General features: G+C 63.1%; 52 protein-coding genes, 1 other RNA gene and 1 pseudogene (1 of these 54 only partly in view). 29 read left to right on the forward strand and 25 right to left on the reverse strand.

Features of this window, described 5'->3' with window-relative positions; all coding sequences use genetic code 11:
• Positions 1–94: 94 nt before the first annotated feature.
• The 3 genes from recR to dnaX form a co-directional block, all read right to left on the reverse strand.
• On the reverse strand, positions 95–697 hold the full coding sequence (gene recR, locus APH30_RS00005; RefSeq protein ID WP_009683911.1) for a recombination mediator RecR: 603 nt from the start codon (positions 695–697) through the stop codon (positions 95–97).
• Between the two features lie 172 nt (positions 698–869).
• A complete protein-coding gene (locus tag APH30_RS00010) occupies positions 870–1,205 on the reverse strand; it encodes a YbaB/EbfC family nucleoid-associated protein (RefSeq protein ID WP_003254305.1) in 336 nt (111 codons plus the stop codon).
• Between the two features lie 64 nt (positions 1,206–1,269).
• Positions 1,270–3,327 (reverse strand): DNA polymerase III subunit gamma/tau, encoded by a 2,058-nt coding sequence (gene dnaX / locus APH30_RS00015; protein ID WP_054911334.1) that lies wholly within the window; start codon positions 3,325–3,327, stop codon positions 1,270–1,272.
• Positions 3,328–3,447: 120 nt separating this feature from the next.
• Here dnaX and APH30_RS00020 point away from each other — a divergent pair, with 120 nt between their 5' ends.
• The 3 genes from APH30_RS00020 to APH30_RS00030 all read left to right on the forward strand — a co-directional run bounded on the left by APH30_RS00020 (position 3,448) and on the right by APH30_RS00030 (position 4,816).
• Positions 3,448–4,221, forward strand: coding sequence for a transporter substrate-binding domain-containing protein (locus APH30_RS00020; RefSeq protein ID WP_054911335.1), 774 nt, complete (start codon positions 3,448–3,450; stop codon positions 4,219–4,221).
• A 187-nt stretch (positions 4,222–4,408) separates the two neighbouring features.
• Positions 4,409–4,603, forward strand: a complete 195-nt coding sequence (locus APH30_RS00025; protein WP_054911336.1) for a hypothetical protein — start codon at positions 4,409–4,411, stop codon at positions 4,601–4,603.
• 33 nt (positions 4,604–4,636) lie between these two features.
• A complete protein-coding gene (locus tag APH30_RS00030; protein WP_009683917.1) occupies positions 4,637–4,816 on the forward strand; it encodes a hypothetical protein in 180 nt (59 codons plus the stop codon).
• 15 nt (positions 4,817–4,831) lie between these two features.
• Here the strand turns inward: APH30_RS00030 and APH30_RS00035 are convergent, their stop codons facing one another.
• Entirely contained in the window at positions 4,832–5,320 is a 489-nt protein-coding gene (locus APH30_RS00035) for a DUF2938 domain-containing protein (RefSeq protein ID WP_054911397.1), read from the reverse strand.
• 82 nt (positions 5,321–5,402) lie between these two features.
• Here APH30_RS00035 and APH30_RS00040 point away from each other — a divergent pair, with 82 nt between their 5' ends.
• Positions 5,403–5,822: a helix-turn-helix domain-containing protein gene (locus tag APH30_RS00040; protein WP_009683919.1), complete on the forward strand. Its 420-nt coding sequence runs from the start codon at positions 5,403–5,405 to the stop codon at positions 5,820–5,822.
• 28 nt (positions 5,823–5,850) lie between these two features.
• On the opposite strand, the gene ffs is transcribed toward APH30_RS00040, so the two are convergent.
• The 5 genes from ffs to APH30_RS00060 form a co-directional block, all read right to left on the reverse strand.
• An RNA gene (gene ffs / locus APH30_RS27400) (signal recognition particle sRNA small type) lies at positions 5,851–5,947 on the reverse strand.
• 253 nt (positions 5,948–6,200) lie between these two features.
• A complete protein-coding gene (gene ligA, locus APH30_RS00045) occupies positions 6,201–8,531 on the reverse strand; it encodes an NAD-dependent DNA ligase LigA (RefSeq protein WP_054911337.1) in 2,331 nt (776 codons plus the stop codon).
• Positions 8,532–8,735: 204 nt separating this feature from the next.
• Complete coding sequence (gene zipA, locus APH30_RS00050; RefSeq protein WP_054911338.1) at positions 8,736–9,629, reverse strand: cell division protein ZipA; 894 nt, start codon at positions 9,627–9,629, stop codon at positions 8,736–8,738.
• A 205-nt stretch (positions 9,630–9,834) separates the two neighbouring features.
• Entirely contained in the window at positions 9,835–13,323 is a 3,489-nt protein-coding gene (gene smc / locus APH30_RS00055) for a chromosome segregation protein SMC (protein WP_054911339.1), read from the reverse strand.
• 3 nt (positions 13,324–13,326) lie between these two features.
• Complete coding sequence (locus tag APH30_RS00060; protein WP_009683923.1) at positions 13,327–13,986, reverse strand: GntR family transcriptional regulator; 660 nt, start codon at positions 13,984–13,986, stop codon at positions 13,327–13,329.
• 268 nt (positions 13,987–14,254) lie between these two features.
• Here APH30_RS00060 and xdhA point away from each other — a divergent pair, with 268 nt between their 5' ends.
• The 4 genes from xdhA to guaD all read left to right on the forward strand — a co-directional run bounded on the left by xdhA (position 14,255) and on the right by guaD (position 20,424).
• Positions 14,255–15,709 carry a xanthine dehydrogenase small subunit gene (xdhA, locus tag APH30_RS00065; protein ID WP_054911340.1) on the forward strand — a complete coding sequence of 485 codons (1,455 nt, stop codon included), beginning with the start codon at positions 14,255–14,257 and terminating at the stop codon, positions 15,707–15,709.
• Complete coding sequence (gene xdhB / locus APH30_RS00070) at positions 15,702–18,101, forward strand: xanthine dehydrogenase molybdopterin binding subunit (protein WP_054911341.1); 2,400 nt, start codon at positions 15,702–15,704, stop codon at positions 18,099–18,101. The genes xdhA and xdhB overlap by 8 nt, the downstream gene beginning before the upstream one ends.
• A gap of 162 nt (positions 18,102–18,263) precedes the next feature.
• Positions 18,264–19,109, forward strand: a complete 846-nt coding sequence (xdhC, locus tag APH30_RS00075; RefSeq protein WP_054911342.1) for a xanthine dehydrogenase accessory protein XdhC — start codon at positions 18,264–18,266, stop codon at positions 19,107–19,109.
• Between the two features lie 10 nt (positions 19,110–19,119).
• A complete protein-coding gene (gene guaD, locus APH30_RS00080) occupies positions 19,120–20,424 on the forward strand; it encodes a guanine deaminase (RefSeq protein ID WP_009683927.1) in 1,305 nt (434 codons plus the stop codon).
• 102 nt (positions 20,425–20,526) lie between these two features.
• Here the strand turns inward: guaD and APH30_RS00085 are convergent, their stop codons facing one another.
• Positions 20,527–21,282, reverse strand: a complete 756-nt coding sequence (locus APH30_RS00085) for a GntR family transcriptional regulator (protein ID WP_054890194.1) — start codon at positions 21,280–21,282, stop codon at positions 20,527–20,529.
• Between the two features lie 283 nt (positions 21,283–21,565).
• Here APH30_RS00085 and APH30_RS00090 point away from each other — a divergent pair, with 283 nt between their 5' ends.
• The gene (locus APH30_RS00090; RefSeq protein WP_009683929.1) at positions 21,566–22,915 is read left to right on the forward strand and encodes an NCS2 family permease; all 1,350 of its coding nucleotides are present in this window, start codon (positions 21,566–21,568) and stop codon (positions 22,913–22,915) included.
• A 172-nt stretch (positions 22,916–23,087) separates the two neighbouring features.
• Here APH30_RS00090 and uraH read toward each other — a convergent pair whose 3' ends face one another.
• Complete coding sequence (gene uraH, locus APH30_RS00095; protein ID WP_003259496.1) at positions 23,088–23,441, reverse strand: hydroxyisourate hydrolase; 354 nt, start codon at positions 23,439–23,441, stop codon at positions 23,088–23,090.
• A 399-nt stretch (positions 23,442–23,840) separates the two neighbouring features.
• Here uraH and puuE point away from each other — a divergent pair, with 399 nt between their 5' ends.
• The 7 genes from puuE (at position 23,841) to APH30_RS00130 (ending at position 30,788) form a co-directional block, all read left to right on the forward strand.
• Entirely contained in the window at positions 23,841–24,767 is a 927-nt protein-coding gene (gene puuE, locus APH30_RS00100; protein ID WP_054911343.1) for an allantoinase PuuE, read from the forward strand.
• A complete protein-coding gene (gene uraD, locus APH30_RS00105) occupies positions 24,767–25,282 on the forward strand; it encodes a 2-oxo-4-hydroxy-4-carboxy-5-ureidoimidazoline decarboxylase (protein WP_054911344.1) in 516 nt (171 codons plus the stop codon). Before puuE ends, uraD begins: the two co-directional genes overlap by 1 nt.
• 49 nt (positions 25,283–25,331) lie before the next feature.
• On the forward strand, positions 25,332–25,835 hold the full coding sequence (locus APH30_RS00110; RefSeq protein WP_009683933.1) for an ureidoglycolate lyase: 504 nt from the start codon (positions 25,332–25,334) through the stop codon (positions 25,833–25,835).
• Between the two features lie 45 nt (positions 25,836–25,880).
• Entirely contained in the window at positions 25,881–27,200 is a 1,320-nt protein-coding gene (locus APH30_RS00115; RefSeq protein WP_054911345.1) for a urate hydroxylase PuuD, read from the forward strand.
• A gap of 159 nt (positions 27,201–27,359) precedes the next feature.
• Positions 27,360–28,715 (forward strand): nucleobase:cation symporter-2 family protein, encoded by a 1,356-nt coding sequence (locus APH30_RS00120; RefSeq protein ID WP_054911346.1) that lies wholly within the window; start codon positions 27,360–27,362, stop codon positions 28,713–28,715.
• 153 nt (positions 28,716–28,868) lie between these two features.
• Positions 28,869–29,654 carry an outer membrane protein OmpK gene (locus APH30_RS00125; RefSeq protein ID WP_054911347.1) on the forward strand — a complete coding sequence of 262 codons (786 nt, stop codon included), beginning with the start codon at positions 28,869–28,871 and terminating at the stop codon, positions 29,652–29,654.
• A 351-nt stretch (positions 29,655–30,005) separates the two neighbouring features.
• Positions 30,006–30,788, forward strand: a complete 783-nt coding sequence (locus APH30_RS00130) for an outer membrane protein OmpK (protein WP_009683938.1) — start codon at positions 30,006–30,008, stop codon at positions 30,786–30,788.
• Positions 30,789–30,926: 138 nt separating this feature from the next.
• Here APH30_RS00130 and APH30_RS00135 read toward each other — a convergent pair whose 3' ends face one another.
• Positions 30,927–31,841 carry a DUF808 domain-containing protein gene (locus APH30_RS00135; protein WP_054911398.1) on the reverse strand — a complete coding sequence of 305 codons (915 nt, stop codon included), beginning with the start codon at positions 31,839–31,841 and terminating at the stop codon, positions 30,927–30,929.
• A gap of 132 nt (positions 31,842–31,973) precedes the next feature.
• On the opposite strand from APH30_RS00135, the gene APH30_RS00140 reads away from it, so the two are divergent.
• On the forward strand, positions 31,974–32,585 hold the full coding sequence (locus APH30_RS00140; protein WP_054911348.1) for a TetR/AcrR family transcriptional regulator: 612 nt from the start codon (positions 31,974–31,976) through the stop codon (positions 32,583–32,585).
• 127 nt (positions 32,586–32,712) lie between these two features.
• Here the strand turns inward: APH30_RS00140 and APH30_RS00145 are convergent, their stop codons facing one another.
• Positions 32,713–33,153, reverse strand: a complete 441-nt coding sequence (locus APH30_RS00145; protein WP_009683941.1) for a heme-binding protein — start codon at positions 33,151–33,153, stop codon at positions 32,713–32,715.
• A gap of 256 nt (positions 33,154–33,409) precedes the next feature.
• Between APH30_RS00145 and gcl the strand changes: the two genes are divergently transcribed.
• The 9 genes from gcl to APH30_RS00190 all read left to right on the forward strand — a co-directional run bounded on the left by gcl (position 33,410) and on the right by APH30_RS00190 (position 45,242).
• Positions 33,410–35,185 (forward strand): glyoxylate carboligase, encoded by a 1,776-nt coding sequence (gcl, locus tag APH30_RS00150; RefSeq protein WP_054911349.1) that lies wholly within the window; start codon positions 33,410–33,412, stop codon positions 35,183–35,185.
• Positions 35,186–35,238: 53 nt separating this feature from the next.
• Complete coding sequence (gene hyi, locus APH30_RS00155) at positions 35,239–36,021, forward strand: hydroxypyruvate isomerase (protein ID WP_054911350.1); 783 nt, start codon at positions 35,239–35,241, stop codon at positions 36,019–36,021.
• 158 nt (positions 36,022–36,179) lie between these two features.
• Entirely contained in the window at positions 36,180–37,073 is an 894-nt protein-coding gene (locus APH30_RS00160; RefSeq protein ID WP_054881313.1) for a 2-hydroxy-3-oxopropionate reductase, read from the forward strand.
• A 166-nt stretch (positions 37,074–37,239) separates the two neighbouring features.
• Positions 37,240–38,514 (forward strand): glycerate kinase, encoded by a 1,275-nt coding sequence (locus APH30_RS00165; RefSeq protein WP_054911351.1) that lies wholly within the window; start codon positions 37,240–37,242, stop codon positions 38,512–38,514.
• Positions 38,511–39,926 carry a pyruvate kinase gene (gene pyk / locus APH30_RS00170; protein WP_054911352.1) on the forward strand — a complete coding sequence of 472 codons (1,416 nt, stop codon included), beginning with the start codon at positions 38,511–38,513 and terminating at the stop codon, positions 39,924–39,926. Before APH30_RS00165 ends, pyk begins: the two co-directional genes overlap by 4 nt.
• A gap of 185 nt (positions 39,927–40,111) precedes the next feature.
• Positions 40,112–40,984 (forward strand): urea transporter, encoded by an 873-nt coding sequence (locus APH30_RS00175; RefSeq protein WP_054911353.1) that lies wholly within the window; start codon positions 40,112–40,114, stop codon positions 40,982–40,984.
• Positions 40,985–41,028: 44 nt separating this feature from the next.
• Entirely contained in the window at positions 41,029–41,850 is an 822-nt protein-coding gene (locus tag APH30_RS00180; RefSeq protein ID WP_009683949.1) for an ion transporter, read from the forward strand.
• Between the two features lie 219 nt (positions 41,851–42,069).
• Complete coding sequence (locus tag APH30_RS00185; RefSeq protein WP_054911354.1) at positions 42,070–43,071, forward strand: sulfate ABC transporter substrate-binding protein; 1,002 nt, start codon at positions 42,070–42,072, stop codon at positions 43,069–43,071.
• Between the two features lie 146 nt (positions 43,072–43,217).
• Positions 43,218–45,242: a mechanosensitive ion channel family protein gene (locus tag APH30_RS00190; protein WP_054911355.1), complete on the forward strand. Its 2,025-nt coding sequence runs from the start codon at positions 43,218–43,220 to the stop codon at positions 45,240–45,242.
• A gap of 119 nt (positions 45,243–45,361) precedes the next feature.
• Here the strand turns inward: APH30_RS00190 and APH30_RS00195 are convergent, their stop codons facing one another.
• Together APH30_RS00195 and APH30_RS00200 are read right to left on the reverse strand one after the other, a co-directional pair.
• Positions 45,362–46,288 carry a class I SAM-dependent methyltransferase gene (locus APH30_RS00195; RefSeq protein WP_054911356.1) on the reverse strand — a complete coding sequence of 309 codons (927 nt, stop codon included), beginning with the start codon at positions 46,286–46,288 and terminating at the stop codon, positions 45,362–45,364.
• A 136-nt stretch (positions 46,289–46,424) separates the two neighbouring features.
• The gene (locus APH30_RS00200) at positions 46,425–47,324 is read right to left on the reverse strand and encodes a DMT family transporter (protein ID WP_054911357.1); all 900 of its coding nucleotides are present in this window, start codon (positions 47,322–47,324) and stop codon (positions 46,425–46,427) included.
• 133 nt (positions 47,325–47,457) lie between these two features.
• Between APH30_RS00200 and APH30_RS00205 the strand changes: the two genes are divergently transcribed.
• From APH30_RS00205 to APH30_RS00215, 3 genes are all read left to right on the forward strand, one after another.
• The gene (locus APH30_RS00205) at positions 47,458–47,907 is read left to right on the forward strand and encodes an Lrp/AsnC family transcriptional regulator (protein ID WP_054911358.1); all 450 of its coding nucleotides are present in this window, start codon (positions 47,458–47,460) and stop codon (positions 47,905–47,907) included.
• A 469-nt stretch (positions 47,908–48,376) separates the two neighbouring features.
• Entirely contained in the window at positions 48,377–49,909 is a 1,533-nt protein-coding gene (locus APH30_RS00210) for an NCS1 family nucleobase:cation symporter-1 (protein WP_054881305.1), read from the forward strand.
• A gap of 16 nt (positions 49,910–49,925) precedes the next feature.
• Positions 49,926–50,654 (forward strand): aspartate/glutamate racemase family protein, encoded by a 729-nt coding sequence (locus APH30_RS00215; protein WP_054911359.1) that lies wholly within the window; start codon positions 49,926–49,928, stop codon positions 50,652–50,654.
• A gap of 174 nt (positions 50,655–50,828) precedes the next feature.
• On the opposite strand, the gene APH30_RS00220 is transcribed toward APH30_RS00215, so the two are convergent.
• The 10 genes and pseudogenes from APH30_RS00220 to APH30_RS00265 form a co-directional block, all read right to left on the reverse strand.
• Positions 50,829–51,491, reverse strand: a complete 663-nt coding sequence (locus tag APH30_RS00220; RefSeq protein ID WP_054911360.1) for a hypothetical protein — start codon at positions 51,489–51,491, stop codon at positions 50,829–50,831.
• A 234-nt stretch (positions 51,492–51,725) separates the two neighbouring features.
• Positions 51,726–52,064: an FKBP-type peptidyl-prolyl cis-trans isomerase gene (locus APH30_RS00225; protein WP_054911399.1), complete on the reverse strand. Its 339-nt coding sequence runs from the start codon at positions 52,062–52,064 to the stop codon at positions 51,726–51,728.
• A gap of 145 nt (positions 52,065–52,209) precedes the next feature.
• A complete protein-coding gene (locus tag APH30_RS00230) occupies positions 52,210–52,617 on the reverse strand; it encodes a GFA family protein (RefSeq protein WP_054911400.1) in 408 nt (135 codons plus the stop codon).
• Positions 52,618–52,780: 163 nt separating this feature from the next.
• Entirely contained in the window at positions 52,781–53,569 is a 789-nt protein-coding gene (locus APH30_RS00235) for a PhzF family phenazine biosynthesis protein (RefSeq protein WP_054911361.1), read from the reverse strand.
• A 141-nt stretch (positions 53,570–53,710) separates the two neighbouring features.
• Positions 53,711–53,863 (reverse strand): annotated as a pseudogene (locus APH30_RS00240) (2-hydroxyacid dehydrogenase); the annotation flags it as partial.
• A gap of 120 nt (positions 53,864–53,983) precedes the next feature.
• A complete protein-coding gene (locus APH30_RS00245; protein WP_054911363.1) occupies positions 53,984–54,400 on the reverse strand; it encodes a hypothetical protein in 417 nt (138 codons plus the stop codon).
• Between the two features lie 12 nt (positions 54,401–54,412).
• Positions 54,413–55,609 (reverse strand): c-type cytochrome biogenesis protein CcmI, encoded by a 1,197-nt coding sequence (ccmI, locus tag APH30_RS00250; protein WP_054911364.1) that lies wholly within the window; start codon positions 55,607–55,609, stop codon positions 54,413–54,415.
• Positions 55,602–56,078, reverse strand: coding sequence for a cytochrome c-type biogenesis protein (locus APH30_RS00255; RefSeq protein ID WP_054911365.1), 477 nt, complete (start codon positions 56,076–56,078; stop codon positions 55,602–55,604). Before APH30_RS00255 ends, ccmI begins: the two co-directional genes overlap by 8 nt.
• The gene (locus APH30_RS00260; protein WP_009681936.1) at positions 56,075–56,611 is read right to left on the reverse strand and encodes a DsbE family thiol:disulfide interchange protein; all 537 of its coding nucleotides are present in this window, start codon (positions 56,609–56,611) and stop codon (positions 56,075–56,077) included. The genes APH30_RS00255 and APH30_RS00260 overlap by 4 nt, the downstream gene beginning before the upstream one ends.
• Positions 56,608–57,018, reverse strand: partial view of a heme lyase CcmF/NrfE family subunit gene (locus tag APH30_RS00265; protein WP_177333700.1) — the 3' portion only. Its footprint extends 1,563 nt past the window's final position; the window shows 411 of its 1,974 coding nt (coding positions 1,564–1,974); its start codon lies off the right edge, out of view — the gene reads right to left on this strand; its stop codon occupies positions 56,608–56,610. The genes APH30_RS00260 and APH30_RS00265 overlap by 4 nt, the downstream gene beginning before the upstream one ends.

A 57,018-nucleotide genomic window follows, 5' to 3' on the forward strand; every position in this document is an offset into this window, starting at 1 on the left:
GCTTGTAGCTTGTAGCTTGTAGCTTGTAGCTTGTAGCTTGTAGCTTGTAGCTTGTAGCTTGTAGCTTGTAGCTTGTAGCTTGTAGCTTGCAGCTTCAGAGCGAAATCGGCCGCCGCCCGGCAAAGGCATGGGCCAGTGTCCCGCCATCCACCAGTTCGAGCTCCCCGCCCAGGGGTACACCATGGGCGATGCGCGAGGCCACCAGGCCTTTTTCATTGAGCAGTTGCGCGATGTAATGCGCCGTCGCCTCGCCTTCCACGGTCGGGTTGGTCGCCAGGATCACCTCGGTAAAGGTACCCTGCTCTTCGATCCGCGCCATCAGTTGCGGAATGCCGATGGCCTCCGGCCCCAGGCCGTCCAGTGGCGACAGGTGGCCTTTGAGCACGAAGTAACGGCCGCGGTAGCCGGCCTGCTCGACCGCATACACATCGGTCGGCCCTTCAACCACACACAACTGGGTGTCGTCACGCCGCGGGTCAGCACACTGTGGGCACAGGTCCTGCTCGGTCAAGGTGCGGCACTGCCGGCAATGCCCTACCCCTTCCATGGCCTGGGTCAAAGCCTGGGCCAGGCGCAGCCCCCCGCTACGGTCACGCTCGAGCAGTTGCAGGGCCATACGCTGGGCGGTTTTCTGGCCTACACCTGGCAAGATGCGCAGGCCGTCGATCAATTGGCGGATAAGGGGGCTGAAGCTCATGGGGAAGGCCTGACAATTCAATAAGGGGCGGTTTATACCCAGCGGGGGCAGTGGCGTCAAATCAGCCTCCGGGTGGGAGCGCGCCGGGTCAAGAATAATGACCGCGGCGGCTGCGAGTACGCACAAAAAAAACCGCCGCTGGTGTCAGCGGCGGTTTTCGAGGGCGCATGCCTTAGAACGGCATCTTGAAGCCCGGCGGCAGCTGCATGCCGGCGGTCATGCCGCCCATTTTTTCCTGGCTGCTCTGCTCCACCTTGCGCACTGCATCGTTCAACGCAGCGGCGATCAGGTCTTCCAGCACTTCCTTGTCATCTTCATCGGTCGACATCAGGCTCTGGTCGATGCTGACGCGCTTGACGTCGTGACGACCGGTCATCACCACGCTCACCAGGCCGCCACCAGACTGGCCGGTGACTTCGGCGTTGGCCAGCTCTTCCTGCATTTTCTGCATTTTTTCCTGCATCTGCTGGGCCTGCTTCATCAGGCCGGCCATGCCACCTTTCATCATGGGGGTATACCTCGATTGGGTCATTTGATGCGGCCCGGCGCCGGGCCGGCCGCAGGGTTATCCGTTACTGGCCCTGGTTGGCCAGGGCTTCTACAGGCTCAATAGTATCCTGCCGCACCTTGGCACCGAACAACTTGATCATCTGCTGGATCAATGGATCCTGCTCGATCGAGGCGACGGCGCCCTGCTGACGCTCGGCCCGCTTGCGCGCGGCGGCCTGGGCCGGGGTTTCCTGCTCGGGCAGCACCAGTTCGATGCGCAGGTTCAACGTGCGCCCCAGATGCTGGTTGAGCGCCTCGTTCAGGCGCCGCTGCTGGGTCGTGTTGAACAGCGCACCCTGGCCTGGGTCCAGGTGCAGCAGCCAGTCGTCGCCATCAGCGGCAATCAGCGTACAGTTTGCTGCGATGTTGCCTGTCATACCGGAGACAGGCAACTGTGGGAATAATTCCAGCCATTGCAGGGCCAGACCGGTGGCCGGCTTGGCGGCTGGCAACGGAGCAGGCGCGGGCGCAGGGGCTTCTTCCTGAACGTGTTCGGCTAACTCGTCGAGGTAGCTGAAGCCAACCGGATCGCTTTCGCCGCCATAGTAGTCTTCGTCCAGCGGCGGCTCGTCGTCCCGGTCCATGCCAACGGCGGCGTAGGCAGACGGGTCGAAAGGCGGCTCGTCATGCACGGCAGGCGCGGCCGTAGGGGTCGGCCGCGGGGCTGACGCGGGCTCGGCAACAGGCTCTGCAACAGGCGCGCTGGCCGGGGCTGGGTCCTCCCACGGCAGGTCGACCACCTCGGCGACGGGCTCAGGCACCGAAATGGCCTCGACTTCGGCCCTCAGCTCGGCGTCTGCGGGCAGCTCGGGCTCATGGTCCACCGTGGCTGGCGGCGGCACTACCAGCGGCGCGGGCGCAGCGGGCGCAGCGGGCGCAGGCTCGGCGGCGGGCGGCGGCACGGCAGGCGCAGGGGCTGCCACCGGGTTTGCAGGATCAGCTGTGGCCTGGCTGATCCCCACTGGCTTTAGCACCGGTTTCGGCGCGTCGTCGGTGTCGGCCGGGCGGAAGGCGAGCATTCGCAACAAGACCATCTCGAAGCCACCACGCGGGTCCGGCGCCAGCGGCAGGTCACGCCGGCCGATCAGGCCCATCTGGTAATAGAACTGCACATCCTCGGCCGGTAATGCCTGGGCCAGCGCCAGCACCCGATCACGGTCGCCCTGGCCGTTGTCCACTGCCTCGGGCAGCGCCTGGGCGATGGCTACACGGTGCAGCACGTTGAGCATTTCCGCCAGCACGCCAGCCCAGTCCGGCCCTTGCTCGGCCAGGTTGCGCACGGCCTCCAGCAGGGCCCGGGCATCGCCCTCGAGCAGCGCCTGCAGCACCCCATAGACCTGCCCTTGGTCGAGGCTACCGAGCATGGCCCGCACATCGGCGGCCAGCACCTTGCCTTCGCCGAATGCGATGGCCTGGTCGGTCAGGCTCATGGCGTCACGCATGGAACCGTCGGCGGCGCGGCCCAACAGCCACAGGGCATCTGCCTCGAACGGGACGTTCTCCGCAGCCAGCACATGGCTGAGGTGCTCGACCACCCGCTCTGGGCTCATGTTCTTCAGCGAGAACTGCAGGCAACGCGACAGGATGGTGGCCGGCAGCTTCTGCGGATCGGTGGTGGCCAGGATGAACTTGACGTACGGCGGCGGCTCTTCCAGGGTCTTGAGCAAGGCATTGAACGAGTGCGTCGAGAGCATGTGCACTTCGTCGATCAGGTAGACCTTGAAGCGCCCACGGCTGGGCGCGTACTGCACGTTATCGAGCAGTTCGCGGGTGTCTTCGACCTTGGTACGGCTGGCGGCGTCGATTTCGATCAGGTCGACGAAGCGGCCCTCGTCGATCTCCCGGCACACCGAACAGGTGCCGCAGGGCGTGGAGGTGATGCCCGTCTCGCAGTTCAGGCATTTGGCGATGATACGGGCAATGGTAGTCTTGCCCACGCCACGAGTACCCGTGAACAGGTAGGCATGGTGCAGGCGCTGGTTGTCCAAGGCATTGATCAAGGCCTTGAGCACATGGGTCTGGCCGACCATTTCGCGGAACGAGCGCGGACGCCATTTACGTGCAAGAACCTGATAACTCATCGAAAAACCATCGTAGCCTGATCGAGCGGAAGATCGCTAATGCTAGCGGAGCGGGGGCAAAATTGCACCCTGCGCAGCTCGTCTAAGCTATGAATCGGGCGCCTGTTGTCCAGGGAGGAGATGCTTTTGCGAAAACTGCTGGCCTTGCTGTTGGTCTGGGCTACCCAGAGCGTGGCAGAACAGCCGGTGCTGCGTTTTTCCGTGGCTGAAAGCTGGAGCATGCCGCTGGTGCGGATTGAAGATGACCAGCCGGTTGAGGGCCTGGTCTATGACCTTGTACAGGCGCTGGCCAGGGAAGCAGGGGTACGCCCGCAGTACCACGTGATGGCCAGGCTGCGCTTGCAGGAGGCCATGAACAGCGGTGACATTGATGTGCGCTGCTACGTCAGCACGCAATGGTTCAATGACCGCCCGGGGGACTTTGTCTGGAGCATCCCGCTGTTTCACCAGCGCGACGTGCTGGTGGGGCGCCTTGGCGACAGCAACCCGGTCGCAGCAGAGCAACTGCCGCCCCAGGCCATCGGTACAGTGCTGGGGTACACCTATCCAACCTTGCAACCCCTGCTGGACCAAGGCCGGCTGAGTCGCGAAGACAGCCGCAGCCAGCTGCTGGTCCTGCAGAAACTGCAAGCCCACCGCTATCGCCATGCAGTGAGCAACGAGTTGTCGCTGCAGTGGTTCAACCAGGGGCAGCCGGCAGCTCGGCAACTGCAAGTGCTGGCAGTGCTGGAGGAGCAGGACCTGGGGTGCATGGTGCGCAACGACCCGGCGATACCCACACAAGGGCTGCTGCGAGCCTTGGTGCGGCTGAAGCAGACGGGGGAAATCGAGCGGATCCTCCAGCGGTATGCGGGGATGGGCCGTAGCGGCAACCCGTCTGTCGCTCGCCCGTGAAACAGAAGCGCTGGTGATGTACAGAGGCTGCAAGCCAGCACGCTCCCTGTGGTCGCTGGCTTGCAGGCGATCTACGGTGAAGCTGGTGCCTATACCGCGTCGCCTGTTTCGCGGGCACGCCCGCTCCCACAGGGTATTGCGACCGATTCGAGCTCGCGTGCTGCCTGTGCCATGGACTACAACATGCTTGCTTCAGGATGACCGCGAACACCTCGAACTTGAGAAGTTACAAAGTGAAGGCCGCAAGCTAGGCGCCGAGACGCAGAAATTCGTGGCAGAAGCGCGTAAGCTCAGACAAGAAGCACTTTGGTATCCCATAGCAACTGGCTCAGCGGTTGTAACGACCATCGTTGGCATCATGGCGCTGGCCAGCAAGCTGTGAGTTTTAGATCGATCCAGTAACAAGGAGTCGCTAATGCGCTTCACTCCCCCAAGTCACACTGAAAACGCACGAAGTGAAGCGGAGGCATTCGCCGAGGAAATGCGCAAGCTCAGAACATCCTCCCCCTGGACAGGCGTGCTGCTGTTTTACCTTGGCGCCCTCTCTACAGCGCTCATGCTGATTGCCGGCATTTTCATCCTGCGCTCGCTCTGACCGCCTGGCCTGTCCTCACACCGAGGCCCGCAGCCCCGCACTCAGGAACAACCCCACACCAAACACAAAATGCGTAGCCAGGCTCTTCACGCAGTTACGCGCAGGCGCCGGTGTCCTCGACGCAAAGAACCCTGCCCCCAACAACGGCTGCATGAGACACAACGGCGCAACGGCCGTGCCCACACCGAGCGCTACCGCAGGCAGCAAGGTAGGCGCCATCAACCATCGTTCCCCCACAAACCCAACCAGCAATATCGCGAACAGCACGCCGACGGCGTAATGAATCCCCCACCCCAACACCTGCTCATGCCGCACCGGCTCAGCCCTGGCAATCGCCTGATGCCGCACCCGCCCATTCAGCAGATGCCCCGCCCAACGCCCGACCATAGCGAAACTCAAGGTGGCAACGCCAAAGCGCCTCAGCAACAGGCCCCACATGTCCATCACTACCGTAGCACCGATACCAATCGGCAAGGCCGCTGAAAACATCGCAGTCAACGTCATTGAAAAATCCCCCATAGATTGACTGTCATCACCACGCCACGCAGCATAGAAGTTGAAGCCAGCTTTAAGTCAAGGACCCAAAATGGACATAGCCGACGTTGCCAAACGCACGGGCGTACCCGCCTCGACACTGCGTTACTACGAGAAGAAAGGGCTGCTCAAATCGCTCGCTGCACACGGCCAGCGGCGCCAGTTCGCAGCCGATGTGACCGACCGCTTGGCGCTGATCGCCTTGGGCCAGGCTGCGGGGTTTTCGCTGGATGAGATGGGAGCGATGCTGGTGAATCTGCAGGTCGACCGGCAGAAGCTGCTACTCAAAGCCGATGAACTGGATGCACGGATCAGGCGCCTACAGGCGATGAGCAAAGGCTTGCGACATGCGGCGCAGTGCCCTGAGGAGGATCATCTGGCCTGCCCTAAATTCCAGCGACTGATGAAGCTGTCGGCGGTGGGAGCATTGGGCGAGAAGCAGGACAGAAAGAAGGCGTTCGCAGCAGATTGAGGTTTTCCGACCCCGGAAATGGAGGCGGCCCCACCAGCCACACCCCGGCACTCGATGTTCCCGCTATGGCTGCTCCCTTCCGGGCCTGACCAGGTTAACGGGTAATCAATGCGGGGGGACCGATGGGGCCACCACTACATGCCTCGCTGAGCAGCGAGTGGCGCCATTGTACCGGTCTTGGGGGCAGATACAACCTCTGGGAGCAGAAAAAGTCATCATTTCTCAATGACTTGTCTGGGTTGGGGTGGCGCTGCAGGCGAGACTGGCGCGAGGCCTGTGGGAGCGGGCGTGCCCGCGAAGCAAGCTACGCGATGGGTGGCACCGGCTTTGCCGGTGTTCGCGGGCATGCCCGCTCCCACAAGTGGCGCGCGCAGGGACTTAAATAGTGATGCCCTGCTCGGCCAGGAACGCGACGAAGGCCTCTTCGTCCAGCACCTTCACGCCCAGCTCGCTGGCCTTGGCCAGCTTCGATCCAGCCCCCGGCCCTGCGACCACGCACTGGGTCTTGCCCGACACCGAACCGGCCACCTTGGCGCCAAGGCTTTCCAGCTTGTCCTTGGCCACATCCCGGCTCATGCGCTCCAGGGTACCGGTCAGTACCCAGGTCTGGCCGGCCAGCGGCAAACCTTCGGCGACTTTCTTCTCGCTGGTCCAGTGCATGCCGAACGCCAGCAACTGCGCCTCGATCGCGCGCGCCAGTTTCTGGTTGGCCTCATCCTTGAAGAATTCACGCACCGCATCCGCCTGCTTGGCCGCCAGTGCCTGGCGCAGGTCAATGCCGTCGGCAGCGATGATCTTGTCCAGGCTGTCGAGCTTGGCTACCAGTTTCTCGGCACCGGTTGGGCCTACCGAAGCGATGTCGAGCTTGGCGATCATGCCGGCCAAGCTGGTGCTGGCCGCGAATTCGGCGGCCAACTCGCCTTCGTCCTGCAGGTGCATGCCGCTATCGAGCAACTGCTGGATAACCTTCTGGTTGTGTTCGTCTTCGAAGAAGTTGTGAATCTCGTAGGCGACCTCAAGGCCAATGTCCGGCAGATACGTCAGCACCTGCGGCAAGGCCTGCTGCACGCGCGCCAGGCTGCCCAGCGAACGGGCCAGCACCTTGGCCGTCTCCTCACCCACATCCGGTATGCCCAGCGCATAGATGAAACGCGCCAGGCTCGGCCGCTTGCTGGCTTCGATGGCATCCAGCAGTTTGCGGGTGGACACCTCGGCGAAGCCTTCCAGGCCGACCACCTGCTCGAACTGCAGCTTGTACAGGTCAGCCGGCGAGCCGATCAGGCCTTCGTCCACCAACTGCTCGACGCTTTTTTCGCCAAGCCCGTCGATGTCCATGGCGCGACGCGACACATAGTGAATGATCGCCTGCTTGAGCTGCGCACCACAGGCCAGGCGGCCGACACAGCGGTACACCGCCCCTTCGCTGGTGGTCTCCTTGCCCTTGCTGCGCTTGACCAGCTGGGTGCGCTCGACTTGCGAGCCACACACCGGGCACTCGCTTGGCACGGCAACCGGGCGAGCATCGTCCGGGCGACGCTCCAGCACCACCTGCATCACCTGCGGGATCACGTCGCCGGCCCGGCGGATGATCACCGTGTCGCCAATGCGCAGGCCCAGGCGGGCGATTTCGTCCATGTTGTGCAGGGTGGCGTTGGACACGGTCACGCCCGCCACCTTGACCGGTTTCAGGCGCGCCACCGGGGTGACCGCGCCGGTACGGCCGACCTGGAACTCGACGTCCAGCACCTCGGTCAGCTCTTCCATGGCCGGGAACTTGTGGGCGATTGCCCAGCGCGGTTCACGGGCGCGGAAGCCCAGCTCACGCTGGGCGGCCAGGCTGTTGACCTTGAATACCACACCATCGATTTCATACGGCAGGCTGTTGCGCCGCTCGCCGATGTCGCGGTAGTAATCCAGGCACTCTTCGATCCCTGCCGCATGCTTGAGCTCGCGGCTGATCGGCAGGCCCCATGCCTTGAGCTGTTCAAGGATGCCGATATGGCTGTCGCCGATGCTGGCAGACAGCTGACCGACGCCGTAGCAGCAGAACTCCAGCGGGCGGCTGGCCGTGATTTTCGAATCGAGCTGGCGCAGGCTACCGGCAGCCGCGTTGCGGGGGTTGGCGAAGGTCTTGCCGCCGGCTTCGGCCTGGGCTGCATTGAGGCGGTCGAAGCCGGCCTTGCTCATGTAGACCTCGCCACGCACTTCCAGCACCGCGGGCCAGCCCTCGCCGTGCAACTTCAGCGGAATGTTGCGCACGGTGCGTACGTTGGCGCTGATATCTTCGCCAGTGGTGCCGTCGCCGCGCGTGGCACCCTGCACCAGCAGGCCGTCGCGGTACAACAGGCTAACGGCCAGGCCATCGAGCTTGGGTTCGCAGCTGTAGTCAACCGCGCCCGGCTGATCGAGGCCGTCCACCACACGGCGGCCGAACTCACGCAGGTCGGCTTCCTCGAAGGCGTTGCCCAGGCTGAGCATGGGCACTTCATGGCGCACCTGGCTAAAGGCCGACAGGGCTGCACCGCCGACGCGCTGGGTGGGCGAGTCGGGGGTAACCAGGTGCGGGTGTTCGGCTTCCAACGCCTTGAGCTCGTTGAACAGGCGGTCGTATTCGGCGTCGGGCACACTGGGCTCGTCGAGCACGTAGTAGCGGTAGTTGTGCTGGTCGAGTTCGGCGCGCAGTTCGTGGATACGGGTTTCGGCGGTCATGGGGTTTGTCTTCTCTTGCAAAGCAAAAGAGCAGCCTGGGGTGGTGGCTGGGGTCTGGACTAGCGATGCCTGCCCCGGCCCTGTCGCCGGCAAGCCAGCTCCCACAGGAAATTGTGGGAGCTGGCTTACCGGCGACAGGGCCGGAACAGGTAACAACACCCGAACCGACCCGCACGCCCTCAGGCTGCTCTTTCGTTGGATCTGTCAGCGCTTCTGGGTCAGCGCACGGCGCTCGAACTCGACGATGCGCTGGCGATAGTGCTCGATGGTCTGGGCGGTCAGCACGCTGCGCTGGTCGTCCTTGAGCTCACCGTTCAGTTCATGTGCCAGCTTGCGCGCGGCCGCCACCATCACGTCAAAGGCCTGCTTCGGATGACGTGGGCCAGGCAGGCCGAGGAAGAAGCTCACCGCACGGGTGCTGAAATGGTCGATGTCGTCCAGGTCGAACACACCAGGCTTGACCGCATTGGCCATGGAGAACAGCACTTCGCCGTGGCCGGCCATGCTTTCGTGGCGGTGGAAGATGTCCATTTCGCCGAAGCGCAGGCCGCTTTCAAGAATGTTCTGCAACAATGCCGGGCCCTTGAAGCCACCCTCGTCGCGGGAAATGACGCTGATGACCAGCACCTCTTCGGCCGGTGGCAGCTCCTTGACGCTGCTGCTGGCAGCGGGCGCCGGGTTGCCACGGGTATTTTCGGCGGCGAAGTCGTCGTCGCTGTCGGTGAACAGGTCGGGCTCGCGCGGCTCGGCGCTCAGGCCCAGGTCGCCCTGCTGCACATCGGCCGCGGTTGTGGCGCGCTTGCCACGCTTGCTGGCCTTGGCCGGCTTTGGCTCGCGTTCGCGGTCACGCGCCGAGGCGCTGAGCGAAGGCAGGTCGCTTTCGTCCAGTTCCGGTTCTTTATGGGTATCCAGTACCCGCGACGGGCCGAGTACTTCGGCACTGCCGCCCTCTTCGTCCGGCAGGTTGGAATAACTGCGGTCCAGACGGAATTTCAACTTGCCTTTGCCGCCGCGCATGCGGCGCCAGCCGTCGAAAAGAATACCGGCAATGACAATGATGCCGATGAGGATCAGCCACTCGCGCAGACCGATTTCCATGTAATCCCGTGCCTCTATAAAAATATGCTTGAAAACAAAGGGTTCAAAGCCCTTTAACACGTGGCGCCAACTCTATGTTCTGACAGGCGTTTTACCCACGCAATAAACGAGTGACATTAAGCTAGCACGACCAAAGACAACTTTACACCGTCTGTCGCACATGACGGGGGCATTTCGTTGGAGAAAGTGCCCGCATCGTCGCACATCACGCATCGACCATGGCCATGGCGGCCTCCACATCAACTGCAACAAGACGTGAACAACCGGGTTCATGCATGGTTACCCCCATCAGTTGATCGGCCATCTCCATCGCAATCTTGTTGTGGGTGATGTAGATGAACTGCACGCTCTCACTCATTTCCTTGACCAGGCGCGCGTAGCGCCCGACGTTGGCATCGTCCAGCGGCGCATCGACTTCGTCGAGCATGCAGAACGGTGCGGGGTTCAACTTGAAGATGGCAAACACCAGCGCCAATGCGGTCAGTGCCTTTTCGCCGCCGGACAGCAGATGGATGGTGCTGTTCTTCTTGCCCGGCGGTCGCGCCATGATCGTCACCCCTGTATCGAGTAGATCTTCGCCCGTCAGTTCCAGATAAGCGCTGCCACCACCGAAAACTTTTGGGAAAAGTGCCTGTAATCCGGCATTTATCTGATCAAAGGTATCCTTGAAGCGGTTGCGGGTTTCCTTGTCGATCTTGCGAATGACGTTTTCCAGGGTCTCCAGCGCCTCCACCAGGTCGGCGTCCTGGGCATCCAGGTAGCGCTTGCGCTCGGATTGTTGCTCGTACTCCTCAATGGCGGCGAGGTTGATCGCCCCCAGGCGCTGGATACGCGCCTCGAGTTGCTCCAGCGCCTGTTCGGTGCCCTGCTCGCTGGCATCGGCCTCCAGGGTGGCGAGCACCCCTTGCAGGTCGTAACCGTCGGCCAGCAGCTGCTCCTGCAGGGTCTTGCGCCGCACATCCAGGCCTTGGCACTCCAGCCGCAGCTGCTCCAGCTGGCCGCGCAACAACAGCGCCTGCTGCTCGGCCTGCGTGCGGCGCTTCTCGGCCTCGCGCAATTCGCGGTCGGCTTCGTCCATGTGCAGGCGCGCCAGGCGCATTTCCTCGTCAACACTCATGCGCAGTTCCAGCAGCGCTTCGAGCTTCAGGCGCAACTCCTCCTGTGGCGCCTCGCCCTCCTCCAGGTTCAGGCTCAGTTGCTCCTGGCGCTCGGTCAGCCTTGCTGCTTGCTGCTCCAGGCGCTCCAGGGCCTGGCGGGTGGAGTCATGCTGCGCACGCAGCGAGCCCAGCCGCACGGCCAGCTGGTGGGCGTGATCCTTGTGCTGGCGGGCCTCCTGGCGCACCCGGTCGAGGCTTTCGCGCAGGGCGTCGCGGCCGGCCATCAATTGCTCGCGCTGCTCGGTGTCCTGGGCCATCAGCTCCACCGCCTCTTGCAGCAACAAGCGGGCTTCGCCCAGTTGTTCGTGCTCAAGGGCGCGCTGTTCTTCCAGTTCGGCCAGTTCTTCCTGCAAGCGCCGGCGGCGCAGCTCGACCTGTTCGGCGCGCGCACGGCTGGCCGAGAGGCTGGCTTTCAGTTCACCGTGCAGGCGGTTTTCTTCCTGGCTGCGGCGCCGCAGTTGCTCGCGCTGTTCTTCCAGGTCCAGCTGCTGCTCGCGCAGGGTTTGCAACTGTTGCTCAAGCTGTTCCAACGCCGCTTCCTGCTGCAGTTGTTCCTGGCCCAGGCGGTCGATTTCCTGGCCACGCGCCAGCACACCGCCTTCGGCCTCACCGCCACGGCGCACCCGCAGGAAGTGCCGGCCAACCCAGTAGCCATCGCGGCTGACCAGGCTCTGGCCGTCGCCAAGCGCTGTGCGCTGCGCCAGCGCCTGGGCCAAGTCTTCGACAGGCTTGACCTGACCCAGCCAGGGTGCCAGATCAACACGGCCTTCGACCTTTTCCAGCAGGCTGCCGGGCAACGACGCGCTGGCATCGCTGGCCTGCAGCAAGCGCAGCTCGCCTTGTTCCAAACCGGCAAAATCGAGGCCGTTGAAATCGTCCACCAGCACGGCCTGCAGGTCAGCGCCGAGCACGGTTTCTACGGCAAGCTCCCAGCCCGGTTCAACCCGCAAGCCTTCGGCCAAGCGTGGCTGTTGCTGCAGGCCCTGGCCCTGCAGCCAGTCTGCGGCGCCCGCCCCCGGCTCCAGGGCTGCCTGCTGTAACGCTTCCAAGGATGCCAAGCGGCCGCCCAGGCGCTGCAGGTCGCCCTGCGCCTGCTGCTGGGCCTGGGTAGCCTGCTGCAACTGCCCGCGCGCGCTTTCCAGACCCTCGACCACCTGTTCTTCGGAGAGCTGCAGTTCTTCCAGCAACATTTCGCTGCTGGCCAGCTGCTCGGCCAGATCCAGCAGGGTGGCGTCCTGCGGATCGCTCCCCAGTTGCTCGCGCTCTTCGCCCAGCTTGCGCTGGCGCTCGGCCTGGCGCTCCAGGCTGGCTTCCAGCTGCTGCAGGCGCGCCTGCTGCACTTCGGCCTGGCGGCGCGGTTCGGCAGAGCGGCTGTTGAAGCTGTCCCACTGCTCTTGCCAGCCGTGCATGGCCAGCTCGGCCTCTTCCAGCGCCGCCGCAGCTTCTTCGGCGGCGCCCAGGGTCATTTCCTGCTCGGGTTCGAGCATGGCCAACTCTTCGCCCAGGGTCGCCAGCAAGGTGCGGTCATGCCCCAGGTGCGACTCGGTTTCCAAACGGGTGCGCTCGGCCTCCTTGAAGTCGTCCTGCAACTGGCGCAGGCGCTGCTGGCCGTGCTGGATACTCTGCTCGACCCGGGCAATGTCACCGGCCACCGAATAGAAACGGCCCTGCACCTGGTTGAACCGCTCGGACAACTCGTGATGGCCGTCACGCAGGCGCTCGATGCTGGCATCGGCGTTGCGCTGCTCGGCCACCAGTGCCTCGTGGGCCACGCCCTGGTCACCGATCACCGACTCGCGCTGGCGTACCCGCTCGTCCAGGTCGCGCCAGCGCAAGGCCGACAGCTGCGCTTTCAGCTGGCGCTCCTGCGCCTTGTACTCACGGTACTTTTCCGCGGCCTGGGCCTGGCGGTGCAGGCGCTCGAGCTGGCGTTCCAGTTCTTCACGCAGGTCGGTCAGGCGTGCCAGGTTTTCCTGGGTGCGGCGGATACGGTTCTCGGTTTCGCGGCGGCGCTCCTTGTATTTGGAGATGCCGGCGGCTTCCTCGATGAAATTGCGCAACTCTTCGGGCTTGGCCTCGATCAGCTTGGAGATCATGCCCTGTTCGATGATCGAGTAGCTGCGCGGCCCCAGCCCGGTGCCGAGGAAAATGTCGGTGATGTCGCGCCGGCGGCACTTGGTGCCGTTCAGGTAGTAGCTGTTCTGCCCGTCGCGGGTGACCTTGCGGCGGATGGAAATTTCGGCGTACGCGGCATACTCGCCGACCAGGGTGGTTTCGCTGTTGTCGAAGACCAGCTCGATGCTGGCCTGGCTGACCGGTTTGCGCCCACTGGAGCCGTTGAAGATGACGTCGGTCATCGATTCGCCGCGCAGGTTCTTCGCCGAGCTCTCGCCCATCACCCAGCGCACCGCGTCGATGATGTTGGATTTGCCGCAGCCGTTGGGGCCGACCACGGCCGCCATGTTGCTGGGGAAATTGACCGTGGTCGGGTCGACGAACGACTTGAAGCCGGCCAGGCGAATGCATTTGAGGCGCATCGGTCAGCCTCGGGCCAGTGCCGCCAGCACCAGTTCGCAGCTGCGCTGGCAGTAAGCGGTAAGCACCTCGCGAATGTGCGGCAGGTCACGGGCGACCACCGCTTCGAGCAGGCGGGCGAACAGGTCGAGGTAATCGATCATGTTGGCCTGGCGTTGGTCCAGCGCCAGGTAATAGGCACGGCTCATGGCCGGCTGCAGGTTTTCCACGGTTTCCTGCAAGAAGGGGTTATCGGCAAACGGATAGGCAGCGCGCATCACCGCGAAGCTGTCACCGACGAAAGCCTTGATGTCCAGCCGGTCGTGGGCGCGCTGCAGCCGCTGCTGAATCTCCAGAAACGGGCGCAGGTCGGCTTCGGTGCGCCATTTTTGTGCAACCGCATTGCCCAGCAGGATATAGAACTCGCCCATCAGCGCGCACAGGCTGCGCACGCTGCGTTCGTCCAGCTCGGTGACATGGGCACCGCGGCGCGGCAAGATCGCCACCAGGTGGCGGCGTTCGAGAATCAGCAACGCCTCGCGCACCGAACCGCGGCTGACATTGAGTGCCTGCGTTACCTTTTGCTCCTGAATGCGCTCGCCGGGCGCCAGCTCGCCGCGGATGATGCGTTCGGCCAGGTAATCGGCAATCTGCTCGGAGAGGCTGTCCGGGGCCTTGAACGTCATGGTTTTCCTTCAAAATCATTGAACTGGGCACAAGGGGCGAAGTGTAGCGCACTTGACCATTGGTCGCGCAGAGGGGGCAGGCGGTTTATTTGACCCAGCAGACAACCGCGGGCCCGGCGCGATCTATGCTTGCAATATGGGCAATGAACAGGGTTGGGCGAGACCATGCGCAATTTCTTGACCCTTGGGTCAGAAAAATATTGACCTGCTGGACAGGTGTTGCTTAGAGTCCGCCCAACAACAATAAAACCATTGCGAGGCCATCCCCGTGATCCAGTTTCTCGTCAATCAGGAGCTGCGTAGTGAGCACGCCCTGGACCCTAACATGACGGTGCTGCAGTACCTGCGCGAGCACCTGGGCAAACCCGGCACCAAGGAAGGCTGCGCCAGCGGTGACTGCGGCGCCTGCACCGTGGTGGTCGGTGAACTGACCCAGGACGCACAGGGCAACGACAGCCTGCGCTACCGCAGCCTCAACTCGTGCCTGACCTTCGTCTCGTCGCTGCATGGCAAGCAGCTGATCAGCGTCGAGGGCCTCAAGCACCAGGGCCAGCTGCACAGCGTGCAGCAAGCCATGGCCGACTGCCATGGGTCGCAATGCGGGTTCTGCACACCCGGCTTCGTGATGTCGCTGTTTGCCCTGCAAAAGAACAGCGACGGCGCCGACCTGCACCAGGCCCAGGAGGCCCTGGCCGGCAACCTGTGCCGCTGCACCGGCTACCGGCCGATCCTCGACGCCGCCGAGCAGAGCTGCCGCCAGCCTTGCCGCGACCAGTTCGATGTCCAGCAGGCGCATACCATCAGCCGCCTGAAGGCCATTGCCCCCACCCAGACCGGTGAACTGAACAGCGGCGACAAGCGCTGCCTGGTGCCACTGACCGTGGCGGATCTTGCCGAATTGTACAGCTCGCACCCAGAGGCGCGGCTGCTGGCCGGCGGTACCGACCTCGCCCTGGAAGTCACCCAGTTCCACAAGACCCTGCCGGTGATGATCTACGTGGGCCACGTCGCGGAACTCAAACGCATCGAGAAAACCGCCAGCCACCTGGAAATCGGCGCTGCAACCCCGCTCACCGACTGCTACGGCGCCCTGAACGACGAGTACCCCGACTTCGGCGCCCTGCTGCACCGCTTCGCCTCGCTGCAGATCCGCAACCAGGGCACCCTCGGTGGCAACATTGGCAATGCCTCACCGATTGGCGACTCGCCACCCCTGCTGATCGCCCTGGATGCGCAGGTGGTGCTGCGCCAGGGTGAGCGTCAACGGGTGATGCCGCTGGAAGACTACTTCATCGACTACCGCATCACTGCCCGCCAGGACAGCGAGTTCATCGAGAAGATCATCGTGCCACGCGCCAGCCGCGACTGGGCGTTCCGTGCCTACAAGGTATCCAAGCGCCTGGACGACGACATCTCCGCCGTGTGCGGCGCTTTCAACCTGAGCATCGAGGACGGGGTGGTCAGCGGTGTGCGCATCGCCTTCGGCGGCATGGCAGCGATACCCAAGCGCGCGCGCGCCTGCGAAGCCGCGCTGCGCGGCAAACCCTGGAACGCGGCGGCCATCGAGCGTGCCTGCCAGGCCCTGGCCGAAGACTTCACCCCGCTCAGCGACTTCCGCGCCAGCAAGGAATACCGCTTGCTGACTGCACAGAACCTGCTGCGCAAGTACTTCATCGAACAGCAATCGCCGCACATCGAAACCCGGGTGACCGCTTATGTCTAACCACCATGTAGCCAAGAGCCAGGCCGAGATGGCCGAACTGTTCAGCCAGCACCTGACCACCGGGGTTGGCCGCAGCGTCAAGCACGACAGCGCCGACAAACATGTCTCCGGCGAGGCGCTGTACATCGACGACCGCCTGGAATTCCCCAACCAGCTGCACGTCTATGCCCGCACCGCCGACCGTGCCCATGCGCGCATCCTGCGCATCGACACCACGCCGTGCTATGCCTTCGAGGGCGTGCGCATCGCCATCACCCACGAAGACATCCCTGGCCTGAAGGACATCGGCCCGGTGGTGGCGGGTGACCCGCTGCTGGCTATCGACAAGGTCGAGTTCTTCGGCCAGCCGGTGCTGGCCGTGGCTGCACGCGACCTGGACACCGCACGCAAGGCGGCCATGGCCGCAATCGTCGAGTACGAGGACCTGGAGCCGGTGCTGGACGTGGTCGACGCGCTGCGCAAGCGGCACTTCGTGCTCGACAGCCACACCCACCAGCGCGGCGATTCCGCCAGCGCCCTGGCCAGCGCCCCGCACCGCCTCCAGGGCACCCTGCACATCGGTGGCCAGGAGCACTTCTACCTGGAAACGCAGATTTCCTCGGTGATGCCTACCGAAGATGGCGGCATGATCGTCTACTGCTCCACGCAGAACCCCACCGAAGTGCAGAAGCTGGTCGCCGAAGTACTCGACGTGCCGATGAACAAGGTGGTGCTGGACATGCGCCGCATGGGCGGCGGCTTTGGCGGCAAGGAAACCCAGGCCGCCAGCCCGGCCTGCCTGTGCGCGGTGGTGGCGCGCCTGACCGGCCAGCCGACCAAGATGCGCCTGCCGCGGGTCGAAGACATGACCATGACCGGCAAGCGCCACCCGTTCTACGTCGAGTACGACGTGGGCTTCGATGAGAATGGGCGCCTGCATGGCATCAATCTGGACCTGGCCGGCAACTGTGGCTATTCGCCCGACCTGTCTGGCTCGATCGTCGACCGCGCCATGTTCCACTCCGACAATGCCTACTACCTGGGCGATGCCACCGTGCATGGTCACCGCTGCAAGACCAACACCGCCTCCAACACGGCGTACCGCGGCTTTGGCGGCCCGCAGGGCATGGTTGCCATCGAACAGGTGATGGACCACATTGCCCGCCACCTGGGCCGTGACCCCCTGGCGGTGCGCAAGGCCAACTACTACGGCAAGACCGAACGCAACGTCACCCATTACTACCAGACCGTCGAGCACAACATGCTCGAAGAGATGACCGCCGAGCTGGAAGCCAGCAGCGACTACGCCGAGCGCCGCGAGTCGATCCGCCGCTTCAACGCCAACAGCCCGGTGCTGAAGAAAGGCCTGGCCCTGACCCCGGTCAAATTCGGCATTTCGTTCACCGCCACCTTCCTCAACCAGGCCGGTGCGCTGATCCACATCTACACCGATGGCAGCATCCACCTGAACCATGGCGGCACCGAAATGGGCCAGGGCCTGAACACCAAGGTGGCGCAGGTGGTGGCACAGATCTTCCAGGTGGATTTCAGCCGTATCCAGATCACCGCCACCAATACCGACAAAGTGCCCAACACCTCGCCCACGGCCGCCTCGAGCGGTGCCGACCTGAACGGCAAGGCGGCGCAGAACGCGGCCGAGATCCTCAAGAAGCGCCTGACCGAGTTTGCCGCACGGCACTACCAGGTAACCGAGGAAGACGTCGAGTTCCGCAACGGCCATGTGCGGGTGCGCGATCAGATCGTCAGTTTCGAGCAGCTGGTGCAGCAGGCCTACTTTGCCCAGGTGTCGCTGTCCAGCACGGGCTTCTATCGCACGCCGAAGATCTACTACGACCGCAGCCAGGCCCGTGGCCGGCCGTTCTACTACTTCGCCTTCGGCGCTGCCTGTGTGGAGGTGATCGTCGACACCCTGACGGGTGAATACAAGATGTTGCGCGCCGATATCCTGCACGATGTCGGTGACTCGCTGAACCCGGCCATCGACATTGGCCAGGTAGAGGGCGGTTTCATCCAGGGCATGGGCTGGCTGACCACCGAGGAACTGGTGTGGAACGCCAAGGGCAAGCTGATGACCAACGGCCCGGCCAGCTACAAGATTCCGGCAGTGGCCGACATGCCACTGGACCTGCGCGTGAAGCTGGTGGAAAACCGCAAGAACCCGGAAGACACCGTATTCCACTCCAAGGCCGTGGGCGAGCCGCCGTTCATGCTCGGCATTGCCGCCTGGTGCGCGATCAAGGATGCCGTGGCGAGCCTTGCCGATTACCGCGTGCAGCCGAACATCGACGCGCCGGCAACGCCGGAGCGGGTGTTGTGGGGGTGTGAGCAGATGCGAAAGGCGGTGGCCCAGCAGCACCCGTCTGAACAGGAATTGGAAACCGTCACCCACTGACAACGCAAGGCCCTGTAGGAGCGGCCTTGTGTCGCGAAAGGGTCGCGAAGCGGCCCCAAGATCTTGGCTACTGCATAGATTGTCGGGGCTGCGGTGCAGCCCTTTCGCGACACGAGGCCGCTCCTACAAGGGGGCCGTGTCGATCTTTAGAGAGGTTGCATCATGCACCAATGGATCAACGCCCTCGCCGACCACCAGGCCCGTGGCGAAGCCTGCGTACTGGTGACCATCATCGAGGAACGCGGCTCGACCCCGCGTAATGCCGGCTCGAAGATGGTGGTCAGCGCCAGCGGCCTGTTCGACACCATCGGCGGTGGCCACCTGGAATACAAGGCCCTGCACATCGCCCGGCAAATGCTTGAAGCACAACGCACCACGCCGCACCTGGAACGCTTCAGCCTCGGCGCCAGCCTGGGCCAGTGCTGCGGCGGCGTCACCGTGCTGCTGTTCGAACCCATGGCTGCCGTGCAGGCGCACATCGCCGTGTTCGGCGCGGGCCATGTCGGCCGCGCTCTGGTACCCTTGCTCGCCGCCCTGCCCTGCCGGGTGCGCTGGGTCGACTCGCGTGAACAGGAATTCCCCGCATTCATCCCCAACGGGGTGACCAAGGTGGTCAGTGAAGAGCCGGTCGACGAAGTGGCACAACTGCCACCAGGTTGCTACTGCATCGTCATGACTCACAACCATCAGCTCGACCTGGAACTGACCGCCGCCATTCTCAAGCGCAACGACTTCACCTGGTTCGGCCTGATTGGCTCGAAGACCAAACGGGTCAAGTTCGAGCACCGCCTGCGCGAGCGGGGCTACGACGACGCGCTGATGGCGCGCATGCGCTGCCCGATGGGCCTGGCCGAGGTCAAGGGCAAGCTGCCCATCGAGATCGCGGTGTCCATTGCCGGCGAAATCATCGCCACCTACAACGCCTGCTTTGGCCAGCACGACGCTGCCGCCAATGCCGGCCCCATTGCCCAGTTGCTGCCGCCCTCCCGGCGCAGCCAAGCCCTTTGACGAGTGAGTTATGACCGTTACCCGCAAAGCCTACCGTGCCGCCATCCTGCACAGCATCGCTGACCCGGCCGAGGTGGGCCTGGAGGCATCCCATGAATACTACGAAGACGGCCTGCTGGTCGTCGACGATGGCCGCATCAGCGCCGTCGGCCACGCCAGCGAGCTGCTGCCGACCCTGGCCGCCGACTTTCCGGTCGAGCACTACCAGGACGCACTGATCACCCCGGGTTTCATCGATACCCACATCCACTTCCCGCAAACCGGCATGATCGGCTCCTACGGCGAGCAGTTGCTGGACTGGCTGAACACCTACACCTTCCCGTGCGAAAAGCAGTTTGCCGACAAGGCCCACGCCGACCAGGTGGCGAAGATCTTCCTCAAGGAACTGCTGCGCAACGGCACCACCACCGCATTGGTATTCGGCAGCGTGCACCCGGAATCGGTGAATGCCCTGTTCGAAGAGGCCGAGCGCCTGGACCTGCGGCTGATCGCCGGCAAGGTGATGATGGACCGCAACGCCCCGGACTACCTGACCGACACTGCCGAGTCCGGCTATGCCGAAAGCAAGGCGCTGATCGAACGCTGGCACGGCAAGGGCCGCCTGCACTACGCCGTCACCCCGCGGTTCGCACCGACCAGCACGCCTGAACAGTTGACCCTGGCCGGCCAGTTGCTCAAGGAGCACCCGGGCGTGTACATGCACACGCACCTGTCGGAAAACCTCAAGGAAATCGACTGGGTCAAGTCGCTGTTCCCTGAGCAGAAGGGTTACCTGGACGTCTATGACCACTTCGAGCTGCTGGGCGAACGCTCGGTATTCGCCCACGGCGTGCACCTGTGCGACGACGAGTGCCAGCGCTTGGCCGAAACTGGCTCGGCCGTGGCCTTCTGCCCCACCTCCAACCTGTTCCTCGGCAGCGGCCTGTTCAACCTGCCGCAGGCCGAGCGCTTCAAGGTCAATGTGGGCCTGGGCACCGACGTCGGCGCCGGGACCAGCTTCTCGCTGCTCAACACCCTGAACGAGGCGTACAAGGTGATGCAACTGCAAGGCGCGCGCCTGCATCCGTTCAAGTCACTGTACCTGGCCACCCTCGGCGGCGCCCGTGCGCTGCGCCTGGACGACCGCATCGGCAGCCTGCGCCCCGGCAACGATGCCGACTTCGTGGTGCTGGACTACAAGGCCACGCCGCTGCTGGACTACCGCATTCAGCAGTCCAACAGCATTGAAGAGACCCTGTTCGTGCTGACCACCCTGGGTGACGACCGCACCGTGCGTGAAACCTACGCTGCCGGGCGTTGCGTGCACCAGCGCTAGCCGCCACAGCCCTGGTAGGAGCGGCCTTGTGTCGCGATGGGCTGCAGAGCAGCCCCAGGGCTGAGTGCACATGCACACCCCTGGGGCTAACCAGGCAAACGATCAGCCTTTGACGGAAACCTTGGGCTTTTTCAGCAAATGCGAGAACACCGCATGCAGGTCGTCCGAGGCGCTTTCCTCGTCCAGGTTCAGCTTGCTGTCGATGTGGTCCATGTGGTGCATCATCAGGCTCACCGCCTGCTGGGCATCGCGCGCCTCGATGGCGTCGATCAGCTGCATGTGTTCGTCATACGAGCAGTGCGAGCGCGTGCCGCTTTCGTACTGGGCAATGATCAGCGAGGTCTGCGACACCAGGCTGCGCTGGAAGCTGACCAGCGGCGCATTGCCCGCCGCCTCGGCCAACTTGAGGTGAAACTCGCCGGACAGGCGGATACCGGCACCACGGTCGCCGCGCGAGAAGCTGTCACGCTCTTCACGCACCATCTGTCGCAGCTCGTTCAGTTGCTCGGCGGTGGCATGCTGCACGGCGAGTTCGGTGATGGCCCGTTCTACCATGCGCCGCGAGAAGAACACCTGGCGCGCCTCTTCAACGGTCGGGCTGGCCACCACGGCACCGCGGTTGGGCCGCAGCAAGACCACGCTCTCGTGAGCCAGCCGCGACAGGGCGCGGCGGATGATGGTGCGGCTGACGCCGAAGATTTCGCCCAGCGCTTCCTCGCTCAACTTGGTGCCCGGGGCCAGCCGCTGTTCAAGAATCGCCTCGAAAATATGCGCGTAGACGATGTCGTCCTGGGTACCGCTGCGGCCGGCCTTGCCGACCCGTGCAGGTTTCTTCAGAGGTTGCAGCTGTTCGTTCATGGGCTCTCGAGGCACGAAGAGAAAGTATGGCGCCATTGTACACAGGCTGAGGCGATTCCGCAGGGGGCGTTTTCGCTATATAGCCGTTGTACGACGCATTGCGCACACAAAACATAAAACATTATTTGCATTCTTTGTACACAAAAGCATAATCCATCGAGCAACTTCTTGACCCATAAGTCAACAAAACGGTCGGACGTCTGCCTCACCTCGCGGGGTCACCAAGTGCATGGCGCAGGAACTGGCCCCCACAACAACAAGAAAGACTTGAGGAGTACACGCTGTGGAAAGCCGCAAATCCGAAGCCCCTACGCTGGATCTTGCCCCGCCGCTCGAAACGAGTTGGCTGGAGCGGATTTTCAAACTCAAGCAACACGGCAGCACCGTCAAAACCGAACTGATCGCCGGGGTGACCACCTTCATCACCATGGCCTACATCATCTTCGTCAACCCCAACATCATGGCCGACGCCGGCATCGACCATGGCGCCGCCTTCGTCGCCACCTGCATCGCCGCGGCGCTGGGTTGCCTGCTGATGGGCCTGTACGCCAACTGGCCGGTGGGCCTGGCGCCGGGCATGGGGCTCAACGCCTTCTTCACCTACACCGTGGTCGGCACCATGGGCTACAACTGGGAAACCGCGCTGGGGGCCGTTTTCGTTTCGGGCGTGCTGTTCATGTTCCTGACCTTGTCGAAAGTGCGCGAATGGTTGCTCAACAGCATCCCGGTCAGCCTGCGCCATGCCATGGGGGCCGGCGTCGGATTGTTTCTCGGGCTGATCGGCCTGAAAACCGCCGGCATCATCGTCGACAGCCCCGCCACACTGATCAAGCTGGGCTCGTTGCATGAGCCAGGGCCACTGCTGGCAGCCGTGTGCTTCCTACTGATCGCCATCCTTAGCTACAAGCGCGTGTTCGGCGCGATCCTGATCAGCATCATCGGCGTCACCTTGGCCGGCTGGGGCCTGGGCCTGGTGAAATTTGGCGGGGTGATGTCGATGCCGCCGAGCCTGGCACCGACCTGGATGGCGATGGACGTGGCGGGCGTGTTCAACGTCAGCATGATCAGCGTGGTGCTGGCGTTCCTGTTCGTGCACATGTTCGATACGGCCGGCACGCTGATGGGCGTGGCCCAGCGGGCGAATCTGGTAGCACCGGACGGCCGTATCGAGAACCTGTCGCGGGCGTTGAAGGCCGACAGTGCATCGAGCGTGTTCGGCGCGGTGGTGGGTGTGCCACCGGTGACCAGCTATGTGGAAAGCGCTGCCGGGGTTGCGGCAGGTGGCCGCACCGGCCTGACGGCGGTGGTGGTCGGTTTGCTGTTCGTCGCGGCAATGTTCTTCGCCCCGCTGGCCGGGATGATTCCGGCTTACGCAACAGCAGGTGCGCTGATCTACGTGGCCATGCTGATGATGGGCAGCATGGCGCACATCCATTGGGATGAGGCTACCGACAGCATTCCGGCGATCGTCACGGTGATCATGATGCCGTTGACCTTCTCGGTCGCCGATGGCATCGCCCTGGGCTTCATCAGCTATGTGGCATTGAAGGCAGGTACCGGCAAGTACAAGGAAATCTCCGCCAGCCTGTGGGTGCTGTGCGCGATCTTCATTGCCAAGTTCGTGTTCCTCTGAACCTCGCCGTACCCACCAAGGGCGCCTCGGCGCCCTTTCTTCGTTGCTGCAGGCTGTGCCGGCCTTTGCGCGGATAAAGGTCGGCACAGCCAGTACAAAAACACCAGACGAAAAAAAGCCCGCCAGTGTGAGAGCGGGCCAAAGGACCTACGAAGATTCTTCTAGCGACCAACTAGCTTCCACGGTAGGTCGAATAGCTGTACGGCGAGATCAACAGCGGCACGTGGTAGTGCTCCTGCTGCTCGTCGATGCCAAAGCGCAGCACCACAACATCCAGGAACGCCTGGGCCGGCAGTTGCACACCGCGGGCGCGGTAGTAGTCGCCTGCGCTGAACTGCAGCTGGTAGACGCCAGTGCGGTAGTCGTCGCCTTGCAACAGCGGCGCGTCGACGCGGCCATCGCTGTTGGTCAGGGCGGTGTTCACCAGCTCCAGTTGCTGGCCTTCGACACGGTACAGCTCGACCTTGATCGAGCTGCCCGGGCAGCCATGCGCGGCATCCAGTACGTGTGTGGTCAAACGTCCCATTGCGTGTCGCCTCTTGTTCAATCTGTGGGCAAGAAATACTCGCCAGCGCACCCAAACAGGGCCTGCGGCAGGCGCGAATGACGCTATTAAGACATTCCACCGCAAAATTGTACACAATTTTTTGGACCCAGCCGTCGCACCCCACCGCACCTTGCTCACAAACGACCCAGCAGTCCCTAATACAGGCGGGATAACGACGCCAACTTCATTATCTGACCAATCAGGCAGGTTTCTTGCACTGTATTTCTTGCTGGCAGTGAAGCGACAAAAGGGCAGAAATGCGGAAAAACAGGCTTACAAAAGATTTCATAAGTTGTATACAATCAGCCCATCCGGTGGTGCGACATCCCGACGCGGCCCGCCCACCCCCCGCACCAACGCACAAGAAGGAAGACTGCAGTGAGCGCTGACTATCCTCGCGACCTGATCGGTTACGGCAACAACCCTCCTCACCCGCAATGGCCGGGCAACGCTCGCATCGCGCTGTCTTTCGTGCTCAATTACGAGGAAGGTGGCGAACGCAACATCCTGCACGGCGACAAGGAGTCCGAAGCGTTCCTCTCCGAAATGGTTGCTGCCCAGCCGCTGCAAGGCCAGCGCAACATGAGCATGGAGTCGCTGTATGAGTACGGCAGCCGTGCCGGTGTATGGCGCCTGCTCAAGCTGTTCAAGGACAGCGGCGTCCCGCTCACCATCTTTGCCGTGGCCATGGCCGCCCAGCGCCACCCCGACGTGATCCGCGCCATGGCCGAAGCTGGCCACGAGATCTGCAGCCACGGCTACCGCTGGATCGACTACCAGTACATGGATGAGGCCCAGGAGCGCGAGCACATGCTCGAAGCCATCCGCATCCTCACCGAAATCACCGGTGAACGCCCAGTGGGCTGGTACACCGGCCGCACCGGCCCGAACACCCGCCGCCTGGTGATGGAGGAAGGTGGCTTCCTCTACGACAGCGACACCTACGACGACGACCTGCCCTACTGGGAGCCGAACAACCCGACCGGCAAGCCGCACCTGGTGATCCCCTACACCTTGGACACCAACGACATGCGCTTCACCCAGGTGCAGGGTTTCAACTGTGGCGAGCAGTTCTTCCAGTACCTGAAAGACGCGTTCGACGTGCTTTATGCCGAAGGCGCCGAAGCGCCGAAGATGCTCTCCATCGGCCTGCATTGCCGCCTGGTAGGCCGCCCGGCGCGCCTGGCTGCGCTCAAGCGCTTCATCGACTACGCCAAGAGCCACAAGCAGGTCTGGTTCGCCCGTCGCGTGGACATCGCCCGCCACTGGCACACCACCCACCCGTACAAGAAAGAGAACGCCTGATGACTGCCTTCAAGACCCTCAAGCCCTCCGCCCTGGACCGCGACGCCTTCGTCGAAGTATTCGCCGACATCTACGAGCACTCGCCGTGGGTCGCCGAAAAAGCCTATGACCTGGGCCAACTGGGTGAACTGGACGAAGTCGAGGCGCTGCACCAGCGCATGAGCGATATCCTGCTCAGCGCCAGTCACACTGACCAGCTGGCACTGATCAATGCTCACCCGGACCTGGCCGGCAAGGCCGCCATCCAGGGCGAGCTCACCGCATCGAGCACCAACGAACAGGCCGGCGCCGGTATCCACCAGTGCACCGCCGAAGAGTTCGCCCGTTTCACCGAGCTGAACGATGCCTACAAGGCCAAGTTCCAGTTCCCGTTCATCATGGCGGTAAAAGGCAGCAACCGGCACCAGATACTCGCCGCGTTCGAAAAGCGCATCCACAACGACAGCGAGGCCGAATTCAAGGAAGCCTTGGCACAGATCAACCTGATCGCCCTGTTCCGCCTGCTGCAGCTGTAAGCGGCAGCCGACCCTCATTCAGTACAACGAACATAAAAGAGAGACCCGCATGCGCACCCTGATGATCGAGCCCCTGACCAAAGAAGCCTTCGCTCCCTTCGGCGACGTGATCGAAACCGACGGCAGCGACCACTTCATGATCAACAACGGCTCGACCATGCGCTTTCACAAGCTCGCCACGGTCGAGACCGCCGAGCCTGAAGACAAGGCGATCATCAGCATCTTCCGCGCCGATGCGCTGGACATGCCGCTGACCGTACGCATGCTGGAACGCCACCCGCTGGGCAGCCAGGCTTTCATCCCGCTGCTCGGCAACCCCTTTCTGATCGTGGTCGCGCCCATTGGCGATGCACCTGTATCAGGCTTGGTCCGTGCCTTCCGCAGTAATGGCAGGCAGGGCGTTAATTACCATCGCGGCGTCTGGCACCACCCGGTGCTGACGATCGAAAAGCGGGATGACTTCCTGGTGGTTGATCGCAGCGGTTCTGGCAACAACTGCGATGAGCATTACTTCACCGAGGAACAGATGCTGATCCTCAATCCCCACCAATAAGAAAAGGTCGGTCATCGTTCTCGGTGATCGGCAGAGGTACATACTGTGGAAGCACACCTTCACGAATGGCTGAACCTGAGCATTCGCTGGGTTCACATGATCACCGGCGTAGCCTGGATCGGTGCATCGTTCTACTTCGTCTGGCTGGAGAACCACCTGAACCGAAGCAACCCGCGCGATGGGTTGTCGGGTGATCTCTGGGCGATTCACGGCGGTGGTATCTACCACCTGGAGAAATACAAGCTCGCCCCCCCGAAAATGCCCGAGAACCTGCACTGGTTCAAATGGGAAGCCTACTTCACCTGGATGTCCGGTATCGCCCTGCTGTGCGTGGTGTTCTACTGGAACCCGACGCTGTATCTGCTGGCCCCTGGCAGTACCCTCAGCGGTGCCGAAGGCGTGGCCATCGGTATCGGCTCGCTGGTCGCCGGCTGGTTCATCTACGACTTCCTGTGCGACTCGCCGCTGGGCAAGAAGCCGGCGTTGCTCGGTGCCGTGCTGTTCGTGCTGATCATCGCCGCCTGCTGGGGCTTCAGCCTGGTGTTCAGCGGCCGCGGTGCCTACCTGCACACCGGCGCGATCATCGGCACCATCATGGTCGGCAACGTGTTCCGCATCATCATGCCGGCCCAGCGCCAGCTGGTGGCCGCGATCGAGAACAACCAGACGCCCGACCCGGTACTGCCGGCCAAAGGCCTGTTGCGCTCGCGCCACAACAACTACTTCACCCTGCCGGTGCTGTTCATCATGATCAGCAACCACTTCCCGAGCACCTACGGTAGCCAGTACAACTGGCTGATCCTGGCCGGTATCGCGGTAGCTGCGGTGCTGATCCGCCACTACTTCAACACCCGCCACGACAGCAACAAGTACGCCTGGACCTTGCCTGTCGGTGCCCTGGCAATGATTTGCCTGGCCTACGTCACCGGCCCCAAACCGATGGCAGTGAGCCCTGAGCAGGCCGCCGCGAAGATCGAGTACCAGCCTCTGCCGGCTACGGCTGTGGGTGGCAAGACCGCTGCCGAGCAACGCGCCGAAGCCGCCGCCAAGGCCGCCGCAGCGCCTGCCGAAGCCCCGGCCCAGGCTACGGCCCAGGCCGGTGCTGGCGACTTCGACAAGATCCACAATGTCATCCAGGAACGCTGCACCGTGTGCCACTCGGCCAAACCGACCAGCCCACTGTTCAGCGCCGCCCCTGCCGGCGTGATGTTCGACACCCCGCAGCAGATCCAGGCCCAGGCCGCGCGCATTCAGGCGCAGGCAGTGGCCAGCCAGATCATGCCGCTGGGCAACATCACCCAGATGACCACCGAGGAGCGCAAGCTGGTCGGTGACTGGATCGCCAAGGGCGCCCAGGTCAACTGATCGAGCCACAAGCGTCAAGCTGCAAGCCTCAAGCTGTACGTAGTAGGAAGCAAGCATCGAGTGCCAGGCTCCAGTGCGGATACCAAGCTTTTTCTTGAAGCTTGCCCCTTGGAGCTTGGCACTTGGATCCGAGAATAAAAACAAAACTCGAGGTGCTGCATGTCCGAGTCCCGCAAGGCGTACATACCCGTTGCGCCACCGCGCGAACCCTTGCCCCTGTTCCAACTGTTCCTGGTTGGCCTGCAACACGTTTTGCTGATGTACGGTGGCGCCATCGCTGTGCCGCTGATCATTGGCCAGGCCGCCGGGCTGTCCCGTGAAGAAGTCGCTTTCCTGATCAACGCCGACCTGCTGGTCGCTGGCGTCGCCACCATCATCCAGTCGTTCGGTATCGGCCCGGTGGGCATCCGCATGCCGGTGATGATGGGTGCCAGTTTCGCAGCCGTGGGCAGCATGGTGGCCATGGCCGGCATGCCCGGTGTAGGCCTGCAGGGGATCTTCGGCGCGACCATCGCCGCCGGGTTCTTCGGCATGCTGATCGCACCGTTCATGTCCAAGGTCGTGCGCTTCTTCCCACCGCTGGTCACCGGTACGGTGATCACCTCGATTGGCCTGTCGCTGTTCCCGGTAGCGGTCAACTGGGCCGGCGGTGGCCAGGATGCCAGTACGTTCGGTTCGCCGATCTACCTGCTGGTGGCCGGCCTGGTGCTGGCCGTGATCCTGCTGATCAACCGCTTCATGCGCGGCTTCTGGGTCAACGTGTCGGTGCTGGTTGGCATGGGCCTGGGTTACGTGCTGGCCGGCGCCATCGGCATGGTCGACCTGTCAGGCCTGAGTGAAGCGCCGTGGTTGCAGGTGGTGACGCCCCTGCACTTCGGCATGCCGACCTTCAGCCTGGCACCGATCCTGTCCATGTGCCTGGTGGTGGTGATCATCTTCGTCGAGTCCACGGGCATGTTCCTGGCCCTGGGCAAGGTGACCGACCGCGAAGTCACCCCAGGCATGCTCCGCCGCGGCCTGCTGTGCGATGCCGGGGCCTCGTTCATCGCCGGCTTTTTCAACACCTTCACTCACTCGTCGTTCGCCCAGAACATCGGCCTGGTGCAGATGACCGGGGTCCGCTGCCGCTTTGTCACCATCGTGGCCGGCGCCCTGCTGATTCTGCTCAGCCTGCTGCCCAAGGCAGCGTTTCTGATCGCCTCGATCCCGCCCGCGGTACTGGGTGGGGCGTCGATCGCCATGTTCGGCATGGTGACCGCTACCGGGATCAAGATCCTGCAGGAAGCCGACATCGGCGACCGCCGCAACCAGTTGCTGGTTGCGGTAAGCGTGGGCTTCGGCCTGATCCCCGTGGTGCGCCCGGAGTTCTTCGCGCAGATGCCGCAGTGGATGGAGCCCATCACCCACAGTGGCATCGCCATGGCCACGGTCAGCGCCCTGGTGTTGAACGTGCTGTTCAACATTCTGGGCGGTGCCGACCGCGCGGTGCACAACGACGCCTGTCACCAGCACTGAGGCAAAACCCCTTCGAGTGAACGGGAGCGGCCTGTTGCCGCTCCGGTCTCGAACCGTCGTAGACGCTACACCGTCGGCCCGCCGGAATGGGCCGCCCGGGGCACCTGCACGCCAAAAAAACCCAAAAAAAACAATAAGTCCGGTAAGCACAACATGAAACGCATCACCACGTCCCTCTTGCTGGGCAGCAGCCTGCTGGCCACCGTTCCCGCCCACGCGGGCGAATGGCTGCAATGGCACGGCGAAAGCCTGACCTACCTGTACGGCAAGGACTTCAAGGTCAACCCCAGCATCCAGCAAACGGTTACCTTCGAGCACGCCAACAAATGGAAGTACGGCGACACTTTCATGTTCGTCGACAAGATTTTCTACAACGGCATAGCAGACGCCAGCAAGGGCGTGACCACCTACTACGGTGAGTTCAGCCCGCGCCTGTCATTCGGCAAGATCTTCGACCACAAACTGGCGTTCGGCCCGGTCAAGGATGTGTTGCTGGCCATGACCTACGAACGTGGCGAAGGCGACAACGAGGCCTACCTGATCGGCCCCGGCTTCGACCTGGCCATCCCGGGCTTCAACTACTTCACCCTCAACTTCTATGTGCGCAACACCGAGGGCAGCCGCCCCGGGGACAATGTGTGGCAGATCACCCCCGCCTGGTCGTACACCCTGCCGGTGGGCAAGTCCGACATCCTGATCGATGGTTACATGGACTGGGTGACCGACAACGACCAGACCCGCCGTGGCACCTACCACGCCAACCTGCACTTCAACCCGCAGGTCAAATATGACCTGGGCAAGGCCCTGAACCTGGGGGCAAAGCAGCTTTATGTGGGCTTCGAGTACAGCTACTGGAAGGACAAGTACGGCATCGACAGCCGCGGCAACCTGGACAGCAACCAGAGCGTGGCGAGCGCGCTGATCAAGGTACACTTCTAAGAAGTTGACCAAACGCACAAGTTTGATTCACAGCGCTCCAGGACGGAGCACTTGAGGCGCGGCGCGCAAGCCAGTAATCTGCGCGCCCCCTCGATCAGGGCAGAACGGATTCTGCCTGCGTTTACTGACCGCTCAGTCAATGAATACGGGCGGTTGGCGAACGTGTTGCCAGCCTGAAAGACCCTTTTCATCCGTTCAGAACGAAGTCGAGCAGGAAGGTTTTGCCAACCCGGAAAAGTTGGCCCAACCCTTGCCAAACAGCTGTGGCCTATCGAAAAAAGCTGACTCAAAAGACAAAAAGCGCCAACAACGAGCGCAGACAACAGATCAAACAAGGGAGCGACACTCGCAATGCGTACCATCAACAGCCTGATCCTTGCTGGCGGCCTGCTGGCCTGCGGCACCACCTTCGGCGGTGACTTGCTGCAATGGCAGAACAACAGCCTGACCTACCTGTGGGGCAAGAACTTCAAGGTCAACCCGCCAACCCAGCAAACCGTGACCTTCGAACATGCCGATGGCTGGAAGTACGGCGACAACTTCATCTTTGTCGACAAGATCTTCTACCAGGGCCAGAAGGACGAGGGCAACGGCCCGAACACCTACTATGGCGAGATCAGCCCACGCCTGTCGTTTGGCAAGATCTTCGACCAGAAGCTGGAGTTCGGCCCGGTCAAGGACGTGCTGCTGGCCATGACCTACGAGTTTGGCGAGGGTGATACCGAGTCGTACCTGATCGGCCCGGGCTTCGACCTGGCCATCCCCGGTTTCGACTACTTCCAGCTGAACTTCTACAACCGCACCACCGACGGCAGCCGTGCCGGCGACAATGTGTGGCAGATCACGCCGGTGTGGTCGTACACCATCCCGGTGGGGGATTCCGACGTACTGATCGACGGCTTCATGGACTGGGTGGTCGACAACGACCAGAACCGCCGTGGTACCTACCACGCCAACCTGCACTTCAACCCGCAGATCAAGTACGACCTGGGCAAGGCGCTGCACTTTGGCGAGAAGCAGTTGTACGTGGGTGTGGAGTATGACTACTGGAAGAACAAGTACGGCATCAAGGACAGCGATGCCTTCACCACCGACCAGAACACCATGAGCTTCCTGGTCAAGGTGCACTTCTGACCTGAGCCCTCGGGGCCGCGCTGCGGCCCATTCGCGGGCACGCCCGCTCCCACAGGGTCCGCGCTCGGCCCAAGGCAGACACTGTACCTATGGGAGCGGGCGTGCCCGCGAACCGGGGCAACGCCCCGGCCAGGCCGCTCAGTTGGCCGGCCGCACCCGGCGCCACAGCTTCTCGGCCACCGTCACTACCGCCAGCACCACGGCCCCGGCCACCACCCCGGCCACGCCATTGAGCAACGCCACGGTAAGCCCACCACCGCGCCCCTCGCTGAACGCTTCGACCGCGTGATGCAGCGGCGCGATGCCATGCACCAGAATCCCGCCACCCACCAGGAACATCGCCGCCGTGCCGACCACCGACAGGCCTTTCATCATGTAGGGTGCCGCGCACAATATGCCATTGCCTACCGCCTGAGCCACGCCCGACGCCCGCTTGGTCATCCACAGGCCAAGGTCGTCCAGCTTGACGATGCCGCCCACCACCCCGTAAACGCCCAAGGTCATTACCACCGCGATGCCCGACAGCACGATGACCTGCTGTGGCAGCGGCGAGTCGGCGACGATGCCCAGGGTAATGGCGATGATTTCCGCCGACAGAATGAAGTCGGTACGCACAGCCCCCTTGATCTTGGCTTTCTCATACGCCACCAGGTCGACATTGGCATCGGCCACAGCCTGTTTGCGCGCAGCCTTTTGCGCCTCGTCGTCTTCTTTGCTGTGCAAGAACTTGTGCGCCAGCTTCTCGAAGCCCTCGAAGCACAGATACGCGCCGCCCAGCATCAGCAAGGGCGTGACCGCCCAAGGGATGAAAGCGCTGATCAGCAGGGCCGCCGGTACCAGAATGGCCTTGTTCATCAACGAACCCTTGGCCACCGCCCACACCACCGGCAGTTCGCGATCAGCGCGCACACCCGTCACCTGCTGGGCATTGAGCGCCAGGTCATCGCCCAGCACGCCTGCGGTTTTTTTTGCTGCCACTTTGGTCATCAGCGAAACATCGTCCAGCAACGTGGCGATATCGTCGATCAGTACCAGTAGACTGCTTCCTGCCATGTTTGCCTGCATCCAAATGAGTAAATGCCCAGAATTCTAGCCCAAAGCCGCTGCCTTGAGCGCCCGTCGGGCCCGGTGCTACCATGCCCGATCCCTCTTAGAGGTGGCCAGACACGAGGAAGATCCCTGACCATGAGCACCATTCGCGAGCGCAACAAGGAATTGATCCTGCGCGCAGCCAGCGAGGAATTCGCCGACAAGGGCTTCGCGGCCACCAAGACCAGCGATATTGCGGCCAAGGCCGGCTTGCCCAAGCCGAACGTGTATTACTATTTCAAGTCCAAGGACAACCTCTACCGCGAGGTGCTGGAAAGCATCATCGCGCCGATCATGCAGGCGTCCACGCCGTTCAATGCCGACGGTGACCCGAAAGAAGTGCTGAGCGCCTACATTCGCTCGAAAATCCGCATTTCCCGCGACTTGCCCCATGCATCCAAGGTATTTGCCAGCGAGATCATGCACGGTGCCCCGCACCTGTCACCGAACCAGGTGGCGCAGTTGAACGAGCAGGCCCGGCACAACATCGAGTGCATCCAGCGCTGGATCGACAACGGGCAGATCGCCCATGTAGATGCGCACCACCTGATGTTCAGCATCTGGGCGGCCACCCAGACCTATGCCGATTTCGACTGGCAGATTTCTGCAGTGACCGGCAAGGCCAAGCTGGCCGACAGCGATTATGACGCAGCAGCCGAGACCATCATCCGCATGGTGCTCAAGGGCTGTGAGCCCGAGGTGGCCTGACAGGGCCAGTGGGGCTGCTTTGCAGCCTTTCGCTACACAAGGCCGCTCCTACAGGGTTACGCGATTCCCCGTAGGAGCGGCCTTGTGTCGCGAAAGGGCCGCAACGCGGCCCCGGCTATCTTGAGCTTTACGCCGCTACTCCGGCATCCGCCAGCAACCCCACCTCCTCGATCGCACTGATCGCGCACTGTTCGTCGATATCCGACGTATCGCCGCTGATCCCGACAGCACCCAGTACCTTGCCGTCCTGATCACGAATCAGCACGCCCCCCGGCGCCGGCACCACCGGCCGTTCACCCATCCCGTTGAGCGCGGCAAAAAACGCCGGCCGCTGCTGCGCATCCAGCGCCAGCAAGCGCGAGCCCTTGCCCAGGGCTATCGCACCCCAGGCTTTGCCGGTGGCCACTTCCGGGCGGATCAGGCTGGCGCCATCTTCGCGCTGCAGCGCCAGCAGGTGGCCGCCAGCATCCAGCACCGCCACGGTCAGCGGCGCCGCGTTGATCTTGCGGCCCGCCGCCAGCGCGGCGTTTACCAGCCCAACGGCGACTTTCAGGTTCAAAGCGTTCATGAAAAGGTCCTCTTCTTGTTGTGAGAAGCCCTGAGGGCAGTTGAAAACCGATGAACAAATAGAACACAACGAGGATTATTTTTGTATACAATATTTTGAAACGATCGTATGCGATCACGCAAACTCCCGTTTTCATGGGCGCTCTTAGGAAAGCCAAGTCAACCGATGAAAACCCATTGACCTACAGCGCCAGGCGTGAATACACTCTATCGCAAAGCAAGTTGTATACAATTACAAAATCAATGAGGCACAAACCATGAGCAAAATGAGAGCAATCGATGCAGCCGTTCTGGTCATGCGCCGTGAAGGTGTAGATACCGCGTTCGGCATCCCGGGGGCTGCCATCAATCCGCTGTACTCGGCCCTGAAGAAAGTCGGTGGCATCGATCACGTCCTCGCTCGCCACGTCGAAGGTGCCTCGCACATGGCCGAGGGCTACACCCGCGCCAACCCGGGCAACATCGGTGTGTGCATCGGCACCTCCGGCCCTGCCGGCACCGACATGGTCACCGGCTTGTACAGTGCCTCGGCCGACTCCATTCCTATTCTCTGCATCACTGGCCAGGCCCCGCGTGCGCGCCTGCACAAGGAAGACTTCCAGGCTGTCGATATCACCAGCATCGTCAAGCCGGTGACCAAGTGGGCGACCACGGTGCTGGAGCCAGGCCAGGTGCCTTACGCCTTCCAGAAAGCCTTCTACGAAATGCGCACCGGCCGCCCAGGCCCGGTGCTGATCGACCTGCCGTTCGACGTGCAGATGGCCGAAATCGAATTCGACATCGACGCCTACGAGCCGCTGGCCATCAACAAGCCTGCCGCCACCCGCGTGCAGGCCGAAAAAGCCCTGGCCATGCTCAATGACGCCGAGCGCCCGCTGCTGGTCGCCGGCGGCGGCATCATCAACGCCGACGCCAGCGACAAACTGGTGGCGTTCGCTGAACTGACCGGCGTACCGGTAATCCCGACCCTGATGGGCTGGGGCACTATCCCGGACGACCACGCGCAGATGGTCGGCATGGTCGGCCTGCAGACGTCGCACCGCTACGGCAACGCCACCCTGCTCAAGTCGGACCTGGTGTTCGGTATCGGTAACCGCTGGGCCAACCGCCACACCGGCTCCGTGGACGTCTACACCGAGGGCCGCAAATTCGTCCACGTGGACATCGAACCGACCCAGATCGGCCGCGTGTTCGCCCCGGACCTGGGGATCGTTTCCGACGCTGGCAAGGCGCTGGACGTACTCCTGGAAGTCGCCCGCGAATGGCAAGCCGCTGGCAAGCTGAAATGCCGCAAGGCGTGGCTGGAAGACTGCCAGCAGCGCAAGGCCAGCCTGCAGCGCAAGACCCACTTCGACAATGTGCCGGTCAAGCCGCAGCGCGTGTACGAAGAAATGAACCAGGTGTTCGGCAAGGACACCTGCTACGTCAGCACCATTGGCCTGTCGCAGATTGCGGGCGCGCAGTTCCTGCACGTGTACAAGCCACGCCACTGGATCAACTGCGGCCAGGCCGGCCCGCTGGGCTGGACCATCCCTGCGGCACTGGGCGTGGTCAAGGCCGATCCGCAGCGCAAGGTCGTGGCGCTGTCGGGTGACTACGACTTCCAGTTCATGATCGAAGAGCTGGCGGTGGGCGCACAGTTCAACCTGCCGTACGTTCATGTGCTGGTGAACAACGCCTACCTGGGCCTGATCCGCCAGGCGCAGCGTGGCTTCGACATGGATTACTGTGTACAACTGGCGTTCGAGAACATCAACTCGACCGACGCTGCCACCTACGGCGTTGACCACGTGGCCGTGGTCGAAGGCCTGGGCTGCAAGGCCCTGCGCGTGTTCGAACCGGCCGAGATCGCCCCTGCCCTGATCAAGGCGCAGAAGATGGCCGAAGAGTTCCGCGTACCGGTAGTGGTCGAGGTCATTCTCGAGCGCGTCACCAACATTTCCATGGGCACCGAGATCAACGCGGTCAACGAGTTCGAAGACCTGGCGCTGGTCGGCAACGACGCGCCAACCGCCATCTCGATGCTGGACTGATCGCCTGACGCCCCCAGGCATGCCCTGGGGGCCTTCACCGCAAGGAGACACCTATGCCTCGCTTCGCTGCCAACCTGTCCATGCTGTTCACCGAACAGGACTTCCTGGCCCGCTTCAAGGCTGCCGCCGATGCTGGCTTCAGCGGCGTCGAATACCTCTTCCCGTACGACTACAGCGCGGCTGAAATCAAGCAGCAGCTGGACGCCAACGGCCTGACCCAGGTGCTGTTCAACCTGCCGGCGGGTGACTGGGCCAAAGGCGAGCGCGGGATCACCTGCCACCCCGACCGCGTCGAAGAATTCCGCGCGGGGGTCGACAAGGCCATCGAGTACGCCAAGGTGCTGGGCAATACCCAGGTCAACGCCCTGGCCGGTATTCGCCCACAAGGCCTGCAGTGTGCCGACGTGCGCAAGACCTTCGTCGCCAACCTCAAGTATGCCGCCGAAAAACTCCAGGCCGCCGGCATCCGCCTGGTCATGGAAATGATCAACACCCGCGACATCCCTGGCTTCTACCTCAATACCACCCAACAAGCCCTGGAAATCCAGGCCGAGGTGGGCAGCGACAACCTGTTCCTGCAGTACGACATCTACCACATGCAGATCATGGAAGGTGACCTGGCCCGGACCATGGAAGCCAACCTGAAGTTGATCAACCACATCCAGTTGGCCGACAACCCCGGCCGCAACGAGCCAGGCACCGGGGAGATCAACTACCGCTTCCTGTTCGAACACCTGGACCGCATCGGCTACCAGGGCTGGGTGGGCGCGGAATACAAGCCGCTGACCACCACCGAAGCAGGCCTGGGCTGGCTGAAGACCCATAACGCAATCTGAACGGCTGAACGCTAGCCCCCTGTGAAACACGAAACCCTGTGGGAGCGGGCATGCCCGCGAACACCGGCATAGCCGGTGCCATCCACCGACTCGCCTGTTTCGCGGGCATGCCCGCTCCCACAGCTTGAGACACCACAAATACAAAGAGGCATATTCTCATGGCTAAAATCGGTTTCATCGGCACCGGCATCATGGGCAAGCCCATGGCCCAGAACCTGCAAAAAGCAGGGCACAGCATTTTCGTTTCCACCCACCACGACGCCGCGCCAGCCGACCTGATCGCCGCCGGTGCAGTGGCCCTGGCGAACCCGAAAGAAGTGGCCCAGGAAGCCGAGTTCATCATCGTCATGGTGCCGGACACCCCACAAGTGGAAAGCGTGCTGTTCGGTGACAACGGCGTGGCCGAAGGCGTGGGCCCGAACAAGGTGGTGATCGACATGAGCTCGATCTCCCCTACCGCCACCAAAGCCTTTGCCGAAAAAATCAAGGCCACCGGCGCCGCCTACCTGGACGCCCCGGTGTCCGGTGGCGAAGTAGGTGCCAAGGCCGCCACCCTGAGCATCATGGTTGGCGGCTGCCCGAACGCCTTCGAGCGCGCCCTGCCACTGTTCCAGGCCATGGGCAAGAACATCACCCGCGTGGGTGGCAACGGTGACGGCCAGACCGCCAAGGTGGCCAACCAGATCATCGTCGCCCTGAATATCCAGGCTGTCAGCGAAGCGCTGCTGTTCGCCGCCAAGAACGGCGCCGACCCGGCCAAGGTGCGTGAAGCGCTGATGGGTGGCTTCGCCTCGTCGAAAATCCTCGAGGTGCATGCCGAGCGCATGATCAAGGGCACCTTCGACCCGGGCTTCCGCATCAACCTGCACCAGAAGGACCTGAACCTGGCCCTGCAAGGCGCCAAGGAGCTGGGCATCAACCTGCCCAACACCTCCAATGCCCAGCAAGTGTTCAACACCTGCCAGGCCCTGGGTGGCGGCAACTGGGACCACTCGGCGCTGATCAAGGGCCTGGAGCACATGGCCAACTTCTCGATCCGCGACGAGAAATAAGCTTCAAGCTGTGAGCCTCAAGTGGCAAGCGACAAGCGAGAGCAGATCTGCTTTTGCTTGCAGCTTGCAGCTCGCAGCTGTGGAGACCGCCCCTGGTTCAGCCTGCACGGAGGCAGTTCCAGGGGCGTTTTTGATTGTGCAGAACAACAATAATTGGGAGCCTGCCATGTCGGTCGATCCGCAAAAAATTCTCCGCGACCTGTTCGACACAGCCATCGCCGCCGCCCACCCCCGTCAAGTTCTCGAACCCTACCTGCCCGCCGACCGTAGCGGCCGGGTCATCGTCATCGGCGCCGGCAAGGCCGCAGCCGCCATGGCCGAAGTGGTCGAGAAAAGCTGGCAGGGCGAAGTCTCCGGCCTGGTCGTCACCCGTTACGGCCACGGCGCCAACTGCCAGAAAATCGAGGTGGTCGAAGCCGCCCACCCGGTCCCCGACGCCGCCGGCCTGGCCGTGGCCAAGCGCGTGCTGGAACTGGTCAGCAACCTCAATGAAGAAGACCGCGTCATATTCCTGCTCTCCGGCGGTGGCTCTGCCCTGCTGGCCCTGCCCGCCGAGGGCCTGACCCTGGCCGACAAACAGCAGATCAACAAGGCACTGCTGAAATCCGGCGCCACCATCGGCGAGATGAACTGCGTGCGCAAGCACCTCTCGGCGATCAAGGGCGGGCGCCTGGCCAAGGCTTGCTGGCCGGCCACGGTCTACACCTATGCCATCTCCGATGTACCCGGTGACCTCGCCACGGTGATCGCTTCCGGCCCCACCGTGGCCGACCCGAGTACCTCGGCCGATGCCCTGGCCATTCTCAAGCGCTACAACATCGAAGCGCCAAAAGCGGTGATCGACTGGCTCAACAACCCGGCCTCGGAAACCGTCAAGGCCGACGACCCGGCCCTGGCCCGCAGCCACTTCCAGCTGATTGCCAAGCCCCAGCAGTCGCTGGAAGCCGCCGCAGTCAAAGCTCGCCAGGCAGGCTTCAGCCCGCTGATCCTCGGCGACCTGGAAGGCGAATCGCGGGAAGTGGCCAAGGTGCATGCCGGCATCGCCCGGCAGATCGTGCTGCACGGCCAGCCGCTGAAGGCGCCCTGCGTAATCTTGTCCGGTGGCGAAACCACCGTGACCGTGCGCGGCAATGGCCGTGGCGGGCGCAATGCCGAGTTCCTGCTCAGCCTCACCGAAAGCCTGAAAGGGCTGCCGGGCGTGTACGGCTTAGCCGGTGACACCGACGGTATTGACGGCTCGGAAGAAAACGCCGGCGCCTTCATGACCCCGGCCAGTTACGCCAGCGCCGAAGCCCTGGGCCTGTCGGCCAGCGATGAGCTGGACAACAACAACGGCTATGGCTACTTCGCCGCGCTGGACGCACTGATCGTCACCGAGCCGACCCGCACCAACGTCAACGACTTCCGCGCCATCCTGATCCTCGAGACTGCCCAATCATGACGCCTGATAAAAAAGTGAAGATCCTCGCCACCCTCGGCCCGGCGATCGAAGGCATCGACGACATCCGCCAACTGGTCGAAGCGGGGGTGAACATCTTCCGCCTCAATTTCAGCCACGGCGAACACGCCGACCACGCCCTGCGTTACCAGTGGATCCGCGAAGTCGAGCAGCAGTTGAACTACCCCCTGGGTATTCTCATGGACCTGCAAGGGCCCAAGCTACGGGTCGGCCGCTTTGCCGAAGGCAAGGTCCTGCTGCAACGCGGCCAGGCCCTGCGCCTGGACCTGGACAACACCCCGGGCGATAACCGCCGGGTCAACCTGCCGCACCCCGAGATCATCGCCGCCCTGGAGCCAGGCATGGACCTGCTGCTGGACGACGGCAAGCTGCGCCTGCGGGTAACCGCCAAGCACAGCGACGCAATCGACACCGAAGTGCTGAACGGTGGCGAGCTGTCGGACCGCAAGGGCGTCAACGTACCGCAAGCGGTTCTCGACCTCTCGCCGCTCACCGAAAAAGACCGCCGCGACCTGGCCTTCGGCCTGGAGCTGGGCGTGGACTGGGTCGCCCTGTCGTTCGTGCAGCGCCCTGAAGACATCGTTGAAGCGCGCCAGCTGATTGGCGGCCGCGCCTACCTGATGGCCAAAATCGAAAAACCGTCGGCAGTCGAGCACCTGCAAGCCATCGCCGAACTGGCCGACGCCATCATGGTGGCCCGCGGGGACCTGGGCGTGGAAGTGCCGGCCGAAAGCGTGCCGCAGATCCAGAAGCGCATCATTGGCACCTGCCGCCAGCTGGGCAAGCCAGTGGTGGTGGCCACGCAGATGCTCGAATCGATGCGTTTCTCGCCAGCACCGACCCGTGCCGAAGTCACCGACGTGGCCAACGCCGTGGCCGAGGGTGCCGACGCGGTGATGCTGTCGGCCGAAACCGCCTCGGGGGATTACCCGCTGGAGGCTGTGCAGATGATGAGCAAGATCATCCGCCAGGTCGAGAACGGCCCGGACTACCAGGCGCAGCTCGACGTCGGCCGGCCCAAGGCCGAAGCCACCGTGTCGGACGCCATCAGCTGCGCGATCCGCCGTATCAGCGGCATCCTCCCGGTGGCGGTGCTGGTCAACTACAGCGAGTCGGGCGCCTCCACCCTGCGCGCTTCGCGTGAACGGCCACGGGCACCGATCCTCAACCTTACGCCCAACCTGAACACCGCGCGGCGCCTGAGCGTGGCCTGGGGTGTGCACTCGGTGGTCAATGACCGCCTGCGCCAGGTGGATGAGGTGGTCTCCACGGCCCTGGAAATTGCCCAGGCACAAGGCATGGCCAGCCGGGGCGACACGTTGCTGATCACTGCCGGGGTGCCGTTCGGCAAACCTGGGTCGACCAACACGCTGCGGATCGAAACACTGATCTAAGCCACTGCATAGCCCCTGTGGGAGCGGGCGTGCCCGCGAATGCGTCAGTCCAGGCAACTTCGTTGACCCTGCTGGCCCTTTCGCGGGCACGCCCGCTCCCACAGGGTCGGTGGTGAAGCAAAGAATCGCGGAAAACCGAGGCCCAAAGAGGCCCACCGCTCCCCATCAACCTCACTGACTGCCCCATGTACAGCAAACATTTCGTCAACCCGTGCCCAGACTGGGCCACGGCGTTACTCAACGGCTTCAGCCAGGTGCTGCTGCTGCGCAACCCCCTGTGCGGCCTGTGCTGCCTGCTGGCCATCCTGCTGACTGCGCCCGACCTGGTCGGCGGCGCCCTGCTCGGCGCCCTCGCCGGCCTGCTCACTGCCCAGCGCCGCGGCTACGACCGTGCCGACCGCCAGGCCGGGCTGTATTGTTACAACGGCGTCCTGATCGGCATCCTGATCAGCGCCGTGCTGCCCTGGTCGGCCATCCTGCCGCCACTGGTCATCGCCGCCGGCGGCCTGTCCAGCATCATTACCCACCAGTGGCGCAAGCGCGGCGGCAAGCTGCTGGTTGCCTATACCGCGCCGTTCGTGCTGTTGGGCTGGGGCACGCTGTTGCTCGCCGAACCCTCGATGACCGGCTTCGTCGAAGCCGAACCGCTGTACGCCCTGGTCCGCGGCATAGGGCAGGTCTTCCTGCTCGACCAGCCGTTGGCCGGGTTGCTGATCATCGTCGGCATGTTCATCGCCCAACCCTATGCGGCGGTGTGGGCGGTAATTGGCTCGGCCATCGGGGGCGGCATGGCGCTGCTCACAGACCAGGCGCAAGCAGCGTGGGTGGGCCTGGCTGGCTTCAACGCCGCGCTGGCGGCGCTGGCCTTCAGCAGGCAAGGTGAAAAGCCATGGGTCACACTGCTGGCAATTGCCCTGGCGTTGCTGTTGCAATCACTATTCAAGCTGTTGCCGCTGCCCGGCCTCACCGCACCCTTCGTCGCCGCCTGCTGGCTGATGCACCTGGGCTGCCAGCTGGCCCAGCCCAAGCAGCGCGACGCCAGCCGCTTGCACAGCTGAAACACAGCCCCTAGGCTCAGCCCATCGCACTACGGAATGAGCCAATGAACAACCCTGCAAGCCTGCGCGAGCGGCTTTACATCATGGTCTTCCAGACCGACACCGTCGCTGGCAGGCGCTTCGATAAAATCCTGCTGCTGATCATCCTGGCCAGCCTGGTCACGGTGATCCTCGACAGCATCGACGAAGTCCACCAGGGCTACGCCGGCCTGCTGGCCGGTATCGAATGGGGCTTTACCGCGATCTTCCTGGCCGAGTACCTCACCCGCCTGTACTGCTCGCCCAAGCCGCTGCGCTATGCCTTCAGTTTCTATGGGCTGGTCGATTTACTGGCGATCGTGCCGGGGATCATCGCGCTTTATTACAGCGACGCCCAATACCTGTTGATCGTCCGCGTCATCCGCATGCTGCGGATCTTCCGCGTACTCAAGCTCAGCCCGTACCTCAAGCAGGCCCATTACCTGATCGACGCGCTGCGCGGCAGCAAGCAGAAGATCATCGTGTTCCTGGTCACGGTATCGACCCTGGTCACGGTGTTCGGCACGCTGATGTATGTGATCGAAGGGCCGGAGCACGGTTTCACCAGCATTCCCAAGGGCATCTACTGGGCGATCGTCACCCTGACCACCGTGGGCTTTGGCGACATCGTGCCGAAGACGCCTTTGGGGCAGGTAATTTCGTCGATGGTGATGATCATCGGTTATTCGATCATTGCCGTGCCGACCGGGATCTTTACCGCAGAGCTGGCCAACGCCATGCGGGGTGAGCAGCTGCAGCATGATTGCCCGGTCTGCAAGAAAAAGACCCATGAACAAAGCGCGGCGTTCTGCTCGCGGTGTGGGAGTGGGTTATTCCCCAAACAGTGATGTTGCCCGATCGGGCCCTGTCGCCGGCAAGCCAGCTCCCACAAGGTGCACCACCGGGACTGAGCCTTGTGCAATACCTGTGGGAGCTGGCTTGCCGGCGATAGGGCCAGTACAGGCAGCGGAATAACCAAAGTCGTTTTTGTTCTTTAACCCGCACAAATCCAACCGCTATAGTCGCTGGCAATCTGCCCCAAAAACCTTCAAGAACAAGGAAGCAACGTGAAAAGACTCTTCACCGCCTCGCTGCTCGCCGCAGGCCTGGCCTTGGGCAACATCGCCCAGGCCGCCCCTACCCTGCTCAACGTCTCCTACGACGTGATGCGCGACTTCTACAAGGACTACAACCCAGCCTTCCAGAAACACTGGCAGGCCGAGCACAACGAGAAGGTCAACGTGCAAATGTCCTTCGGCGGCTCGAGCAAGCAGGCACGGGCAGTGATCGACGGGCTGCCGGCCGACGTCATCACCATGAACATGGCCACCGACATCAACGCCCTGGCCGACAACGGCAAGCTGGTGCCGGACAACTGGGTCACCCGCCTGCCGAACAACAGCGCGCCGTTCACCTCGGCCACCGTCTTCATCGTGCGCAAGGGCAACCCTAAAGCGCTGAAAGACTGGCCCGACCTGCTGAAGGACGGCGTGCAGGTGATCGTGCCCAACCCGAAAACCTCGGGCAATGGCCGCTACACGTACCTGTCGGCCTGGGGCTACGTGCTCAAGCAGGGCGGTGACGAAGCCAAGGCCAAGGACTTCGTTGGCAAGCTGTTCAGACAGGCCCCGGTGCTGGATACCGGCGGCCGGGCCGCGACCACCACGTTCATGACCAACCAGATCGGCGACGTGCTGGTGACCTTCGAAAACGAAGCCGAAATGATCGCCCGCGAGTTTGGCCGCGACCAGTTCGAGGTGGTCTACCCGAGCGTGTCGGCCGAGGCCGAGCCACCGGTGAGTGTGGTCGACAAGGTGGTGGCCAGGAAAGGCACCCAGGCCGTGGCCGAGGAATACCTCAAGTACCTGTGGTCGCCAGAGGCCCAGGAGATTGCCGCCAACAACTACCTGCGCCCACGCGATGCAACCGTGCTGGCCAAGTACACCGACCGCTTCCCGAAAGTCGACTTCCTGTCGGTGGAAAAGACCTTTGGTGACTGGCGCACCGTGCAGAAGACCCACTTCAACGACGGTGGCGTGTTCGACCAGATCTATACCGACAAGCAGTAATCGATTCACGCAGGCCAGGCCAGTTCGCGGCTAAACCCGCGAATAGGCCTGGCCGGACAACACACCCAAATCGAACTTTCCCACCCCTGCAGCCTCAGTTCCTTGAGTAACCCTGCCCCGCTCACCCCGGCCCAAGGAGTACTCCAGTGCTGCGTTTCTTTTCGACCCTGCTGCTCGGCTGCCTGTTGAGCACTCACCTGCTGGCTGCCGACCCCGCCCCCAGCGAAGACCAACCCGCCGAACCCGAACCAGTCTTGCAAGGCGGCCTGCTGGGCGCCCTGGCCGATGGCCTGGACAGCGCTGCCCGGCAGATGGACCTCGACGCCCACCTGGTTGACGCCTGGCGCCTGCGCACCGACCGCGCCGCCCAGGAAGTGGAGCGCCTGGTCGACCGCCATTCGGCCAGTGACTCACTGCACCTGGCGGGCAACTTCCTGCTCCTGACCCTCACCTGGGGGGCCGCGTTCGGCCTGCTTGGCGGTGGTGGGCGCTGGGTCGCCAAACGGGTGTCGCGCCGCCCTTGGCTGCGCGAGCACAAACGCGTCAGTGGCCTGCTGGGGTACCTGTTGCCCTACACCTTGCCAGCCCTGGCCAGCCTGCCCGTGACGCTCTATGTGAGCCGCTTCCTCGACCCCTCCGTGGCACGCGCGCTTGGCCTGAGCCTGGCCTATGCGACCAGCAGCGGGCTGTTCTCGACGTCGATCATCCTCTGCCTGATCACCCTGTTCGACGCTGGCCATAAACGCCCCGCCGTGGCGGTGATCAAGCGCCTGGCGCCACGGCCGCTGTTCCTCATCGGCTTCCTTGCCGCCTGGAGCGACGCCCTGACCAGCCCGCAGATCGCCCGCCAGCTTGGCGGCAACATCACCGCCAGCGTCGCGGTGGTCACCGGCCTGACTGCCACCTTCATCTTCGCCAGCCTGGTGATCCGCCTGCGGCGCCCGGTCGCCCACCTGATCCGCAACCGCGCGTACAAAGACCGGGTACAACACCGCGCCGTGCAGGAAACCCTGCGCATTTTCTCGACACTGTGGTACCTGCCAATCCTGCTGATGATCCTGGTCTCGGCAGTCAACCTGGTAGGTGCCGGTGCCGAAAGCCAGAAAGCCCTGCAGAACGCGCTGCTGACCACCGTGCTATTGGTCTCGACGCTGTTCCTCAGCACCTTGCTGCAACACTTGCTGGCCCCCCGCGAAAGCGACCCAGCGCAGCGGGTGCGGCCCTACAAGGAACTGCTGCGCAGCCTCGCCCACGCCCTGCTGCGCATTGCCATGGCAGTGGCCTTCATCGAGCTGCTGGGGCGCATCTGGGGGTTCTCGGTGATCGACTTCGCCCTCAGCAACCGCCTGGGCCAGGCGATCAGCAACTCGCTGTCGAGCATCGGCCTGATCCTGTTGGTCACCTGGCTGCTGTGGGTGGTGCTCGATACGGCGATCCAGGAAGCGCTCAAGCCAGCTGCCGGGCGCCGCAATGCCCGCCAGCCAAGCACGCGGGTGCGGACCATTCTGCCGATGCTGCGCAATGCCATCAAAGTGATCCTGATCGTGATCTGCACCATCACCACCATGGCCAACCTGGGCATCAACGTAGCGCCGCTGCTGGCCGGTGCCGGGGTGATCGGCCTGGCCATCGGCTTCGGCTCGCAGCAACTGGTCCAGGATGTGATTACCGGGTTGTTCATCCTGATCGAAGACACCATTTCCATCGGCGACTGGGTAGTGCTGGACTCCGGCCATGCCGGAACCGTAGAAAGCCTGACCATCCGCACCCTGCGCCTGCGCGATGGCAAGGGCTTCGTGCATTCGGTGCCGTTCGGCCAGATCAAGGCGGTTACCAACCAGTCACGGCAGTTCGCCTATGCGTTCTTTTCGGTGCAGTTCACCTATGACAGTGATGTGGACGCGTCACTGGCGCTGATTCATGAGGTAGGCCAGTCGATCAGCGAAGACCCCCTGCTGCGCATCAACTTGCAGGGGCCGCTGCAGGTCTTCGGTGTGGACCGCATGGACTTGAACGGGTTTGTCCTGACGGCGCAGTTCCGCACCATTTCCGGCGGGCAGTATGCGGTGAGCCGGGCGTTCAACGAGCGGCTGAAGAAGCGGGTGGACCAGACTGAGAATGTGAGTTTTGCCCAGGTGTATCCGCTGCCGGTGCAGGCTCTGGGGGCTTGATGTTGCCACTACCGGCCTCTTCGCGGGCTTGCCCGCTCCCACAGGATCACCACACATCCTAATGCTGTGGAGTACCTGTGGGAGCGGGCAAGCCCGCGAATGGGCCGCCACGAGCAACATCACACCTGGCGGAATACCAAAGCCTTGAGCCCGCCCGCCGGGTCCACATCCGGAAACTCGGGCGGGTTCTCCAGCCGCTCGACAAACCCCAGCGAGGGCGCCTGCTCGGCCATCCCCTCGATCAAAAACTCCGGCCCGATCCCCGGGTCGTTCACGCACGCCAGCACCGTCCCACCCGCGCTCAACAACTCCGGCAAACGTCGCAGGATCTTCGCGTAATCCTGGGTCAGCACGAAGCTGCCGCGCTGGAAAGTCGGCGGGTCGATGATGATCAGGTCATAAGGGCCGTACTTGCGTACCTTGCCCCAGGACTTGAACAGCTCATGCCCCAGGTAGGCCACCCGCGAGGCGTCGTGACCATTGAGGCGGTGGTTGTCCCGGCCGCGCGCCAGGGCCGACTTGGCCATGTCCAGGTTCACCACCTGCTCGGCCCCACCGGCCACCGCTGCCACCGAGAAGCCGCAGGTGTAGGCGAACAGGTTCAGTACCCGCTTGCCCGCCGCCTGCTCACGCACCCAGCGGCGGCCATAGCGCATATCGAGGAACAGACCGTTGTTCTGCCGCACGCCCAGGTCCAGCAGGTAGGTCAGGCCGTCCTCGACCACTTCGCGTTGCTGGCAGGGTTCGCCCAGCAACCACTGGCCCGGGCTGTCAGGCAGGTAGCGGTGCTGGATGATGATGGCCTGGCCGGACCACAGTGGGCGCTCGGCCAGGTTGCGCAGCATCGTCTCCAGCTCGGCCAGCTGGCCTTCGGGCGGTTCGCGGAACAGGGCGACCGACAGCACCCCCTGCAGCCAATCGACCGTGATCTGCTCCAGGCCTGCCCAGCAGCGGCCGCGGCCGTGGAAAAGGCGGCGGGTTTCCTGCGGGGCAGGGTCGAGGGCGGCGAGCAGGTGTTGCTCGAGGATGGCGATTGGGGATGTCATGACGGGTCGCAGGCTGGCAAAAGCGGCATTCTACCCGCTGAGGCCGCTTCGCAGGCAAACCAGCTAGCGCACAAATTTCAAGCCCTGTGCAGTACCTGTAGGAGCTGGCTTGCCTGCGATAGGGCGCGAAGCGGCCTCAATGGCCCTTGATGACCAACGACTTGGGTCTGAGCCACCACCCCTGCTGCATCCCTGCCGCCGCCAGCAGGATCAACGCCACCCCCAGCCATTGCAGCGGCGTCAGGCGGTGGTCGAAGGCCACCCAATCGACCAGGATCGCTGCAATGGGGTAGATGAATGACAACGCCCCGGTCAATGCCGTGGGCAAGCGCTGGATGGCGCTATACAGCAATACATACATCAGGCCGGTGTGCACAACCCCCAATGTCAGCAAACTGGCCAGCGCCGGCATTTCACCCGGCAGGCCGCCCAGCTTGGCCCAGGGTGCCAGCAACACCACGCCGGTGCTCACCTGGACCAACGCGATCAGATGCGGCGGCGTACCGCTGAGCCGCTTGATGATCAATGCCGCGATGGCGTACAGCAGCGCCGCGCCCAGCGCCAGGGCAATGCCCAGCAGGTAGTCCTCGCCACCCCCCTGCGCGGCGCCATGGGCACTGACGATGGCCAGCATGCCGAGGAACGCCACGCTCAGCCAGCTCAGCTTGGCCAAGGTGATTTTTTCACCCAGAAACAACGCCGCCAAGCCCACCAGCATGAACGGCTGCACGTTGTACACCGCGGTACCGATGGCAATCGACGCCCGCGAATACGAGGCAAACAACAGCAACCAGTTGCCGACGATGGCCACGCCGCTGGCTATCGCCAGCAGCAGCGCCGGGCGGCTGATCACGCCCGGGCGCAGAAAGCCGAACGCGGCACAGATGACCAGCAAGGTCACGGCACCGAACACGCAGCGCCAGAACACCACCTCCAGTACAGGCAGGCCGGACGCCAGCACGAACCAGCCGATGGTCCCGGAAATCAGCATGGCCGCTACCATTTCCAGCGACCCCCGGCGCAATGAATTGTCCATCCCACACCTCCTCTCGTCGATGGCAACAGTATGCAGAGGGCCGCGCGCGACCTTCCAGCCGATTAAAAAGGCGGATCCATAATTTTGCCTTTACTATCAAGGCAAATTTCGCCACCTACCCTTTGAGGTGCACATGACCGACGCCATCGACCAACTGTTGATCAACGCGCTGATGGAGGACTCGCGCCGCTCGCTCAAGGCCCTGGCGCAAGTAAGTGGGCTGTCTGCCCCCAGCGTCGGCGAGCGTTTGCGCCGGCTGGAGGAACGTGGCGTGTTGCGCGGCTACACGGTCAATGTCGACCCACGTGCCTTCGGCTACCAGTTGCAAGCCATCGTGCGTATCCGCCCACTGCCCGGGCAATTGCAGGAAGTCGAGCGGCAGATCATTGCCATCCCCGAATTCACCGAGTGCGACAAGGTCACCGGCGAGGACTGCTTCATCGCCAGGCTGCATGTGCGCTCGATGGAGCAGCTGGACACCCTGCTGGACCGCATCAATGTGTTGGCCGAGACCAACACCGCAATCATCAAGAAGAGCCCGGTCAAACGGCGGTTACCGCCGATGGGGCCAGCACAACCCTGACTGAGGGGCCGGCCAGCAGGGAAAGGGAAAGACTGACTATTTTTTGTACACAAGAATGTCACCTTAAGTGCCATTTTTGTGTGCAGTTCTCCAAGCGGCGCCCCAATACGTTACACCCCCACAACAACTAATTTTGACCATTTGATCAAGTTATTCTGCAAACCAAAAAATAAACTTGTTCAAATGGTCAATTTATAACGCCTGTATTTCAGCTAGTTATCCCACACCTGACTCAATCCTGAAAAAAACACTATCAAGAACTGGATTCTATCTGGCACAGAAATGGCTTTTGTGTGCTTATGTTTTGTATACAACTTAAACAAAACATAAATACACAATAACTTGCGGCGCCGACCCATTACCGGCCGCCGCGCCTACAACCCTGTGATGCCAACGCTGCATCGACGAGATGGCGAGCCCGTGCGCATGCCCGCTCATCGCAGTCCATGTGCATCAGGAGCCCGCCGGAATGAGTAGCAGCCTCGATCTTGCCCCTGAACAATCCGTCGTCAGCACCCACCCCAATTCCACCCTTGCCGGCCAGCATCCCGAACTGGCCCTGAGCCCACGCCTGCATAACCGCGACCTTGCCCCCACGCGAAGCGAAGGCCGGCGTTGGGGTGGCTATAGCATCTTCGCGTTGTGGACCAACGATGTGCACAACATTGCCAACTATTCATTCGCCATGGGCTTGTTCGCCCTCGGCCTCGGTGGCTGGCAAATTCTGTTGTCGTTGGCCATTGGCGCCGCGCTGGTGTACTTCTTCATGAACTTGTCCGGTTACATGGGGCAAAAAACCGGGGTGCCGTTCCCGGTCATCAGCCGCATCGCCTTCGGTATCCATGGTGCACAGCTTCCGGCGCTGATCCGGGCGATCATCGCCATCGCCTGGTTCGGCATTCAGACTTACCTGGCCTCGGTCGTGCTGCGGGTACTGCTTACCGCCGTATGGCCGCACATGGCCGCCTACGACCACGACAGCATTCTTGGCCTGTCGAGCCTGGGCTGGGTGTGTTTCGTGGCGATCTGGCTGGTGCAGCTGGTGATTCTTGCCTACGGCATGGAAATGGTACGCCGCTACGAAGGCTTCGCTGGCCCGGTGATTTTGCTGACCGTGGCAGCGCTGGCGGTGTTCATGTACGCCCAGGCTGACGCGCGTATCGCCTGGTCGGTGGCCGAGCCCCTGACCGGCTACGAGATGTGGCGCAACATCTTCGCCGGCGGCGCCCTGTGGCTGGCGATCTACGGCACCCTGGTGCTGAACTTCTGCGACTTCGCCCGCTCCTCGCCATGCCGCAAGACCATCCGCGTCGGCAATTTCTGGGGGCTGCCGGTGAACATCCTGGTGTTCGCGGTGATCACCGTGGTGCTTTGCGGTGCGCAATTCCAGATCAACGGGCAGGTCATCGACAGCCCCACGCAAATCGTCGCCGCCATTCCCAGCACCCCCTTCCTGGTACTGGGCTGCCTGGCGTTCCTGATCGTCACCGTGGCGGTCAATATCATGGCCAACTTCGTCGCCCCGGCCTTCGTCCTCAGCAACCTGGCGCCGCGCCACCTGAACTTCCGCCGTGCCGGGCTGATCAGCGCCACCGTGGCGGTGCTGATCCTGCCGTGGAACCTGTACAACAGCCCGCTGGTGATCGTGTACTTCCTGTCGGGGCTGGGCGCCCTGCTCGGCCCGCTGTACGGGGTGATCATGTCCGACTACTGGCTGCTGCGCAAAGGCTGCATCAACGTGCCGCAGCTGTACAGCGAAGACCCGGCCGGCGCCTACCACTACAGCAAAGGCATCAACCTGCGCGCCGTGGCCGCGTTCGTGCCGGCCGCACTGCTGGCCATCGTGCTGGCCCTGGTGCCCAACTTCCACAGTGTGGCGCCGTTTTCCTGGCTGATAGGGGCCGGCATCGCCGCCGCACTCTACCTGCTGATCGCGCCGCGCAACCGCCAGTACCACGATGTCAGCGGCGAGTGCATCGCCGTCGACCACAGCAGCCATTAATCAGGGAAGACTGCCCATGCGTATTCTGATCGCCAACGTCAACACCACCGCAGCCATCACCGAGGCCATTGCCGAACAGGCCCGCGCGGTAGCCGCGCCCGGCACTGAGATCGTCGGCCTCACCCCCTGGTTCGGCGCCGAATCGGTGGAAGGCAATTTTGAAAGCTACCTGGCAGCCATTGCGGTGATGGACCGGGTACTGGCCTACGAGGGCCCCTACGACGCCGTGATCCAGGCCGGTTATGGCGAACACGGCCGTGAAGGCCTGCAGGAGCTGCTGAATGTGCCGGTGGTAGACATCACCGATGCCGCTGCCAGCACGGCAATGTACCTGGGCCATGCCTATTCGGTGGTAACGACCCTGGACCGTACCGTACCGCTGATCGAAGACCGCCTGAAGCTTTCTGGCCTGTATGACCGCTGCGCCTCGGTGCGGGCCAGCGGGCTGGCGGTACTGGAGCTGGAAGCCGACCCACAGCGTGCCGTAGAGGCGATTGTGGAGCAGGCCGAACGCGCCGTACGCGAAGACAAGGCCGAGGTGATTTGCCTGGGTTGCGGCGGCATGGCCGGGCTGGACGAGCAGATCCGCCAGCGCACCGGGGTGCCGGTGGTGGATGGGGTGAGTGCGGCGGTGACCATTGCCGAAGCGCTGGTGCGCATGGGGTTGAGTACCTCCAAGGTGCGCACCTATGCCACGCCGCGGGTGAAGAAGGTGGTGGGCTGGCCGATGCGGTTCGGCCGCTAGTCCTTTAGTTGCCAGTACCGGCCTCTTCGCGGGCACGCCCGCTCCCACAGGGCCCCCACAGCCTTCAGGCTTGTGGTTATCTTGTGGGAGCGGGCGTGCCCGCGAAGAGGCCGGCACAGGCCAACACATCACCCGGGCCAACCGCTGCACTGCCACAGCCAAGGACTAAAACCCTCATGTCGGGCAGCTATGCGCTCCGTCATTCAAACCCTGGCGCACGTTACGGCTGAGCAGGGTGGCCTTGCCGTCATGCCAGGTGAGGGTCAGTACGTAAAGGGTGTCAAAGTCATCGCCACTCCAGTCCTCGGTAATCACCCGGTCATCACCCAGAGCCTTGCCGGCCACGGTGTTGATCAGTTCCGGCAGGTAGCCGTGGGACCAGGCGGTGTACACTGTCGCGTTGCGGTATTTGTCGCTCAGCAACTCATCGGCCAGCTCATCGGTGTCGTTGGCGCCGTAGTCGATGTTCACCGGCAGACCGAGGCGGATGGCGCTGGGGGTAATGGTCATCAGCGGGCGGATATAGCTATAGCTTTCGTCCATGCTGCCTTCCTCGACATGCCGCGAAGGGTTGGCGGCAAACACGAAGTCCGCCTTGCCGAAGCGCTCGGGCAGCAGCGTGGCCAGGTCCAGCGCACGGTTGAGGCCCTGGCAGTTCAACTGGCCCAAGCCCTCGCCCGGTTTCTCGGCATGGCGCAGGAACACCAGCGTCTGGGTGCCATCCACCGGTTGCGCGCGGCTTTCGACAGCCTCCAGCGCCAGCGGCACGGCGACAGCTGTAAGCACCAGGCTCAGCAGCAGGTGACGGCGACGGCGGAAGAATGTTGGCAACTTCATCAAGGCAGGCTCGTGTGGCAGAGAAAATCGGGTTACCCGCCACATCGCCCCGGCAATTGCGGGACGCCATCAGTAGTGAATGCCATCCTGGGCAACGAGTGAGGGTCAGAGTGCCCTGAACCCGTTTGGTTCCTCCCTGGAGGTGGATGCCGTTCCCTAGGCAAGGCCTAGACTAGGGGATGGGTGTTGCCGAATTGTGTAAGGCTCAAGAAACTGGCGTTGCAAAACGGCCGCTCAATCATCCCGCGTCAGCACTTCCAGCAACTCGATCTCGAAGGTCAGGGCCGAATTCGGCGGAATCGCCCCCACACTGCGCTCGCCATAGCCCAGGTGCGCCGGTACCAGCAGCTTGCGTTTGCCGCCCACGCGCATGCCCATCAGGCCCTGGTCCCAGCCTTTGATCACTCGGCCGGTGCCGATCACGCACTGGAACGGCTTGCCGCGCGACCAGGACGAATCGAACTCACTGCCATCGGCCAGCCAGCCGGTGTACTGGGTAGTGATCAGGGCGCCTTTGACGGCGGCTTTGCCGTCCCCCTCGACCAGTTCGATGATCTGCAGTTCTTGGCTCACGGGCATACTCCAACGCTTGAAAACAAAGCCGCCCTTTTCTCAGGAATGCACCGGTTTGGCAAGCGCGCGTGGTGTTTCGTGCTGGCGCTTCGACCACAGCACACCGCCCAAATGTTTGCCGAGTGGCTGCTGGCGCAGGCCTGAATCAGCTGTTCTGCTCGAAGACTTCCTGGCCGGTCAGTTCCTTGGTCTGGTTGGCGAAGCAGTACCAGGCGGGTTTCTCTTCGACGAAAATCTGCATGTTGAAATCCCAGTCCTGGTCGCCATCGAGCAGACCGACCGGTATGGCATGGAAGTCGTTGGCCTTGAGCCGGTAGTACAAGTGCGTGCCGCACTGGCCGCAAAAAGCACGCTGTGCCCAGTCGGACGAGTCATAAACGCTGGGTGCACGCCCCTCGATCAGCGGGGGCTTGCTGCAATCGACCACCAGCAGCGGGCCACCGGTCCACTTGCGGCACATGCTGCAATGGCAGGCGCTGATGTGGGTATTGTCGACGGTGACAGTAAGCCGGGTGGCGCCGCACAGGCAGGTGCCGTGTTTTTCCAGGGCCATGGCTGGCTCCTTGAACAGGGGTTGGGCCATGTAGGAGCGGCCTTGTGTCGCGATGGGCTGCAAAGCAGCCCCCGGATTGACGCATCAACGCGAAAATCGAGGGGCCGCGTTGCGGCCCGATCGCGACACAAGGCCGCTCCTACAGGCAGACGGTGTCAGCCTGTTAAATATAGACAGTTCCGCGCAGGTACAACGCCGCCCGCCCGCTGATGATCACCCGGCCATTACCCGGCACTTCACACAGCAACTGCCCTTTGCGCGCCCCGCCCTGCTCGCACGCCAGCACCTGCTTACCCAGCCGCTCGGCCCACACTGGCGCGAGCGAGGTATGCGCCGAACCCGTCACCGGGTCTTCGTTCACACCAACGTTGGGGCCGAACCAGCGGGTGACGAAATCAAAACCACGCCCTGCTGCAGTCACGGCAATGCCGCGCACATCGAAGGCCGACAGTGCAACGAAGTCTGGCTTCAGGGTATCGAGCAGCGATGCGTCATCGATCACCACCACATAGTCGTCACTGCGATACAGCGCCTGCGCCTGGCTCAGGCCCAGCGCTTGCAGCAGGCCCTGCGGCATGTCTTCGGCGAGTGGCTGCTTGGCCGGGAAGTCCATGGCCAACAGGCCGTCCGCACCGCGGCTGACGCGCAGTTCGCCACTGCGGGTATTGAAACGCAGCGCCTGCGCCTGCTCGCCCAGTTGCTCGAACAGTACATAGGCCGAGGCCAAGGTGGCGTGGCCGCACAGATCGACTTCCACGGCCGGGGTGAACCAACGCAGGTCGTAGGTTTCGCCATTGCGCACGAAGTAGGCGGTTTCCGACAGGTTGTTCTCTTCGGCAATGCGTTGCAGTACATCGTCCGGCAGCCAGCTTTGCAGGGGAATCACAGCTGCCGGGTTGCCGCCGAACGGCTCAGCGGAAAAGGCATCGACCTGGAAGATTTCGAGTTGCATGCACACGCTCCTTGTTGCCTGGGCGCTGCCAGGCAGATGTCTGAATAGGGTTACGGGCGTACCGGCGTCAATACCGGCTCACCGGCAAAGAATGCCTGCAGATTGCGCAGCACCAGGGCCTGGGTGTGTTTGGTAACGGCAGGTGAGCACGGCGTCGATTTGATTGGCGTGGCGCCGAATGGCATCAGCCCGCTGTTGGGGTGATGGGGCACGGATCAGGCGGTAACCGGCCTGCTCCAGCAAAGGCAGGTAATCATCGACGGTTTCCGCCAGTACCAGGACTGTCTTGTGCATGCCACCTCCGTTCGCAAAGGGGCATTATGCGGACTCATACTACAGTACAGTCAATCGCTATTTGCGGGTTGAACTGTACTGTACGGGTACCCCGGCGGAGCGGGGGTATTGGCAAAAGCGCTACTGCGCAAATGCACGCCCCAACCCACCTGGCACCCCGCTGCTGTCGGTTTCCTGCCAAGGGCCATTCGGGCTCAGCGACCAGCTCCAACCGTTGTCGAAGCGGTAGTAGGTACGCTGCCGGTAGAACGTGTTGGGTTGTTTATCCAGCACATAGACGCCCAGTTTCGGGTCCCAGTGGCTGGCACCGCCCGGCGGTGGCGCGAAGCTGGCCGAGGTGCGCGGCATCGGCTTGGGAATGGCCGCCGGCTTCCCTGGCTGGGTAGAAGGCTGGGCGCCGGGCAATGGCTTGACCACCGGCCCCTGGGGCGGCACCCGCTCTATCGGCGGCTCGGGGTGCTCGTAGGGCTGCTGCGTCGTACACGCAGACAAACCCAGGGCCAGGGTAATCAGGGTCAGGCGGACGGCGCTGTGCATGGCATTGCTCTCTTACGGATCGGGGCTGTCGATGGTCAGGTGTTGGGTAGCCTGGGTCGCGCTGGACAGGGGGGCACCTTGACCGATCCACTCACCTTGGGTCGGCTGGCCAGCACGCGACACACGTGCCATCAGTTGGACTTCGGCAAAGTCGGACAGTTTCATCTGCGGCATCATCGCGTCCGCATCAGACAACTCCACCTCGATCGGCAGCTGCGCCACTGTCACCCGCTTGGCCGCCAACGGCATCGGTGGGCCATTGCTGGCGCGGGCGAAGATGAACACCGTGTCGTCCGGCTTGACCTTGTCCCGCAACGCCGCCGCCAGTTCCACCCGCACCTTCAGGCGCGCCGCGACCGGCGCGGGTTCGTTCGCCCGCGCCGGCGAGCTGCCCAGGCGCTCGGCAGCGCGGTCGATGCCGCCTTGCAATGCCGCGCGCGATGCATCGCCCTCGGGCAACTGCGCCAGCAAACGCTGCCAGTAATCGATGGCTTGCTGGTAACGCTCGCCTTCGAAAGCGGCGATACCGCGCAGCCCCAGGCTGGTAACTTCGTTGGGGTCGCCCTTCAAGGCTTCGTCGGTGAGGGCCTGCAGCTGTGGGCTCCACTGTTTGTCAGCAGCAAAATACAGGGCTTGCGCCCACTGCCCCAGCAGCTCTGGCTGACGCCCGGCCAGGGCCACGGCACGTTCAAAGGTACGCGCAGCATCTGCCGGGCGCTGCTCGGCCATGTAGGCACGGCCGAGGAAGTACACGGCTTCGGCCGAGTCTGGCTGGGCTTTTACCACACGCTCCAGGCGCGTGGTCATTTCCTCCATCGACTTCGGTGCCTGGGCAAACTCTTGGGTCAGGGCCACCTTGTCGGCTGCGCCGAAATGCAGGTACAACCCCAACGCCAGCACCGGCACCAACACCGCGGCCAGCAGGGGGAATGCCTTGCCCAGGTGGCCTTGGCGCGGGGCGTCAGCGCCCTCGGTGTCGGCCAGCAGCTCACGGGCGGCTTCGTCGCGGCCCTGGGCCAACTGCGCTGCGTCCAGTACCCCGGCAGCCTGCTGCGCAGCCAGTTCGGCGACCCGCTCCTGATACAGGGCCACGTTCAGGGCGGTACGGTCTTCTTCCTGTTGGCGACGACGGCCACGCAGGATCGGAATCAGCAGGAAGCTGAGGGCAGCGAGCAACAACAGGCCCGCGCTAAGCCAGAATTCAATCATGGGTCGGTTCTTTTTCCAGCAGTTTGGCGAGACGCTCGCGTTCTTCAGCAGACAATGCATCGGTGCCTGGCGTGGCACTGCCACGGCGCCGGCGAACGATCAGCGCCAACACCACGAACCCGCCCGCCAGCAGCAGCCCTGGGCCGAACCACAGCAGCCAGGTGCGGCCACTGAGCGCCGGCTTGTAGCGCACGAAATCGCCATAGCGGTCGACCATGAAGTCCACGATCTGCTGGTTGCTCTTGCCCTCGCCCAACATGCGGAAGATCTCCCGGCGCAGGTCGGCAGCGATGGGGGCGTTGGAGTCGGCAATGTCCTGGTTCTGGCACTTCGGGCAGCGCAGTTCCCTGGTCAACGCCTGGTAACGCTGGCGCTCTGCCTCGTCGCGGAACTGGTAGGTATCGATGGCCGCCTTGGCCACGCTGGCCAGGCTCATGCCCAGCAGCACCGCTGCCAGCCAACGCCTCATGGTTTGGCCTCGTCGACCAGGCCCTGGTACAGCGGCGCCAGCTGCTCACGCCACACCGTGGCATCGACGATGCCCACATGCTTGTAGCGGATGATGCCCTTGGCATCGATCAGGAATGTTTCCGGCGCGCCGTACACCCCCAGGTCCAGGCCCAGGCTGCCCTGCTCGTCACGGATGTCCAGCTGGTAGGGGTTGTGGAAATCGGCCAGCCATTTGCGCGCTGCGGCGTTGTCGTCCTTGTAGTTGACCCCGTGAATCACTACGCCCTGCTGCGCCAGCTGGTTCAGGTACGGGTGCTCCACCTTGCACGACGGGCACCAGGTGGCCCACACGTTGACCAGTGCCGGGCGGCCGTGCAGGTCAGCCTCGGTCAGGGTACGGTCGCCCTGGGTCGAGGCCAGGGAAAACGCCGGGAAAGCCTTGCCGATCATTGCCGAGGGCAGCTCGTCGGGCTTGAGGAACAGGCCCTTGTAGAGAAACACCGCCACCAGCAGGAACACTGCCAGGGGCACTACCATGATCCAACGCTTCATGCAGCTGCTCCAGACACGCCCAGGGCTTCACGCACCCGGGTCTTGACCTTGACGCGGTAGCGCCGGTCGAGGGCCGCCAGCAACCCGCCCAGGCCAGTCAACAGACCTCCCAGCCAGATCCAGCGGACATAAGGCTTGATATGCACGCGCACCGCCCAGGCGCCGTTCTCCAGCGGCTCGCCGAGGGCCACGTACAGGTCGCGGGTGAAGCCGGCATCAATGCCGGCTTCGGTCATCATCGACTTCTGCACGGTGTACAGGCGTTTTTCCGGGTGCAGGGTGGTCACAGCCCGGCCATCGCGGCTGACCACGATCGTGCCTTTGTCGGAGATGAAGTTGGGCCCTTCGAAGTGCTTGGCACCTTCGAACAGGAAGTGGTAGCCACCCAACTCGACGCTCTCGCCCGG

Source organism: Pseudomonas sp. NBRC 111127 (genome assembly GCF_001320345.1).
Taxonomy (GTDB): domain Bacteria; phylum Pseudomonadota; class Gammaproteobacteria; order Pseudomonadales; family Pseudomonadaceae; genus Aquipseudomonas; species Aquipseudomonas juntendi.

Excerpts from the sequence above, each read along its gene's own strand:
- recR (WP_009683911.1), bottom strand. The coding sequence starts at position 697 with ATGAGCTTCAGCCCCCTTATCCGCCAATTGATCGACGGCCTGCGCATC.
- APH30_RS00010 (WP_003254305.1), bottom strand. The coding sequence starts at position 1,205 with ATGATGAAAGGTGGCATGGCCGGCCTGATGAAGCAGGCCCAGCAGATG.
- dnaX (WP_054911334.1), bottom strand. The coding sequence starts at position 3,327 with ATGAGTTATCAGGTTCTTGCACGTAAATGGCGTCCGCGCTCGTTCCGC.
- APH30_RS00020 (WP_054911335.1), top strand. The coding sequence starts at position 3,448 with ATGCTTTTGCGAAAACTGCTGGCCTTGCTGTTGGTCTGGGCTACCCAG.
- APH30_RS00030 (WP_009683917.1), top strand. The coding sequence starts at position 4,637 with ATGCGCTTCACTCCCCCAAGTCACACTGAAAACGCACGAAGTGAAGCG.
- APH30_RS00035 (WP_054911397.1), bottom strand. The coding sequence starts at position 5,320 with ATGACGTTGACTGCGATGTTTTCAGCGGCCTTGCCGATTGGTATCGGT.
- APH30_RS00040 (WP_009683919.1), top strand. The coding sequence starts at position 5,403 with ATGGACATAGCCGACGTTGCCAAACGCACGGGCGTACCCGCCTCGACA.
- ligA (WP_054911337.1), bottom strand. The coding sequence starts at position 8,531 with ATGACCGCCGAAACCCGTATCCACGAACTGCGCGCCGAACTCGACCAG.
- zipA (WP_054911338.1), bottom strand. The coding sequence starts at position 9,629 with ATGGAAATCGGTCTGCGCGAGTGGCTGATCCTCATCGGCATCATTGTC.
- smc (WP_054911339.1), bottom strand. The coding sequence starts at position 13,323 with ATGCGCCTCAAATGCATTCGCCTGGCCGGCTTCAAGTCGTTCGTCGAC.
- APH30_RS00060 (WP_009683923.1), bottom strand. The coding sequence starts at position 13,986 with ATGACGTTCAAGGCCCCGGACAGCCTCTCCGAGCAGATTGCCGATTAC.
- xdhB (WP_054911341.1), top strand. The coding sequence starts at position 15,702 with ATGTCTAACCACCATGTAGCCAAGAGCCAGGCCGAGATGGCCGAACTG.
- xdhC (WP_054911342.1), top strand. The coding sequence starts at position 18,264 with ATGCACCAATGGATCAACGCCCTCGCCGACCACCAGGCCCGTGGCGAA.
- guaD (WP_009683927.1), top strand. The coding sequence starts at position 19,120 with ATGACCGTTACCCGCAAAGCCTACCGTGCCGCCATCCTGCACAGCATC.
- APH30_RS00085 (WP_054890194.1), bottom strand. The coding sequence starts at position 21,282 with ATGAACGAACAGCTGCAACCTCTGAAGAAACCTGCACGGGTCGGCAAG.
- uraH (WP_003259496.1), bottom strand. The coding sequence starts at position 23,441 with ATGGGACGTTTGACCACACACGTACTGGATGCCGCGCATGGCTGCCCG.
- uraD (WP_054911344.1), top strand. The coding sequence starts at position 24,767 with ATGACTGCCTTCAAGACCCTCAAGCCCTCCGCCCTGGACCGCGACGCC.
- APH30_RS00110 (WP_009683933.1), top strand. The coding sequence starts at position 25,332 with ATGCGCACCCTGATGATCGAGCCCCTGACCAAAGAAGCCTTCGCTCCC.
- APH30_RS00120 (WP_054911346.1), top strand. The coding sequence starts at position 27,360 with ATGTCCGAGTCCCGCAAGGCGTACATACCCGTTGCGCCACCGCGCGAA.
- APH30_RS00125 (WP_054911347.1), top strand. The coding sequence starts at position 28,869 with ATGAAACGCATCACCACGTCCCTCTTGCTGGGCAGCAGCCTGCTGGCC.
- APH30_RS00130 (WP_009683938.1), top strand. The coding sequence starts at position 30,006 with ATGCGTACCATCAACAGCCTGATCCTTGCTGGCGGCCTGCTGGCCTGC.
- APH30_RS00135 (WP_054911398.1), bottom strand. The coding sequence starts at position 31,841 with ATGGCAGGAAGCAGTCTACTGGTACTGATCGACGATATCGCCACGTTG.
- APH30_RS00140 (WP_054911348.1), top strand. The coding sequence starts at position 31,974 with ATGAGCACCATTCGCGAGCGCAACAAGGAATTGATCCTGCGCGCAGCC.
- APH30_RS00145 (WP_009683941.1), bottom strand. The coding sequence starts at position 33,153 with ATGAACGCTTTGAACCTGAAAGTCGCCGTTGGGCTGGTAAACGCCGCG.
- gcl (WP_054911349.1), top strand. The coding sequence starts at position 33,410 with ATGAGCAAAATGAGAGCAATCGATGCAGCCGTTCTGGTCATGCGCCGT.
- hyi (WP_054911350.1), top strand. The coding sequence starts at position 35,239 with ATGCCTCGCTTCGCTGCCAACCTGTCCATGCTGTTCACCGAACAGGAC.
- APH30_RS00160 (WP_054881313.1), top strand. The coding sequence starts at position 36,180 with ATGGCTAAAATCGGTTTCATCGGCACCGGCATCATGGGCAAGCCCATG.
- APH30_RS00165 (WP_054911351.1), top strand. The coding sequence starts at position 37,240 with ATGTCGGTCGATCCGCAAAAAATTCTCCGCGACCTGTTCGACACAGCC.
- pyk (WP_054911352.1), top strand. The coding sequence starts at position 38,511 with ATGACGCCTGATAAAAAAGTGAAGATCCTCGCCACCCTCGGCCCGGCG.
- APH30_RS00175 (WP_054911353.1), top strand. The coding sequence starts at position 40,112 with ATGTACAGCAAACATTTCGTCAACCCGTGCCCAGACTGGGCCACGGCG.
- APH30_RS00180 (WP_009683949.1), top strand. The coding sequence starts at position 41,029 with ATGAACAACCCTGCAAGCCTGCGCGAGCGGCTTTACATCATGGTCTTC.
- APH30_RS00195 (WP_054911356.1), bottom strand. The coding sequence starts at position 46,288 with ATGACATCCCCAATCGCCATCCTCGAGCAACACCTGCTCGCCGCCCTC.
- APH30_RS00200 (WP_054911357.1), bottom strand. The coding sequence starts at position 47,324 with ATGGACAATTCATTGCGCCGGGGGTCGCTGGAAATGGTAGCGGCCATG.
- APH30_RS00205 (WP_054911358.1), top strand. The coding sequence starts at position 47,458 with ATGACCGACGCCATCGACCAACTGTTGATCAACGCGCTGATGGAGGAC.
- APH30_RS00210 (WP_054881305.1), top strand. The coding sequence starts at position 48,377 with ATGAGTAGCAGCCTCGATCTTGCCCCTGAACAATCCGTCGTCAGCACC.
- APH30_RS00215 (WP_054911359.1), top strand. The coding sequence starts at position 49,926 with ATGCGTATTCTGATCGCCAACGTCAACACCACCGCAGCCATCACCGAG.
- APH30_RS00220 (WP_054911360.1), bottom strand. The coding sequence starts at position 51,491 with ATGAAGTTGCCAACATTCTTCCGCCGTCGCCGTCACCTGCTGCTGAGC.
- APH30_RS00230 (WP_054911400.1), bottom strand. The coding sequence starts at position 52,617 with ATGGCCCTGGAAAAACACGGCACCTGCCTGTGCGGCGCCACCCGGCTT.
- APH30_RS00235 (WP_054911361.1), bottom strand. The coding sequence starts at position 53,569 with ATGCAACTCGAAATCTTCCAGGTCGATGCCTTTTCCGCTGAGCCGTTC.
- APH30_RS00245 (WP_054911363.1), bottom strand. The coding sequence starts at position 54,400 with ATGCACAGCGCCGTCCGCCTGACCCTGATTACCCTGGCCCTGGGTTTG.
- ccmI (WP_054911364.1), bottom strand. The coding sequence starts at position 55,609 with ATGATTGAATTCTGGCTTAGCGCGGGCCTGTTGTTGCTCGCTGCCCTC.
- APH30_RS00255 (WP_054911365.1), bottom strand. The coding sequence starts at position 56,078 with ATGAGGCGTTGGCTGGCAGCGGTGCTGCTGGGCATGAGCCTGGCCAGC.
- APH30_RS00260 (WP_009681936.1), bottom strand. The coding sequence starts at position 56,611 with ATGAAGCGTTGGATCATGGTAGTGCCCCTGGCAGTGTTCCTGCTGGTG.